Source organism: Streptomyces montanisoli (assembly GCF_017813245.1).
Taxonomy (GTDB): Bacteria; Actinomycetota; Actinomycetes; order Streptomycetales; family Streptomycetaceae; genus Streptomyces; species Streptomyces montanisoli.
In genome coordinates, this window is record NZ_JAGIQL010000019.1 from 1 (window position 1) to 56,096 (window position 56,096).

Below are 56,096 nucleotides of genomic sequence, written 5' to 3' on the forward strand. Positions count from 1 at the left end.
CCCCCCCCCCCCCCCCCCCCCCCTTTCTTCAAGTAGAGAACGGGAATCCGAAAACATCGGTGATTGGAATTCAAAGGAGAGCTCTCGCGACCAGGGACCCGCCGGGCCCAGCTGTCGCTGCGCGCGAAGGCGCCGCGCCGGGCCGCGGGACGTCAGCCCGCGGCCCGCCGCGGCCGGCGCGCGCTCAGGGGTAGGACACCACGTTGGACGGTGTGGTGCTGGTGCCCGAGGTGCCCGATCCCGTGCTGTTGATGACGTGGTTGTACTGGCCCATGCCGCCGAGGGAGATGACCAGCAGGTCGTGGAACTTCACGCCCGGCTTCTGCGGCGCCTCGAAGCCGTGGTCGACCCTGATGCTGGGGTCGGAGGTGAAGTTGCAGTAACTGCCGAGCCCCCAGGCCTCGTGCGTGCTGACCGCGTCGTCCACCTTGTAGGCCGCGTACCCGGCCGTCGAGCCGTTCTGGATCGCGGCCTGGTTCGGTGCGTCGTAGGCCAGTTCGTTCTGGAAGAAGATGGTGCGGCCGCCGTTGCCGCTCCACTCGACGCAGTACTTGTTGAAGTGCTCCACGAACAGGCCCGTCGCCAGCACATTGGCGCCGTTGACCCGCAGGCCGTAGTCGGCCCTGTTGGTGTCCCAGCCGACGCCCGCGCCGTGGTCGGCGCGCCAGATCCAGGTGTGGTCGATGATGGTGTCGTGGCTGTTGATCTCCATGCTGGTGGTCGCCTTGCCGGCACCGGCGCCGCCGATCCTGACGAAGACGTCCTGCACGGTCGTCGGGTTGGAGCCGTGGCCCGCGGAGGCGCCCGAGGGCCCCACCCGCAGCAGGTAGGGCGAGTTGGTGGTGCCGGCGTCCAGCAGGAGGCCCGCCAGCCTGATGCCGTCCACGTCGGCCGTCTGCAGGGCGGTCACCCCGTTGTCCGGGATGATCGTCGGGTAGCCGATGCCGAGCACGACGGTGTTCGCGCGGGTCACGTTGATGGTCTGGTCGACGTGGTAGATGCCAGGCGTGAACAGCAGGTTCAGGCCCTGCGACAGTGCCTGGTTGATGGTGGCGGCGGTGGCGCCCTCCTTCACCACGTAGAACTGGGACAGCGGTACGGACGTACCGGGTGTCGAGCCGTTCGCCCAGGAGACCCCGCGGGCGTTGGTGCGCAGCGACGGCACGAACACCGCGTAGTCGCCGCCGTCGAGGTAGAGGTAGGGCTTCTCACGGGAGACCGGCGTGGTGTCGAGCGTCGTGTAGACGGGGTTGGGGAAGCCCTGCGCCGGGGCGCCGACCACGCCGGAGAACACCATGTTCCAGACGCCGTTGCCCCAGCCGCCGATCTGGCTCTCGCGCGTGTACCACTGCTGCTGCGAGTAGGGGGAGATCGTGCCGTCGACCCGGCTGTCGGCGATGTAGCCGCCGCTCGCCCAGCCGTAGCCGTTGGGCGCCAGGTTCAGGCCGCCCTTGATGTGCATGCGGCGGAACGGCGCCGCCTGGGCCACCGCCCACCGGTCCGTGCCGCTGACCGGGGTCAGCGCCATGTTCTCGGCCGAACGCCAGAAGTTCTGCGTGGCGTTGCCGTTGAACCAGCCCGCGTCCACGGTGACATCGCCGTTGATCTGCACGTCGTCGGGGTTGCGGCCGAGGCCGGCGATCGACGTGTAGAAGCCGAGCTGCGCGTTGAGGCCGTTGTACGTACCGGGCTTGAACAGCAGGGCGTACCTGCCCGTGCCGAACTGGGCCGACTCCTGCTTGCTGAAGACCGAGTCGAGCGTGGACTGGATGCCCTGCGTCGACGGGTCGAAGACGATGACGTTGGGGCCGAGGTCACCGCCGCCCGCGACGGCCGCGGCAGCCTTCTTGCCGTGCTTCGCCCGCTTGTGGGGCGCGGCGTTCGCGGTGGCCGCGGGCAGGAGGGCGGAGCCGATGACGGCGCCGGCCACGGCGCCGGCGAACGCGCGCCTGCTGAGCTGGGGGGATGCGTCCTGACGTGCGGGATCCCGGGGAGGCTGCTGCATGGGGGGATGGACCTCCAAGGTCGCGGAAAAAACGGGGGAGAGGTGGGGAGAGGGGGACGGGGGCGGGCGTGGGGAGGGTGGGAGAGTGCGAGAGAGCGCTCTCTGCGGGTAGCCAAGATGGTTCCCCTGTGTCTCGCACGCGTCAAGACTTGTGCGCCAACCGGCCCCTCCGGCGCCCTGATTCGTCAACAAGTGACAGCGGAACGCGGGCGCTTGACCTCTCGTGCCCCTCCCTGCGCGGGTGCCTGTTCGGGTTGTGACGGCGTGCCCGGATCAGTGCGTGAAGATTGACTCGGCGTGGGCGGGGAACCAGGTGCACTGAGGCCGAAAACAAGGCTTGCGGAAGGAGTGATCCGGATGCGTACGAGCGGGCATGCCCATCGGTGTGCCGCGCGTGTCACCTACGCGCTGCCCAGTTCGGACACCTCGGCCGGCTGGGCGCGCTATCTGACCGACGCCTACCTCACCCGCGACTGCGGGGGCGACATCCCCCGCGAGCGGATCGAGGACGCGCGACTCGTCGTCTCCGAGCTCGTCACGAACGCCACCAGGCACGGCGCGGGCAACTGCCTGCTGCGGCTCACGGCCGGGCCGGGCCGCGTCACCGTCGAGGTGCACGACAACGGCCCGGCGTTCCCGGCCCTCAGGGAGCTGCGTCCCGACGACCCCGTCCTCGCGCCCGAGTCGCCCGAGGCGCTGCCGGAGAGCGGCCGCGGGATCGCGATGGTGCGCGGGCTCTCCAGCCGCTTCTCGGTACTCGGGGAACCCGGAAACGGCAAGACCGTGCAGGCGGTACTGGCGGGCTGAGCCCGCCGGCCGAGGCGCCCGTCCCGGCTGCGCGCCGTTGCGTCCGCTGCCGTATCCGGCAGTGCCCGGCAGGGCCGCGTAAGCCGTCCATGGCGGAGCCGCCGTCCTGTGGCCGTACAAGGCCGCGAACGCCTCGCACCGGTCGCCAGGGGCTCCGCCAGGCCGTCGGCCCACCCAGCGATCCCGCCGCTGTCCGTGCCGGGCCCCGGCTTTCCCACCGCGGCCCACGACCTCCGGCGGAGCAGGCGATCACATCGCGTCGGCCACCGCGTCGAGCCACCGCGCGTGCGCGTGGTGGCTCGCCGGGTTCTCCGGGTTCCACGGAAGGACCTGCGCCCGCCGTGTCATGGCGCTCCAGGACGCGTTGCCCGCCAGCAGGCGGGGCGGCGCCGCGTTGGCGCGTACGTCCGCCAGCACGATGTCGGGCCGCAGCGCGGCGGCCTCGGCCCATTCGGCCGTGCGCCAGTTCGCCCCGCCCTCGCCCTCCGGGTCCACCAGCTCGACGCCCAGGTCGCCGAGGGCCCGCAGGCCCGGCCAGGTGGCGGGGCGCGCCAGGTACGCCGTCCGCTCGTCCGCCGCCGACAGCGCCAGCACGCGGGGCCGCGCCGGCCGCGCGGCCAGGGAACGCAGCCGCGCCTCCGCACGCGCCAGCTCCTCCTCGCCGTGCGCGGCCGCGTCCGGTTCCGCGCCGAGTGCCCGTGCCAGTTCAGTGAAACGGCCGCGCACCTGCGCGAGCGAACGCGACGTGCCCACGTCGATCACGGCCACCGGTACCTGCTCGCCGAGGTGCTTGGCGGCATTGGGATCGAGCCCGTAGACCTGGTCACCGCCGTACGTCACCGCCACCACCAGGCCGGGATCCGCCGCGACCAGCGCTTCGACGTCGACGCCGCTGCCCGAGCCGAAGGACCGTATCTCCTCCATCGGCAGGCCGCCCGCCTTGGCCGGGTCCTGCGCCCCGCCGTCGTGATGCGAGCCGAAGACCCCCGCTGGACGCAGGCCGTGGTCCCACAGCGTCGCGCCGGCCTGGATGTAGGCCACGAACCGCGTGGGGCGGCTCGGCGCGGTGACCCGCAGGCCTCTGTCGTCCGTGAACTCCCAGGTGCTGTGCGCGTCCATGTCGCTCCCGCCCCGAGCCTGTCGCTCGTCCCGTCGCTCCGTCTCGTGCATGGCGCGCGAGGCGCCCCTCACTCACTGCCCAGCGGGACGGGCGCGGATGCCACCGCGCACGCGTGAGGGGCCCGCCGGCGAGGCGGGCCCCTCACGGAGGCGGCTATTCCTTGTGGTAGCCGTACGCCTCCGAGGCGGCGGCCGCCACCGCGTCGAGGTCGCCACCCGCCGACGCGGTCACCACCGCCGCGACCGCGCCCTCCACGAACGGCGCGTCCACGAGGCGCGCGCCCTCGGGCAGCTCGTCCCCGTCCGCGAGCAGCGTCTTCACCGTCAGCACCGCGCTGCCCAGGTCCACGAGCAGCGCGACGCCCGCGCCACCGTCGACCTCGGCAGCGGCGGCGGTGATCAGCTCGGAGCTGGTGCCGAGCCCGCCGTCCGGTGTACCGCCCGCCGCCGCCACCGGGGCCGTCGCCCCGCCGCCCGCGAGGCCCTTGGCCAGCTCGGCGACGCCGGACGCGACCGCCGCGCTGTGCGACACGAGCACGATGCCCACCTGGCCGCCCGCGCTCACTGCCCGGCCTCCGCCGTCTCGGCGAGCACACCGATCAGCAGCGCCGCCGACGTGGCGCCCGGATCCTGGTGGCCGATGCTGCGCTCGCCCAGGTAGCTGGCCCTGCCCTTGCGCGCCTGCAGCGGGGTCGTCGCCTCCGCGGCATCGGCGGCGGCGCGCGCGGCGTCCGCGTACGACTGCCCGAGGCCCGCCACGGCCGGTTCCAGCGCGTCGAGCATCGTCTTGTCGCCCGCCTTGGCGCCGCCCAGCTGCGCGACCGCCGCGACGCCCTGCCCGAGCGCCTCGGCCAGGGCCGCCCTGCCGACGGCCGGCGCGTCGCCCAGCGCCTTGCCCGTGCGGCGCAGCAGCGTCCCGTAGAGCGGCCCCGACGCCCCGCCGACCGTCGAGATCAGCTGCCGCCCCGCGAGCGTCAGCACCGCGCCGGGGGTGGCCGGCTCGTCCTTGGCCAGCGTGTCCGCGACGGCACGGAAGCCGCGCTGGAGGTTGCTCCCGTGGTCCGCGTCGCCGATCGCCGCGTCCAGGTCCGTCAGGTGCGCCGCCTCGCGCTCCACCGCGGCCGCACAGGCAGTGAGCCACCTGGTGAAGAAGGCCGCGTCCAGGCCCGTTCCCGGCTCTTGCTCTGCCACGTCGTCTCTCCTCATGCTCAGCGGCCCCACCGCAGGGCGGGCGTCGCCACCGGCGCGTCCCACAGGGCCAGCAGGTCCTCGTCCACCACGCACAGGGTCACCGAGCAGCCCGCCATGTCCAGGGACGTCACGTAGTTGCCGACGAGCGTACGGGCCACGGAGACACCGCGCTCCTCCAGCACCCGCTGGACCTCGGCGTTGAACCCGTACAGCTCCAGGAGCGGCGTGCCGCCCATCCCGTTGACCAGCGCGATCACCGGCCCCCGCGGCTCGAGGTCGTCGAGGACGGCGCCCACGGCGAAGTCCGCGATCTCCCTGGAGGTCATCATGGCGCGCCGCTCGCGGCCCGGCTCCCCGTGGATGCCGATGCCGAGCTCGAGCTCGCCCTCGGGCAGGTCGAAGGTGGGGCTGCCCTTCGCCGGCGTGCTGACGGCGGTCAGCGCCACGCCGAAGCTGCGGGAGGCGGCGTTGACCTGCCGGCCGATCGACTCGACCCGTTCGAGCGGCATGCCCGCGTCGGCGGCGGCACCGGCGATCTTCTCGACGAAGAGGGTGGCGCCCGTACCTCGCCTGCCCGCCGTGAACAGGCTGTCCGTCACCGCCACGTCGTCGTTGACGAGCACCTTGGCGACCTGGATGCCCTCGTCCTCCGCGAGTTCGGCCGCCATGTCGAAGTTCAGCACGTCCCCGGTGTAGTTCTTCACGATGAACAGCACCCCGGAGCCGCTGTCCACGGCGGCGGCCGCGCGGACCATCTGGTCGGGGACGGGGCTCGTGAACACCTCACCCGGGCAGGCGGCCGACAGCATCCCGGGACCGACGAACCCGCCGTGCAGCGGTTCGTGCCCGGAACCGCCGCCCGAGACGAGGGCGACCTTGCCCGCGACGGGCGCGTCGCGCCTGACCACGACCCGGTTCTCTACATCGACGGAGAGGGCGGGATGAGCGGCGGCCATGCCGCGCAGCGCGTCAGCCACCACGGTCTCCGCCACGTTGATCAGCATCTTCACGGGTATCTCCTCACAAGGTCGTGCCCACGACTGCGATCCGCGGCCATCAGATCATCAGTATCCGCCGCCCACTGGTCCCCGTCATGGCGGCGGGCAGCGGGGGCCGGGGCGCGTGCCGGGGCGCGTGCCCGGGCGGGTGTCGGCCCCCGCCCTGTGGGCACTCGGCCCGCACGACGCCCGCCGCGACCACGGGAGCAGACATGGCTGTGCGCCACCTCTACGTCGACCGGGACCCGGAGGTCCTCTGGTCGGTGCTGAGGGACCCGTTCCGCTACAGCGAGTGGGTCGTCGGCACGTTCCGCTCGCACCCCGAGGAAGGGCACTGGCCCGACGTGGGCTCGTCGATCGCCTACGAGGTGCGGCTGGGGCCCGCGCGCATGCGGGGCACCACCGTGTGCAGGCGCCACGAGCACCCCAGGGAACTGGAGCTCGAGGCCCACGCGGGACGCCTCGGCACCGCACGCATCGCGCTGGACATCAGGCCGTGGGGGGACGGGACGCTCATCATCGTCGACGAGCACCCGCTGCGCGGCTTCGGCGGCGCGGCGCACAACGGCGTCAGCGACCGGCTGATCCAGCTGCGCCACCGCAGGATGCTGGCCAGGCTCGGCCGGGTCGTCGAGGCGATGCCGCGCTCGGGCGTCCCCGCCGGCGCGTGACCCCGCGGCACTCGGTCGTGTTCACGTCGCGCCCGCGCTTGCTCAGCGGGCGCCGTCCGTACCCGCGTCGGCAGGCGCCGGCTGCTCGCGCTGGAAGGTCGCGTACAGCAGCCACAGCGACGGGACGAGGAGCAGGAACCCGACGGCCAGCGAGATCAGGCACGCCGCGAGCACGGCGTCCGTCGAGGCCGCGTCGCCGACGGTCGTGGACGGCACCAGCATGTTGGGGTACTGGGCCCCGCCCCAGGACCACAGGATGGCGGCCACCGCGAGCGCGGCCACCGCGCGCGCCCACACGAAGTGGTCCCTCACCAGCAGCACGAGCCCCACCACGCCGGCCACCGCGCTGACGACGACGAGCGGCAGCGCCCGGTGGGTGAGGCCGTGGAAGAGCACGGTCGCGTCCTCGTGCAGGATCGCGATGCCCGCCAGAGCGACCACCCCGCTCGCCAGCCCGCTCAGCACGGCCCTGCGGCGGAACTGCGCCGCCAGCGCCGCGTCACCGCCGCGTGCGGCGTCCTGGCACAGGTAGACGGCCGCGAGGTGCGCGCACGCCAGCACCGCGAGCACGCCGCCGAGGAACGAGGTGGGATTGGCCCAGCTCGTCACGGTGTCTCCCGCCGCGATCCCGGCAGGCACCCGGCCCGAGGCGACGCCGCCCGCCACCGTGCCGAGGAAGAACGGCGTCAGGACGGACGAGAGGGCGAAGCACGCGCCGAACAGGCGCTGCTGCCACAGCTCGACGCTGGCCTTGCGGAAGGCGAACGCCGCACCGCGGGCGATGATGCCGAGGGCCGCCAGCGTCAACGGGATGTACAGCGTGGACAGCACGGCCGCGAAGACGGGCGAGAAGCCCGCCCACAGCAGGACGAGCACGAAGATCAGCCAGACGTGGTTGGCCTCCCACACCGGCCCGATGCTGTGCTCGATGAACCGGCGCTGCGGCAGGCCGCGCTTGTCGCGCCCGGCGAGCAGGTCCCAGAACCCGGCGCCGAAGTCGGCCCCGGCGAACAGGGCGTAGCAGGTGAGACCCGCCCACGTCACGGCGAGCGTCAGGTCTGCGAGCACGGTCGTCTCCCGGTGTGTGCGGGCTCGATGGGGACTGGCGGGACGCGAACGAACCGGGTCAGGCCACGGGGTACCCCTCGACGTCGCTCTCCTGCGGGGCAACGGGCACGGGCGTGTCGCGGGTCATCCGACGCAGCACGTACACCGCGGCGGTGGTCATCGCGGCGTAGACGAACAGCACCAGCCACAGCCCGGTCATCAGCCCAGGGGCGGGATTCACCGCGTCGCGGACACGCATCACGCCCCACACCACCCACGGCTGGCGCCCGAACTCCGTGACGCACCAGCCGCACTCGAGGGCGACGACGGCGGCGGGCCCCGTCACGGCGGCGAGCAGCAGGAACAGCCGCGTGCCCCGCACGGCGAGCGGCGCGGTACCGGTGCGCCTGCCCCACCACCACGCCAGCAGCAGCCAGACGCCCATCAGCAGGAGGAAGCAGCCGAGCCCGACCATCACGTCGAACGAGAGATGGACGCTGGTGACGGTCGGCCAGTCCTCGCGCGGCACCCGGTCAAGCCCCTTGATCACGGTGGACGGCCGGTAACCCACCAGCAGGGACAGGCCGTCGGGGATCTCCAGGCCGTAGCGCAGCCGGTCGCCGTCCGCGAAGCCGAGCACGGTCAGCGGCACGTGGGAGTGCGTGTGGAAGACGCCTTCGATGGCGGCCAGCTTCGTCGGCCGGAAGTCGGCGAGGAACCGGGCTGCCCAGTCCCCGGCGACCAGCTGGAACGGGGTCACCACGGCGCCGAGGACGAACGGGATGAAGAATCCCGTGCGGTGGTAGGTGTCACGGCGGCCGCGCAGCAGCGCCACCGCGTACACGGACGCCGTGAGGAACGAGGCGACCATCAACGCGGCCAGCACCATGTGGACGCTCTGCGGCGGGCTCGCCGGATTGAGCATCGCCGCCCAGGGGTCGACGTGGACGACCCGGCCGCCGCGCAGCGTGTAACCGCGCGGCTGGTTCATCCACGCGTTCGCGCACACCACGAAGAAGGCGGACAGGATGCCCGCCACCACGATCGGCACGCCGGTCAGCAGGTGCATCCGGGGCGGCAGCCGGTCCCATGCGTACAGGTAGATGCCGAGGAAGATCGCCTCGATGAAGAACGCGATGCCCTCCAGCGCGAACGGCAACCCGATGACCTGGCCGAACTTGCCCATCAGCCCCGGCCACAGCAGCCCCATCTCGAAGCTGAGGATCGTCCCCGACACCGCCCCGACGGCGAACAGCACCCCCATGGCGCGCGCCCACCGCCTCGCCAGCAGCCGATGCGCCGGGTTGCCGGTGCGGATGCCGTACCACTCGGCGGCGAGCGTCAGCAGCGGCAGGCCCACGCCGAGGCAGGCCACCACGATGTGCCACGCGAGGGAGAAGCCCATCTGCGCCCGCGCGGCCGAGAGGTCACCCGGCGTCACGGCGCCCGATGCCGCGTAGGGCGGCAGGAGGGCTGCCGCGAGCAGGCTGGCGGGCTGGGACACGGGCGTCTCCTGGATACCGGGGCCTGTGGCCGCCCAGGGGCCGGGCGGTCGGCGTGCTGAGGGCCGCAGTATTCCACCCGAAACACCCCATAGCCGCCCATTGGGCCTGCGGGTCGCTCCCCGAAAGAGCCGAGGCAGGCAGCCGGAAGCAGCTTTGACCTTCAAGCTGCTCGAAGCCCGACAATCACCTGCATGGACGACACAGACGCACTGATGGGCATCGGCGCCTTCGCCCGCAGGGTGGGGCTCGCACCGAGCGCCCTGCGCTTCTACGACGACTGCGACGTGCTGCGGCCCGCCCACGTGGACGACGCGACCGGCTACCGCTACTACGAGCCGGAACAGGAGGCGCGAGCGGTCCTGGTACGCCGGCTGCGCGAGGCCGGCATGCCGCTCACCGAGGCCTCGGCGGTGCTCGACGGCACCCGCGAGGAGGCACGCGCCTGCCTGGAGGCGCACGCCAGAAGGTCCCAGGAGGCCGCGGAGACGACCAGGTCGGCGATCCAGGACCTCCTCCGCGAGGTGACCGGCGGCGAGGCCCGCGGCGAGGCGGAAATCGGCGGCGCGGAGTTCGCCGCAGCCGTGCGCCAGGTCGCCCCGGCCGCCGCGCCGGTCACCGAGCGCGAAGAGTTTCCCGTGCTCGGCGCCGTACTGATCGAACTCGAACACCAGGAACTGCGGCTGGTGGCCACGGACCGCTACCGGCTGGCAGTCCGCGCGCTGCGGCTCGCCTCCGCGCTCGGCGCACCACGCCGCGCTCTCGTCGCCGTACCCGACCTGGAGGACGCCGCGTCCTGGGCCAAGGGCCTCGTGGACGTCACCGTCGAGATGGACGACCGCGGCGTGCGGCTGCGCGGCGACGGTGCCGTGCGTGAACTCGGGTGCGTGGAGGGGACGTTCCCCGACTACCGCACGGTACTCGACGGCCTGCCCAAGGCAGGGCAGCGGATCGTCGCGGATCGTGCCGCCCTCCGCGCGGCGATCCTCGGCGCGCGGGCCGACGGACCGGTGACGCTGAGCGCCGACGGACGCCGGCTCACCCTCGTACTCCCAGGATCGGCCACCACCACGCTCGACGCCGTCTGTCTGGGAGGGGCCGTGCGCGTCCTGTTCGACCCGGCCGTGCTGCTCCCGGCGCTCGACGCCGGGGTCGGCCCCGACGTGCTGCTCGAACTCACCTCACCGGACGAGCCCGTCGTCGTGCGCTCAGCCGACCAGGGCAGTTTCACCACCCTCGTGATGCCCGTCCGCGACGGCGGATGCGGCGTCAGGAGTACTGCTTGATCAGGGACTCGAGGTAGGTGGCGGCTTCCTGCGGCGGGTTCGCCTCGGTGACCAGCCGGTCCATGATCAGCGAGTACTGGTCGATCTCCTCCTGCTTGTCCAGGTAGACCGCGCCCGTCAGGTTCTCCAGGTAGACCTTGTCCGGCAGGTCGGGCTCGCTGAACCGCAGGATCGTGATCGGCGTGCCCGCCGCGGCCATCGCGCCCACGCTGAACGGGGCGATCTGCAGGGTGACGTTGGGCAGTTCGGCGATCTCCATGAGGTGCTCCATCTGGTGGCGCACCACCTCGGGCCCGCCGAACGGGCGGCGCAGCACGGCCTCGTCCACCACGGCCCACAGCCTCGGCGCCCCGTCGCGCGTGAGCAGCCTCTGGCGCTCCATGCGCAGCTCGACGAGTCGGTTGATCTTCGACTCGGGCGCGTCCGGGTAGCCGAGACGCGTGACGACCCGGGCGTACTCGGGCGTCTGGAGCAGGCCGGGCAGGAACTGGACCTCGTACGTGCGGATCAGGGACGCCGCCTCTTCGAGGCCGACGTGCAGCTCGAACCAGCTCTCCAGCACGTCGTTGTACCGGTGCCACCAGCCCGGGAGGCTGGCCTGCCTGGCCATCTCCACGTAGTCGGCACGCTCTGCCTCGTCCACGACGTGATACAGCGTCAGCAGGTCGGCGACGTCACGCTGCTTGAAGCCGACCTGGCCGCGCTCGAGGCGGGTGATCTTCGCGTCCGACGCGCGGATCTCCTTGCCCGCCTGCACGCGGGTGATGCCGCGCTCCTGCCGCAGCCGGCGCAGGCGCCCGCCCAGCAGGACGCGCAGCGCCGTCGGGCCGATCTGGGGCCGGTCCAGGTAGTGCCTCAGCGAGGACTGCTCACCGTTCGGCCGCGGCATGGCGGTCATGACAACTCCCGTATGGCGACTACGTGGACACGAACACCCCAGTGTTCCATCCCGGACCCCGCCGCGTACAGCAGGGGCACGAATCGTCGCTCCGGGTGAGCACGGGCCCGCCGCCGTGAAGGGGCGCGGGCCCGCCGCCGCGGGCGCGCGTCAGCCGGTGAACCCGTCGAACTCGCCGTCCTTCGCACCCGCGACGAACGCGGCCATCTCGGCGCGCGTGTAGACCAGCGCGGGGCCCTGCGGATGGCGGGAGTTGCGTACCGCGACGGCGCCGTCCGGGAGCGCGGCCAGCTCCACGCAGTTGCCGCCTGGAGCGCTGTGCAGGCTCTTCGTCCAGGTGACGCCCTCGATCAGGTCGGACCGCGTCCCGTTGTCGGTCTTCCGCATGCCAGCCGCTCCTCTTGTCTCACGGGCGCCGCCTGGGCAGGCGTCACCTTCTGCAATTGCATCTGCACTTGATGCAGCAATTGCGTTCCCCCGACTGTAATTGCAGATGCAGTTGCGGCACCATCCCCCTCAGGGGGATAGTGGGCGGCGATCACCCGCTTGTGATGAACTGGCCGCTCCACGGAGATCGCGATGACATGCCGCCCGAACGGACCCTCAGGTGCCTTACACGGGGCCACCGTCGACCGTCTGCTGCAGCGCGTGTCGCGCGACGCCTTCCCGCAGGACGGTACGGTCGCGGCCCCGCGCTTCACGGCGCGCGCCCTGCCCGCCGACGGCCAGGCGGTCGGTGAGGGACGGCAGTTCACCGGCTCCACGCTGCACGGCTGGTCACTCGGCCCCCTGGTGGACAACGCCGCGCTCATCGTCTCGGAGCTGCTGAGCAACGCGCTGCGTTACGGGCTCGGCGCGCTCCCGCCGCGGCACGCGCCCGGCCCGCCCCTCTGGCTCGGCCTGCTGCGCCGCCGCGGCACCGTGCTGTTCGCGGTCTGCGACCGCAGCACGGCGGTGCCCGAACTCAGGGAGCCGGACTACTTCGCCCAGTCGGGCCGCGGCCTGCACATCATCGACTGCCTCAGCGAGACGTGGGGCTGGACCACGCCCGACACCGACGGCAAGGCCGTCTGGGCGGCGGTCGCGTGCGGCGATGAGCCGCGCTCCGGGGCCGAGCTTCCGCCCGATCCGGCGCGGGAGCGCGAGGCGGTGCCCGCGCTCGGTGAGCCGGTCAGGGGCGCGCGATGGCGGTAGGCGCGAGGGCCGTTGCGTCGGCCGCCGCACCGGCCGCCGTACGGGCGTGCGGAACGCGGGTGGCTGTCCGAGCGGGCAAAACGGTCTATGGTGCGGGGGAGTTGGCAGGGGAAAGGGTGGGAGTGCGATGCCGGACACACCGGACTGGATGACACGGGGCGAAAGCCGCGCGCCGGTCGATCTGAAGACCGACCGGCCGCACGCCGCGCGCGTCTACGACGTGCTGCTCGGCGGCAAGACCAACTACGAGCCGGACCGCGCCATGGCGGCGCAGGTCGTCGCCAACGTGCCCACCGCGCAGCCGACCGCCAGGGCCAACCGGGACTTCATGCTCAGGGCGACGCGGTACCTGGCGGCCGAGGCCGGCGTCCGGCAGTTCCTCGACATCGGCACGGGCATCCCGACGCAGCCCAACCTGCACGAGGCCGCCCAGTCCGTCGCACCGGACAGCCGGGTCGTGTACGTGGACAACGACCCCATCGTGCTGGCGCATTCGCGCGCGCTGCACACCAGCGACCCGGCGGGCCGTACGGCCTACATCGACGCGGACGCGTCCGATCCGGACGGCATCCTCGCCTCGGCGCTGCTGCGCGAGACCCTCGACCTCGACCGCCCGGTGGCGCTCAGCATGTGCCTGCTGCTGCACTGGCTGCCCGCGACGGCCGACCCGTACGCGGTCGTCCGGCGCCTGGTCGACGAGCTCGTCCCCGGCAGCTTCCTGGTGATCACCCACCTCGCGCGCGACCTCGACCAGGACGGCGTCGGCGGACTCGAGTCGGACTTCGAGTCCTCGGGATCCCAGTTGCAGGGACGCACCAAGGACGAGGTCCTCGGCTTCTTCGACGGCCTCTCGCTCATCGAGCCGGGGCTCGTGGTGCCGCACATGTGGCGCCCGGAACCCGTCGCGGTCGACATCGGCAGCGCGGACATGCGGGTGGACGAGCACAGGGCGCCGATCTGGGCGGGCGTCGCCGCCAAGAAGGACTGAGAAGGCTCTGGGCCCGGGCGGCCGGCGGCCTGCTGAGGGCGGAGCAAGAACCTCACTCGGAAGAGGCAACTCGCCGCCGGATTCGGTACGCGTGCCGCGCGACAGGTGAAGGAACCCCCGTCCCTTTCACCAGCAGGAGGTACCGAATGCGCACGAACATCGCCCGCGCCGCGGCCGTCGTCGCCCTGGGCATGGCCGCCCTCGTCCCCGTCACCGGCACGGCGTTCGCGGACGGCCACGACCACGGCCGCCACGTCCACCACGACCACGGCGTCGGCTTCATCGGCGCGCACGGCAGCTACGCCAACCTGGGCGGCCCCTACGGCATCACGTACGCCGAGGGCGGCTTCCTCGCGGGCGGCGCCCACTAGTCGCGGTCCGCGACCCGGACGTCTGTACGAAGGCCCCGCGGCGCTCCCGTAGCGCCGCGGGGCCCTCGTGTGCCCGGGACGGATGGCCTGGGCCCTCAGAGGCTGTTGTCTTACCCCCTGCGGGGGCCGAGTCGCCTGGCACAGCCATCTCCGGCGTTGTCGTCGGTCGCCGACGCTCCGCGTCGACTCCCTCCTCCGCCTTGGACCTGACAGCGCCAACCCCCTCGGCCTGATCCCACACTGGGTAAGACAACAGCCTCTCACTCCAGCACGCCGAGGTCCCGGTCGGGCCGGCACGACGGGCAGGCGCGCACGCCGTCCCGGCCGAGCGCGTCCAGCGCCTGGACCCGCGTGAGCGGCCGCATGCCGGGGCGCAGGTCCCAGCACCCGCCGGTGTGCAGCCAGACCGTCGTCCCCGGGCGCGGCCCCCTGGCGTCGCTGATGATCCAGTCCCCGGCGGGCGGGCGTGCCTGCTGCCGCTTGAGGTGCTCGCGCCGCTCCTTGTCCGCCGCGCGCTCCTCGTGGGCGATCCAGGTGTCGATCCGGCCGAGCTCCTGCTCCACGTACCGGCGCAGGAACCGCAGGAGGTCGAGGCGCGAGGGCGGCGGTGGGCCGTCCGTCATCCGGCCCGCACCCCGTCGTACCGCCGGGGGAGCGGCGAGACCGCATGACGTCGTTCGTTCATGCGTTCGATATTAGGGTGCGGCGCCCGTCGGCGCCACACCGGCCCGACGCCAACGGCACACCGGCCCGACGCCGACGGCGCCGGACCGGTGCGGTGGATCGGTCAGCTTCCGCCGAGCACCTTCAGGGTCTGGCTCGCCATCGCCCGCTCGCCGAGCGCGTTCGGGTGGACGGGCACGTAGTTGCTGCCGAAGAGCACCGGCTCGATCCAGCGCGTGCCGACGGGCGCGCAGGCGTCGTGACCCTCGGACACGCCCGACATGTCGACGAACGTCGCCCCCGTGTCATGGGCGGCCCGCTCCACCGCCGCGTTGAGGTGCGTCTGGATGTCCCGCACGTACGGCACGTCGCCCGAGGCGATGGGCATCTTCAGGAAGCATGACGGGTCGGCCTTCGCGGGCACGATCCACGGGTAGCCGAGGATGGCCACACGGGCGTTCGGCGCCTTGGCCCGCACGGCCCGCAGGGCCGAGCGCACGGCGGGGTACGTGCTGTTGTCGATCGTCCGGTCGAACGAGTTCCCGTACAGGGCCTTGCACGGGGCGCCGTTGCCGACCGTGACGACCCCCGCGGAGCCGCACGCGAGGAGCGCGTCGATGAAGGTGTTGTTGTCGTTCCCGCCGATCGTCATCGTGACGAGCCGGGTGCTGTCGCCGAGGGCGTCGAGCTGCGGGGCGACCCCCGGGTACTGGGAGCCCGCGAAGTCCTTGGTCTCGGCGCCGCCGCAGGTGACGTCGGTGAGCCGGTCCCCGGTGCGGGAGGCGATGACATGCGGGTAGTCGGCCGTCGAGCGGGCACAGAGCAGCGAGGCGGTGGGATCGAGCGGCAGGATGCCGGAACCCGCGCTGTAACTGTCGCCCATCGCGACGTACGGCAGGGGGGTGGCGGCCTGGGCGGTGGGGGCGGTGAGTCCGAGCGCCACCGCGCCGGCGGCGGCGGTGGCGGCGGTGAGTCCTCGGATCAGGGCGCGCATCGACATCTGCGGTCTCCTCGGGTCAGGCGTGAGGGTGCCCGGCGAAGCCGGGCGTGAAGTGAGCGGCGCCCTGCGGAAGTTACTTGCGAGTTACTTCCCGGTCAACGGTTTGCGCAAGATCGCTCGTGTACGGAGGGAGAACGCCCGCACCCGGGCGGAGGTCACGGTGCCCGGACGGGCCGTCCTGCGGATCGTCCTGTCAGCGGGCCGCGCGCGCCCCGGCCGGCGAGCGGCGCATCACGCGGCGGGCCAGCCGGGCCACGCGCACCCGGTGGCGGCGCCACCACAGGAACGCCCAGGCCAGCTGCCCGCCGCCGAGCACAGCCAGCACGGCCGCCGCGTCCCACCTGTCCCACGGGCCGCGCCCACCCGCCGCATGGCGGACCGCACCGGAGAGCAGCCCGACGTCGGCGGGCAGCGTCACCGCCGCCATCGTCGCGAGGCAGGCGGCCGTCCCGGCCACCAGCAGGACGCTGAACGCCCGGACGGCCCGCCGCTCGCGCACCCCGAAGCCCGCGCTCGGATCCACGGGCGCGGGCCGGCCGCGCAGCCGCCGCCCCGCGCGCGCCACCAGGAAGCGCGCGTACGCCGTGCCGTCGCCGTACAGGTCCTTCGCGCCCGCCAGGTCCTCCAGCACGAAGTACACGTCCGTGCGCATGAACACCATGAACTCGAACGGCAAGGAGAGCAGCGAGACGACGGCGAGCGCCGCCACCAGGCGGCGGGGCGGCCCGTCGGGCAGGGACCCCGCCGCGAGCGCGAGCACGCACCCGGCCGAGACGGTGAGGTTGAAGGCGATGCCCGACAGGTAGACCGTCAGCCGGTGCCTGCGCGGCGCCGTCACGATGCCGCTCACATCGGTGTGCGCGACGAGGAACTGCAGCCGTGTCCCCATCCTGATCCGGCCGGGCACCCCCGCCGCCCGCGCGGTCACCAGGTGGCACAGCTCGTGGAGGAACACCAGCGACCAGCCGCACACGAACTCCACCGCGAGCACCACACTGCCGTGCCGGCTGAACAGCAGGTCGTGGTACGAGGGCAGCAGCGCGGGCTGCCGCGCCACCGCCACCACGGCGGCGAGCACCGCGAGGAACGGCACGGCGAGCAGCGCCGGGTGCAGCAGCCGGCGGACGTGCCCCTCGCGCAGCCACGGCCAGGTCGGCCGCACCGGGGGCGGCGAGGCCACAGGGACGCCGTCGATCGCCGCGACGAACCCCAGCTCGACCAGCGCGGCGACGAACGCGGGCAGGTCCAGGTCGCGTCCCGTGCGGTCCACGAGCCGCTGCCTGGCCTGCTGGACGGTCAGGCCCGCGGCGAGCAGTTCGACCGCGTCGTGACCCGCGTCAGGCAGGGCGACGAAGTCGCCCGTGTCCATCCGGCCCACGATCCACTCCGCGCCGTCCCGCCGGCCGCGCAGCGGATGCAGGGTGACCCGGACGGCCTCCGCGCCCACCGGCGTGCTCACCGTGCGCCGTCACCGCAGGCCGGGCAGTCGGCGAGGCGCGGCCCGTGGTCCCACACCGTGTCGCTCGGCAACGCCAGATTGACACCGAACCCGCTGCCCGACGGCAGCGCGGGCACACCGGTGAGCAGCGCCAGCACCGCGTGGGCGAGCAGCATGCCGGACAGGCCTGCCGAGACCGCGTTCACGGGGTTGTGCGGCAGGTGCGCCGAGGCCAGTTCGGGGTCCTGGCCCGGCGCGAGGCGCAGGTCGGCCTCCGCATAAGCACTGGTGTGCCGGCACTCCCAGCACGCGCCGTCGCCCGGCCGAAACGCCTGCGCACGGACGGCGGGCCCGTGATAGCCCGCCGTGGCCCACGGCGTGCCGCTCGCCAGACACGCCGCGTTGGCGGCGCGACGGATGGTACGAGGCTGGTCGGCGGCGAGCGCCAGGACGTCGAAACCCGCGACCAGCGCGGCGATCCCGGCACTGTCGGACACGTTCCGCCGCTCCGCTGTCACCTCGATGTCGCCGTTCACCGCACGCAGCCGCTCGGCCGCGGCCACCACCTTGGGCCGGCCGATGTCGCCCTCCCCGTACAGCACTTGGCGGTTCAGGTTGGACAGCTCCACCACATCGCCGTCGACCAGGTGCAGCAGCCCCACGCCCGACGCGGCCAGCGCCTGCGCCGCCGAGCCTCCCGTGCCGCCGACGCCGAGCACCACGACGCGCGCCTGGCGCAGCCGCCGCTGCACCTCCCACGCGGAGGCGCGCGCGGACAGGTCGGTCCAGCGGTAGAACGCCACGCCGCGCCCGTACCGCTCCTGTTCACGAGCGGAGAAGCCGTCGGGACGCGCGGCGGCGTCGTCCACGTACCCCGACGACACCAGTTGCCCGAGCGCCGCCCGCACGGCGTCCCCGCCGACGTCGGGGTGGGCGCGGCACACCTCCGCCACGGCGTCGGGCTCCGAGCGGCTGCCGTCGAGCGCACACACCAGCGACCACACCCACCCGCCCGGGTCGGCGATCTCGGCGCCGATCCCGTACACGACACCCCCGATGCGCACATTGCCGTCCACCGTGCGGTACGCGGCGTGCTCGGGCTTGACCCGGGGCCGCGCGAACCGCGGCGCCGGGCCCGGCCCCGTCTCGCACACCACGGCCCCGTCAGGTGCCGTTGGCGTTGCTGTCGCCGGTGGTCTCCTTCTTGTCGAGCTTGCGGATGACGATCACGTCGGCCATGCGGACTCCTCTCGCTCGATGGGCGGCAACGGCCCTGTCAGGAACCGCCGTTGCCGCCGTTGTCGCCGGTGGTCTCCTTCTTGTCCAGCTTGCGGATCACGATCACGTCGGCCATGGTGCCTCGCTTCCGCCGGGCGGTGCCGGCATCGGACCAGGGACACGGGGCGGCCGGCGCCCCGCATCCGATTCCGCTGTGGCTGCGGCAGGCGGCCCGGCGGCGACCGCCGGCGCGCCTGCCGCCACCACTGTCACCGGAATGCCGGCTTCTGTCGAGACCCCGGGCGGCCGCGCCCCGCACGAACGGGCCCTGTTCCCCGGGTCGTTGTCATCCGATGAGGTCGCGCAGCGCCTTCGTTACCTCGTCCGGCGCCTCCTCCGCCATGAAGTGGCCGCAGGTGACCGTCGTGTGGCGCAGGTCGGCGGCCCAGGCGCCCCACAGCGCCGCCGCGTCGTAGCCGAGTGCGGCGCCCCAGTCCTGCTGCAGGACCGCGACCGGCATGGCGAGCCGATTGCCCGCCGCGCGGTCCGCCTCGTCGTGCCGCACGTCGATGCCCGCCGACGCACGGTAGTCGGCCACGATCGACGGAACGGCGCCGCGGCACGCGTCGAGGTAGGCGGCGCGCACATCGGCCGGGAGCGCGGCCGGATCGTTCGTCCAGACGTCGAGGAAGTGGCCGAAGAAGGCGTCGGGGGCCGCGGCGATCATCCGCTCGGGCAGGCCAGGCGGCTGGGCCATCAGGTAGAGATGGAAGCCGACGGCGGCCGCCGCGCCGTGCATCGCCTCCCACATGTCCAGGGTCGGCAGCACGTCAAGGCAAGCCAGGTGGGTGACGGCGGACGGGTGGTCGAAGGCGGCACGGAACGCGACCAGCGCCCCGCGGTCGTGCCCGGCCAGGGCGAAGCGGTCGTGGCCGAGCGCCCGCGCGAGCGCGACGACGTCCTCGCCCATGGTGCGTTTGGAGTAGGTGTCCTGGCCGTCCTCCGCGGGCTTGCCGCTCGCGCCGTACCCGCGCAGGTCGGGGCAGATCACGGTGTGGTCGGCGGCCAGCCGGGCGGCGACATGCCGCCACATGAGGTGGGTCTGCGGGAAGCCGTGCAGCAGGACGATCGCGGGCCCCGCACCGCCGACGGCGGCGCTGAGGGACACGCCGTCCGCGACCGGCACGCGGTGGTACTCGAAGCCTGGGATGACGGGAGCCATTGCTCGCGTTCCTTTCCGTGGGTGACTGTGACCAGGTGTTCCAGCCTCACGGCCGCGGATGAGCATCCGATCAGCACGTCCTACGCTGACCGGCAGGCAGGCCGGGAAAGACAGCACGCGGGCGCGGGAGAGGACGGTGCGGGCATGGGCGTCTCCATCGGGGTCCTCGGGCCCGTGCTGGCGTGGGACGGCGAGGGCGGCCAGGTCGCCCTGAAGGGCCCCCGCCATCGCGCCGTCCTCGCGCGGCTCGTCGTCGCCAGGCGCCGGGTCGTGCCCGTCACGCGCCTCGTCGAGGACCTGTGGGACGAGCCGCCGCCCGACGCGGTCGGGGCAGTACGCACCTTCGTCGCCGTCCTGCGCCGCGCCGTCGAACCCGAACGGCCGCCGCGCGCGACGCCCCGCCTCCTCGTCACCGAGGGGCCCGGATACGCGCTGCGTCCGGAACGCGACGCCGTCGACGCCTGGCGCTTCGAGCACGCCGTGACCGCCGCGGCCGGCCTGGCGCCCGCGCAGGCGGCCGAGCGGCTCGACCGGGCCATCGGCTGGTGGCGCGGCCCCGCCTACGCCGACTTCGCCGGCGATCCCTGGGCGCGCACGGAACGCGCGCGCCTCGCGGAACTGCGCCTGCGGGCCGTCGAGGCACGGGCTCAGGCGCTGCTCGCGCTCGGCCGCGCAGCCGAGGCCGCCGCCGGCCTCGACGCGCACGTCGCCGAGCACCCGTGGCGGGAGAACGCCTGGGGCCTGCTGGCGCGCGCCCTCTACCGCGACGGCCGCCAGGGCGACGCCCTCGCGGTCCTGCGCCGCGCCCGCGCCCTGCTGGCCGGCCGGCTCGGCGTGGAGCCGGGGCCCGCGCTGCGCCGCCTGGAGGAGGACATACTCGCCCAGGCCGGGCATCTCGGTCCCGGCGGCGGCGCCGAGGAAGTGTGGGCCAGGGCGGCGGCCGCGTACGACAGGACCGTGGCGGTGGGCGCACGCGCGCGCCTCGAATCGACGGTGGGACTGCTGCGTGACCTGGCGGTCACCGGCGGGCCCGGCCTCCTGGCGGCACGCGAGCACCGGGTGGCCGCGGCCCTCGCCGCGGAGGAGACGGGCGACGCGGAACTCACGGCCCGCGTGATCGGGGCGTACGACGTGCCCGCCGTGTGGACCCGCGTGGATGACCCCGCGCAGGCGGCCCGCGTCGTGGCAGCCGCCGAGCGCACCCTCGCCGCCCTCCCGGACGACGGCCACGACAGCGCCAGGGCCCGGCTGCTCGCCACCATCGCCGTGGAGACCCGCGGCACCCCGCCCACGCCCGAAGGCGCCCCGCCGTCACGTGGCCGCACGGCGGCCCTGCGCGCCGAGCGGCTCGCCCGCGGACTCGACGACCCCGCCCTGCTGGCGTTCGCCCTCGACGGGCTGTTCATGCAGACCTGCCACCGCACCGGCCTCGCCACCGAGCGCGACGCCATCGGCGCGGAGCTCGTCGGGCTCGCCACGCGGCACGGCCTCGTCACGTACGAGGTGCTCGGCCACCTGATCCGCTGCCAGGCGCGCTCCGCGCTGGCCGACTTCTCCGCGGCCGACCGGCACGCGGACGCGGCCACCGCCCTGGCGCGGCGCAACGAGCTGCCGCTGGTCGACGTGTTCACCCGCTGGTACCGCGCGATGCGCCTCGCCGCGAGCGGCACCGCGCCCGCGGCCGAGGCGGCCGCCGCCTACCGCTACGCGGCGGCCGCGCTGGACGGCGCGGGCATGCCGGGCCTGGAGCGCGGCCTGCTGCCGCTCGCCCTGCTGTCGCTGCGGGTGCGCGACGGACAGCCCGCGGACGCCGGCGAGGCTTCGGGCACCGACTGGGGCCCCTACAGGCCCTGGGCCCTGCCGCTGGTGCTGCTGGCCGGCCACCGCGAAGAAGCCGCGCGCGCCGCACTCCGCGCCCTTCCCGACCCGCCGGGCGACCTGCTGACCGAGGCGATGTGGTGCCTCGCCGCGCGCGCGGCCGTCACGCTGGGGGACACGGAGGTACTGGCGCGGGCACGCGCCGCCCTCGCGCCCGCGGCCGGGGAGCTCGCCGGTGCGGGCAGCGGGCTGCTCGCCCTCGGGCCCGTCACCGCGTACCTGGACGAGATCGACGCCGCGCTCGACGTGCCGAGCGGACGGTAGGCGGCCGCCCAAAGGGCGTCGGCTCAGCGCGCGTCAGCCCAGCGCGCGTCGGCTCAGCGCGCGTCAGCCCAGCGCGCGTCAGCCCAGCGCGCGTCAGCCCAGCGCGCGTCAGCCCAGCGCGCGTCGGCCCAGCGCGCGTCAGCCCGCGTCCGTCAGCCCGCGCCGGGGTGCGGACCGTGGGATTCGCGGGCACCTGCCTCGGGCTCGCCGAGCGGGTACGGCTCCGTGAGGTGTTCCAGCGTGCCCGTGATCTCCAGCATCCGCGTCAGGTGCGGGGGCCGGTCGGCCAGCCGCAGGCCGACGCCGGCGGCCGCCGTGAGCCGGCGGGCCATCAGCAGCGCGGCCAGCCCGCTCGAGTCGCAGGACGTCAGATCGGCGCAGTCCAGGCACACCTCGTCCCGGCCCGGACCGGTCAGCTGCCCGCGGACCGCGTCCACCAGATCGTCCGCCGTGTCGAGGTCGAGCTCGCCCGCGAGCCGCAGCGACACCCCGCGCGGCGCCGTCTCCACGGTCACCGTGAAGCCGGAGGGCGAAAGGGCCGTCATGCGTCCTCACCCGCCTCGGGCAGCGCGCTCAGCGCTTGGGTCAGCATGGCCGTGGCGCGCGGGAAGTCCGCCAGGCGCCCGCCGAGGATGTGCAGGGAGTGCGTCAGGGACACCGCCGGCACGTGCCGCACCGCGAGGATCTCCGCCGTCCAGGCGATGAACCCCGTGAACAGCTCCGCGTCGTCCACGTACAGGGCGGTCGCCAGGAACTCCACCACGTGGGCGATGTCCTCGGCGGTGTGCCGGCGTTGCGCGTCCGTGTAGGAGCGCATCCCGGGGAACCGGCCGGCCAGGACCGTGAGGACTTCCTTCACCAGCTCGGACCTCGTCCGGGAGACCATGGTGTACTCCTGGTCCGCCAGGTGCGGCAGGTCGTCAACCGGCTGGTGCGCCGCGAGGCCCGCGGCCCGGCGCAGCCCCTGGGCGAGCCGGTCGGCGGCGGCGCGGGCGTCGGGCGCCCAGGCGTCCGCGCCCAGCGCCCTCGCGTACCGCCCGTCGGGTCCGAAGGCGGCGCCGCCCACGAGCACCGGCGTACCGGCTGCCTGGCAGGCGGTGATCGCCGCGTGCGCCATCGGCAGCCGCGTCGCGATCGACGAGGACAGGGCGACGACGTCCGGGGCGGTCTTGTGCAGATGCGCCACGAGGTGGGGCGACGGGACCTGCGCGCCGAGGAAGTCGACGCGCCAGCCGCGCAACCGCAGCACCTCGGCCAGCAGCCGGGCCGGCAGCGCATGCCACTCGCCGTCCACGCACGCCACCGTCACCCGTCCGCGTGCCGGCTCCGCCCTGGCGCGCGGATGGTGGGCCAGCGTGCCGATGACGCGGTCGTTGATGGCGCTGGCCGCGTGCTCGGCCGCGACGCTGAGCCGGTTCGCCGCCCACTCGACGCCGACGCGGTGCTGCACCGGGGCGATCAGATCGAGGAGGGCCGATTCCGCGGGGACGCCGTCGTCGAGCGCCGCGAACACGACCTCGACCGCCGCGTACTCGTCGCCCTCGCCGATCGCGTGCCACAACCGCTCGCGTGCCGCCACGATCGCGGGGGCTCCCGCCTCCGCCTGGGCGGCCGCCGCTGGCCGTGTACTCGTCATGCGGTGAACCTGCCCCGTGTGTGTCCGTCCACCGCGCTCAGGTGTGTGGTGCGCGGCGCGGTGATGGCGACGACGGCCATGTCGTCGTGCCTCCTGTCTCCCACCCACTCGGACGCCAGCATCTGGATCCTCTCGACGACCGCCTCCGCCGGCAGGCCCGCGCATTCCGCAAGTGCGGACTTCAGCCGGCCGTCACCGAACAGTTCGTCCCCCAGCGGTCCGCCCCTGGCCTCGGTGATGCCGTCGGTGAACAGCAGGCACGTCTCGCCCGCGGCGAGATCGGCCGTCACCGTCCGTGAGGTGACGCGCGGCAGCACCCCGACCAGCGACCCGCGGGTGTCCGCCTCCTCCACGCCGCCGTCCGCCCTGACGATCAGTGGCGCCGGGTGGCCCGCGCTCGTCAGCCGCAACCGGACGCGCCCGGCGCTCCGTCGCACGGAGGCGAGGACCATCGTCGCGAACCGGGTGTGGTGCGAGTTGACCAGCGCTCCGTTGAGGAGGTCGAGCACCCGCTGGTGATCGCCGGCCATCGGCAGCAGCGCCTGCACGGTGTTACGGATCTTGCCGGTGAGCACGGCGGCGTCAAGGCCCTTGCCGCACACGTCGCCCAGCACCACCAGGGACTCCTCGCCCGGCCCCTCGCCAGGATGCACGTCGTAGAAATCGCCGCCCGCGCGCTCGGCCGCGCCCGAGGCGCGGTAACCACCCGCGAACTCCACGCCGTTCACCTGGTGCAGCGACGGCGGCAGGAGGTCGCGCATCAGCGTGTCGGTGATGCTCGCCTGCTCCGCGTACAGCCTGGCGGCCGACAGCGCGGCCCCGGCGCGCGCGGCGAACAACCGGGCGAACACCTCCTCGCTCTCGTCGAACGCGCGATGATCGTCCCGCCGCAGCAGGACGACGGCGCCGGCCGGCACGCCATGGCCGGGCAGGGGAGTCACCACGACCGAGCCGACGGGCTGCGAGAGCCCCTCGGGTACCGCCCATTCCGGCAGCAGCGACGGGTCGATCCAGCGCGAGGGGACCGGGGGGAAGCCTTGCAGCGCCTCGCTCAGACCCGGCACGGCGGCCGGGTCCGCGTGCACCGACCGGCGCCGCACCACCCCGCCGGGACCCGCGTAGGCCACCGGATAGTGCCGCCGCGCCGCCGGGGCGACGACCACGGCCGCGTCGGCGAGGTGCCGGGCGGCGAGTTCCGCGGTCACCTCCATGCAGCGGTCGACGTTCAGCGAGGTGAGCAGGGTGCTCGACGCCTCGGCGAGGAACGCCGTCCGCTCCTGCTCCGTGCGCAGGGCCTTCTCGGCCAGCCGCAGTTCGGTGTCGTCCACCAGCCACCACACGACCTCGCCCGCCGCGGCCGGCGTCGGACGTGCCTCGAAGCTGCGGCCCGCCAGCTCGCCCCGGACCATCCCGAAGCGCCGCTCCCCGTCCGTGGGCCGTGTCGCGGTGACGAAACGGCGGTGCGCGTCGGCCAGCCAGGCCGGAACCGCGTCCGCGAGCGGCGCGCGCGGCCGGGCGGTGGGCAGCAGCGCACCAGCGGCCGCGTTGACGTCGACCACGGCGCCCGCGGCGTCCGCCCGAAGGGCCGGACAGGGTGCGTCGGCCCAGGTGGTTCCCGGTGCGGGCCGGGTGGTCCTCGATCCGTCGTAGACGTACTCGGATGTTTCCACGTGCATCGGCTCGCGTGACGCGGGCCTCACCACCCTCCGCTCGAACGGAACGTTTCCGTCCGGCAACTGTCCCTCATGGGCCGGGCGCGGGGCAAGCCGCGCCGGAGCCGGCGGCGCGGGCGGACGGGCTCCGCCACGCGGCCGTCATGGGATCAGCGACGTCACGGAATCAGGGACGTCGCCGCGTCAGGACGTGCGGACAGCGGCATGGCCACACGCACCGTCTTGCCCGCGTCCGAAACGGTGACGTCCGGGGTGCCGGCGAGCCGGCGCATCAGGGGCCAGCCGTAGCCACCCGTGCCCGCGGCGCCGCCGGGTGCCCGCGGGACGGGCACGCGCGTGCTCGCGTCGGCGGCCGTGACGACCAGGCAGCCGTCCTCGACGGTCGCGGTGAATCCGGTCAGGCCGCCCCCGTGCCGCAGCGCGTTGGTCACCAGCTCGGAGGTGATCAGCAACGCGTCGGCGACGAGCGTGCCGTGCGGTCCCGGCCCCTCGGGGGCCCAGCCCTCACGCGTCAGGAGCGCGTGCACCCGCCGGCGGGCTTCCGCCGCGGTCCTGGGGACCTCACCGGCGCCCGCGGCTCGCAGTCCGCCGCTCACCGGGAGAGTGCGGCTTCCACGGTCTCCGCGAACGAGAAGGCCTCGCGCGTGCCCGTTACCTCGAAGAGCCGTCCCACCACGCCGTCGAGCGGCCCGGCTATCACCAGCCGCCCGCCGGACGCCCGGCACCTGCCCCGCGCCCGCAGCAGTACGTGCAGCACGGTCGAGTCGGCGAACGTCAGCCCGGAGAGGTCGGCCACGACCAGGGGCGGCGACGACGCGTCCGCCTTGTCCAGGGCCTCCTCCAGCAGATACGCGTTCTCGTCGTCCAGGGAACCGGTCGCGCGCACGACACGGTCACCCCCGTCCGTCGTGTCGACGACGACCGTCGCAGAGTTGTCCACCACGCACGCATGTTCTCATGCCCTTTCGCGGGCCCGCCGAGCCCACCGTGCGGCCGCGCGGTCCCTCGGAGCAGGCGGGCCCGGCCGCGCGGACCCGCCCGCACGGCCGGGACCGCGCGCTCGCATAATGCAGGAATGGCACGTAACGCGAAGCCCGCACGGAAGACCCTTCTCACCAGGGCGGCCACCGCGGTCGTACTGCCCGCCGTCCTCGTGGGCGGCCTCGCCGGGTGCAGCGACGACTCCTCGTCCGGCGCCTCCGCCTCCCCCTCGCCGAGCGGCACGCCGGGCGAGGTCAAGGCGAGCAACAACAGCTCCGTGGTGACCGTCACCGGGGCCGTGGCGCACCTCGACGCGGCGGGCGACGGCACGCTCGCCATGACCGTACGCAACTCGGGAACGGTCACCGACCACCTCGACATGGTCGGCACCCCGGGCGGAGCGCGCGGCAAGCTCACGGGCGCCAAGGGCACCAAGGGCAACGGCGCCCTGAACACGGCCGGCATCCAGATCCTGCCGAACGGCAGCACCACCTTCGGCTCCAGCGGCGGGCCCACGGTGACCTTCCACCACGTCAAGGGCGTGACCGGCCGTCACACCCTGCCGATCATCCTCCAGTTCGGCGTCGCGGGGCTCGTAAGGATGGAGGCGCGCGTCACGAAGTGACGCCCGGGGCCGCCGCCGCGCGTCACTTGATGCGTTTCATCGTGAGGTGCGAGTCGACCCGTGCGAGGCCCGGCACGTCCATCACATGGGTCACGAACTCCTCGTAGTGCTCGATGGACTCGGTGGCGATGCGCACGAAGTAGTCGGGCAGGCCGAACATGCGGCGGAACTCGACGACCTCGTCGAACGAGGCGACGCGTTCCTCGAACGCGAGCACCGTGGCACGGTCCTTCACGACGAGGTCCACGTTGACCAGCACCTCGAAGCCGCGGCCCGTCGCCTCGGGATCCACCCGGGCGTGATAGCCGGTGATCACGCCGTCCTCTTCGAGGCGGCGGACCCGGCGCAGGCACGGGGCGGGGGTGAGGCCGACGCGTGCCGCGAGCTCCGCGTTGCTGATACGGCCGGCCGCTTCCAGCTCCATGATGATGGCGCGATCGAGGTCATCCACAGGTGGATTATTGCGCGAGAGCGCGATGGCGGGCAATTTAAGGCAACCATCGTGCGCGCTCGCCCGCCTAGGCTTGCCGGCATGATGGAAACCGCACGTTCGTTCCGTACGGTCGCGCGCCTGACGCTGCCCTGCGCGTTCGGCATGGTGCCGCTGGGGATCGCCTTCGGCGTACTGGTCGTTCAGTCGGGGCTCGCCTGGTGGTGGGCGCCTGCCTTCGGCGGGCTGATCTACGCGGGCTCGCTCGAGTTCCTGCTGCTCGCCGCGGCGACCGCGGCCACCCCCGTGTCGCCGGCCGCGGTCGCCGTGACCACGCTGCTCGTCAACGGGCGCCACGTCTTCTACTGCCTGACGTTCCCGCTGCACCGGGTGGCCGGGCCGCTCGCGCGGGCCTACGGCATGTTCGCCCTCATCGACGAGGCGTACGCCCTGACGTCCGTGCCACCGGGCCGCGACCTGAGCGGACCGCAACTCATAGCCATGCAGATCCTGTTGCAGACCTACTGGGTCGGCGGCGGGGTGCTCGGTGCCACGGTCGGGGGCGCGGTGGCGGCCCACCTGCCCGACCTCTCCTGGGTGCTGACCGGGCTCTTCGCCGTCCTCGCCACCGAGGCGGTGCGCGCGCTGCGTTCCGCGCGCGTGCCGCTGTACGCGCTCGGGTGCGCGCTGGTGGCCTGGCTCGTGGCGCCGGGGCAGTTCCTGCTCGTGGCCATGGGGCTGTTCGTCGCGGGCACCGTCGGCGCCGCGGCCTACGGGGAGCGCGCGGCGGTGCGCGATGCCTGAGCCCGCCCGCGTCGCGGCGGTCATCGCCGTCGCCGCACCCATCACGTTCGCGCTCCGCGCCCTGCCGTTCACCATCGCGAGCCGTCTGCGCGAGGCCCGCGTCGCGCAGGTGGTGGGGCGGCTGCTGCCCGCGGGACTCATGACGATCCTGCTGGTGTACCTGCTGTGCCCGCCGTCCCACACCGTGCCGGCCGACTGGATCGCCCAACTCGCCGCGACCGCCGTGACGGTGGCCCTCCAGACGTGGCGGCGCTCCACCCTGCTCTCCATCGCGGCCGGAACGACGGTGTTCCTGCTGCTGCACTGACCGGCTGCACTGACCGGCTGGGCAGTTCCCCGCCGCGGCGCGGGGTGCGCGATGTGCTGTGCGCTGTGCTGTGCGCGCAATCCGCCCGTGGCGTAAGCCCCGGCCTGCGACCGGCCCGCGGTGTGATCGCCGGGTAGCGTCACGGCATGGCACTCATCCAGCTCGGCGCGCGGGTCTGGCAACTCCCGTTCCCCGTCGGTCACGTTCACCTCGTACGGTTGGCGAGCGGCGGTTTCGCGGTCGTCGACACGGGCGTGGCGGGCAGCGCCCCCGCGATCCTCGACGCCGTCGCGTCCCTCGGGGGCGAGCCGCGGGACGTACGGCTGATCGTCCTCACCCACTCCCACCTCGACCACACCGGGTCGGCCGCCGACCTCGTGTCCGCCACGGGGGCCCGGGTGCTCGCCGGTGCGGCCGACGCCCCCTACATCAGCGGCGAGCGGCCCGAGCCGCCTCCCGTGCACACCGAGAAGGAGCGGACGCTGCACGAGCAGATCATGGCCGGGCTCGCCTCCACCGGGGCGCCGCCGCACCCACCCGTCCGGGTGGACGCGGAGCTGCGCGACGGCGACAGTCCGGACGACTGGGGCGAGGCGGTCCGCGTCCTGCACGTGCCCGGGCACACGCCGGGGTCCATCGCGCTGTACCTCCCCGACACGGGGGTGCTGTTCCCCGGCGACACGATCGCCACCGTGGAGGGCCGCGCCGTGCTCGGCCCGTTCAACGTCGACCGGGCGGCGGCGGTGGCCTCCTTCCGCAGGCTGGCGGCCCTGGAGCCGGGGACGGTCTGCGTGCCCCACGGCGATCCGCTGACGGTGGACGCGGCGAAGACCCTGACCGCGGCCACCCCGCAGGACGACTGGCTCTGAGACACGGCGGCCGCGCGTCAGGCGTCGGGCTGTACCTCGCGTGCGATCGCCTCAGCGGCCGCCGCCGGGCCGCTGTCGCAGCGGCCGTCCCGTTCCACCTTCACCGTGCCCATGTCGAGCGCGCCGCGCACCGCCTCGCGCACCGCACGCGCGGCGGCCCGCTCGCCGAGGTGGTCGAGCATCATCGCCACGGCCAGGACCTGGCCCGTGGGGTTGGCCTTCTTGCGGCCCACGAGCGACGGGGCGCTGCCATGGAGCGGCTCGAAGCAGGCGGGGCCGTCCCCGACGTCGCCCGACGGGCACATCGCGATGCCGCCGACCGTGCCGCCGCCCAGATCACTGAGGATGTCGCCGAACATGTCCCCGGTGACGACCACGTCGAAGTACTCGGGCGTCATCACCAGCGCCTGCGCCGCCGCGTCCGCGTAGAGGCATTCCGCCTGGATGTCCGGGTAGTCCTCCGCCACTTCGAGGAAGACCTGGCGGAAGAGGTACATGCTCCGCAGGACGTTCGCCTTGTCGACGCAGGTGACCCTGCGCACCCGGTCGGGCCGTGAGCCGGAGCGTGTGCGCGCCAGGTCGAACGCGAACCGCGCGATGCGTTCGCACCCCCGCCGGGTGACGCGCAGGGAGTCCGCCATCGCCGTCGCGGTGCCGACGTCCTTGGCGCGGGAGGCGTACAGGTCCTCGGTGCTCTCCCGCACGATGACGTAGTCGATGCTGCCGGGCCTCGCCCGCAGCCGCGAATGGACCCCGGGGAGCAGCTCGATCGGACGCACGTTGGCGTAGAGGTCGAGTCCGGACCTGAGGACGCCGCCCAGCAGGCCCGCCTCCGTGCCGTCCGGCAGGCGTACCGACGGCAGCCCGACGGGTCCCTTCAGCGTGGCGGCGGCGGCCCGCACGGCGGCCAGTCCCTCGGGCGGGAGCGCGGTGCCGGTCCGCTCGTAGGTGCCCGCGCCGGCGTCGACCTCCGTGATGCCGACGTCGAAGCCGTACGTGTCGGAGACCTTCTCGAGGACGGTGAGCGCCGCGTCGATCAGCTCGGGCCCGATGCCGTCGCCTCTGATCACCGCGATGTCGTGGACGGTCACGATTCCCCCTCTCGCCGCGGGACCGGCCGGCGGGCGGCCGTCGCGGATCCGCGTCGATCGTAGCCGCGGCGCGCGGCGCGCGGCCGCGATCCCTCGGGCCGAGGGCACCGTCCGTCAGCCGTCAGCTCTCAGCCGCCCGCGCCGGCCCCCGTCAGGGCCGCACGCGCCAGCGCGAGCGCCCCGGGCAGACCGTCGGGCACCGGGTGCGGCGCCACCCCGTACGGCGTGAGCCGGCGGCGGAGCGCGGGCAGCAGGACGCCGCCGGGGCCGAGCAACGCGCCCGTCGTGACGAGCGGGTCGCCGGGCCGCGGGCCGAGGGACGCGAGCGTCCCGGCGAGCCGTTTCGCCGCCTCCGCCATGATCCGCCGCGCCACCGGGTCGCCCCGGCGTGCCGCGTCGGCGACGGCAGGGCTGAGGGCCGCGAGGTCGAGCACCGGCCGTTCGTGCACCGCCTGGACGAGCTGCTCCCGCAGGACCTGCGCGCCGGACGGGCCACCGGGCGCCGGCCCGTCCAGGTAGTAGGCGTGGACGGCCGTGGCCAGCAGGGTCGGCGCGCCGCGCCCGTCGAGCTGGGCCAGGGCGGCCCGCACCGCCCTGCGGCCGATCCAGAAGCCGCTCCCGTCGTCGCCGAGCAGCCACCCGTCGCCGTCGGACGTGGCGACCGTGCGCCCGCCCGTGATCCTGGCCGCCACCGCGCCCGTACCCGCGATCAGCACGAGACCGTCGGCGGGCGCGCCCGGAGCGCCGGCGAACGCGATCTCGGTGTCCCCGTGGACGCTCAACCGGTCCGGCCGCACGCCGAGTTCGGCGAGCGCGCTCCCCAGTGCGGCCCTGGCACGGTCGGCGCCCACGTTGCCCGGCAGCGCCGAGCACCCCGCGAGCCCCGCCGCCACCGAGCGCACCGCGGGGCGCAGCGCGGGCGGCACGGCGTCCGCGACGGCCTGCCGCAGGTGGGCGGCGAGCACGTCGGGCGCCACGGACAGGGCGTTGCCAGGACCCGCCGTGCCCGTGCCGAGCGGCGGCTCGTCGCCGCCGGCCGCGGTGGCGACGGCCGCGCGGGTGCGGGTGCCGCCCGCGTCGATGCCGAGAACGAGGTCGTGTGCCGTCACACTGCCGCTCCTGCCTCATGTCTCCGGTGGCGAGCCCGCTCAACGGTCCTGCTTGTACGGCCGCACGGCCTCGCTCGTCGCGGCCATCGCCTCCGTGCTCTGGCCGTACGTGCGTTGCGCGACCGCGATGTAGAGGAGGTCGAGCACGGCCATCTGGGCGTGCCGGCTGAGGATCGTGTGCCCGGCGGGGCCGTCGTCCGTCACGGTCGTCGCGAGTACGGTGTCGACCCGGCGGGCGAGCGGCGACGTACGGTCCCCGACCACGGCGACCGTCGTCGCCCCGCGCGACGCGGCCTCCGCCGCCAGGTCGGTGACCTCGCGTGTGCGTCCGCTGTGGGACAGTGCGAGCAGCACGTCACCGGGGCCGAGGAGCGCGGCGCCGGTCAGTGCCACCTGAGTGTCGGCCGACCACCAGGCGGGCACGCCGATGCGGTACACGCGCTGCTGGAACTCGGCGGCCATGCTGCCGCTTCCGCCCGCCCCGCACACCTCGACACGGCGCGCCCCCGCGATCGACGTCGCCGCGTCCTCCACCGCCGTGAGGCCGACGCGCGCGAGCGTCTCGCCCACGGCGCGCCGCACCCCCGCCGAGATCGCGGCCGCCACCTCGCCGATCCCCTCGCTCTCCGAGATGTCCCGGCCGATGTTGTCCTGCCACGTCTCGCGCTCCGAGCGCCCGGTGTCGGACGCGAGCGCCAGCCGCAGCGCCGCGTACCCGGGCAGCGACAGCGTCCGGCAGAAGCGGGTGACGGAGCCGGTGGAGACCCCGCACGCCTCCGCGAGGTCGACGATGGTCATCCGGGCGGCCGCGGCGGGGTCGTCGAGGACTAGTTCGGCCGTCGTGCGCTGCGCCTCGGGCAGTCCGGGCAGCAGCTCACGAATGCGGCCGACGATCCCGCCGTCCGCGTGGCCGATGAGTGTGTCCATCGAGGGAGCCTCCCGCAACGAAGAATAATTCTTCACAATACGCCTTCCCGTGCACCACGATTCCCCTTCCGCACCCTTGACTTGACGCGGAGGGGCGCGCACAGTCATCCGGCGAAGAGAAAAATGCCATGCGCGAAGAGAAAAATTCTTCACGCCTTGTCCCAGCGACTCCCTAGGAGCCTCGGGTGCCGGACAGTCAGGAATTCCTCGCGGCGGCAGGTGCCGTGGTCGACCGGGTCGTCGCCACGCACACGGAAGCGGTCGCCTCGGCGGCGGAGCTGATCGCGAAGGCGCTGCGCGGCGACGGCGTGGTCCAGGCCTTCGGCACCGGCCACTCCGAGTCGCTGGCCACCGAGATCGCGGGCAGGGCCGGCGGCCTCGTCCCCACCAACAAGATCGCACTGCGCGACCTCGTGCTCCACGGCGGCGCGCCCCACGAGCTGCTCGCCGACCCCACACTCGAACGCGACCCGTCGATCGCCCACCGGCTCTACGAGCTGACGGCGCCGCACCCCGAGGACGTGTTCGTCATCGCGTCCAACTCCGGCATCAACGGCTGCGTGGTGGAGATGGCCAGGATCGTCGCCGAGCGCGGTCACCCGCTCATCGCGCTCACCAGCCTCGAACACACCGCGCGCGTCGACTCGCGCCACCCCTCGGGCAAGCGCCTCACCGACTTCGCCGACGTGGTCCTCGACAACGGCGCGCCGTTCGGCGACGCGCTGCTGCCCCTGCCGGGAGGCGGCGCCGCCTGCGCCGTCTCGTCCATCACCGCCGCCTACCTCGCCCAGATGATCAACGCCGAGGTGGTGCGGCTGCTGACCGACGCCGGGGTGACCCCGCCCGTGTACCTCTCCGCAAACGTGCCCGGCGGGGACGAGCACAACCAGGCACTGGAAGACCGCTACAAGGGCCGGATCCGCAGGACCGCCTGACGCGTTCGCCGCGCCATCCCCTCCCACCTGGAGCACGCATGAACCGTCGCGACCGAACGGACGGCGCACGCCGCCCGCGCGCGAGACACCTCACCTCGCTCCTCACCGCCGTCGGGCTCTTCGCGGCCGGCCTCGCCGGCGCCGCCCCCGCCACCGCGGCGAGCGCCCCCGAGCCCGCCGCCCCCGCCGTGATCCCCGCGCCGCACCAGTGGACGCCGGGCGGCGGCACGCTGCGGCTCGGCGCCCGTACCCGCATCGACACCGACACGGCGGGAACGGCCACCGCGCGCCTGCTCGCCGGCGAACTGCGCGAGTTCCTCGGCCACGCCGTGCCCGTCACGCACGGCAGGTCGAGGCCGGGGGACATCGTGCTCCGCGTCGACCCGGCGAGGCGCGACCTCGGGGCGGAGGGCTACGCGCTGTCGGTCACCGACCGGGTGCGCGTCACCGGCCACGGCAGCGCCGGCGTCTTCTACGGGACGCGTACACTCCTCCAGGAGCTGCGCACGTCCAAGGCGCTGCCGACGGGGCACACCACGGACGTACCGTCGTCGGGCGAGCGCGCCGTCGGCGTGTGCGCCTGCTACACGTACAACACGGACGCCTGGCTGACCCGCCTCATCAAGGACATGGCGTACCTGAAACTCAACACACTGCATCTGGAACTCAAGGTCAAGAGCGTCGAGTACGCCGCGGTGAACACCTTCTCCTACTACACACCGCGTGAGGTACGCGGCATCGTCGCGCTCGCCGCCCGCTACCACATCACCGTCAGCCCGGAGATCAACTCCCCGGGCCACATGGACCCCTACCTCACGCCCTACCCGGATCTCCAGCTCGCCGACACCACAGGCGCCCCCGACCCGACACGGCTCGACATCACCGACCCCGACGCGTTCACCTTCTACACCCACCTGATCGACGCCGACCTCGCCGTGTTCCCCGGTCCTTACTTCCACATGGGCGCCGACGAGTACATGATCCGCTCCGCGTACTCCCACTACCCCCAACTGCTGGCCTACGCCCGGCAGAAGTTCGGCCCCGGCGCCACACCGCAGGACGCCTACATCGACTTCGTCAACCGCGTCGACGCGTACGTACGGTCCAAGGGCCGCACCCTGCGCATCTGGAACGACGGCCTCACCGGCGAGAACACCGTGCCGCTCAACAAGGACGTCGTCGTCGAGCACTGGCTGCCGGAGCCCGTCACCTCCCAGCAACTCCTCGACCAGGGCTACCGGGTGATGAACGCGAGCGACGCGCTGTACTACGTGCGCGGCAGTTACCGGCCGGACGCGAAGAAGCTGTACGACGAGGGCTGGACGCCCTCCGACTTCGCCGACGGCACGGCCACCTCGCACCAGGACGGCATCACGGGCGCCGAGTACATGGTGTGGCCCGACAACTACGGCAAGGAGACCGAGAACCAGGCGCAGCAAGGGATGTTCGACTCGCTGCGCGTGTTCGCACAGGGCGCCTGGGGAGGGCCGAAACCCACCGGCGACTACGCGGGCTTCACCGCCCTCGCCGCCACCGTCGGCCACGCACCCGGCTGGGGACCCGCCTGGACGCAACCGGTGCCCGAGGGCTCGTACGGCCTGCGCTCGGCGACCGGCGCCGGCCTCACCGCGGGCCCGTCTCCGGCGCCCGGCACCCCGCTGAGCGCCGTGCACGGGAAGCAGCAGGCCGCCGCCTGGCGACTGACCAAGACCGACGACGGCTACTACCGCCTCCTCGACACGGCCAGCGGCCTGTGCGCCGACGTGTCGCGCGGCGCATCCAACGCGATGCACGTCGTCGAACGGGCGGGCGCCGCCGCGACGGCCGAGACGTGCTCCGCCGCCGCCTCGCAGAAGTGGCAGCTCGAACCGGCGTCCGGCGGCTACCGGCTGGTCGACGCGATCACCCAGCAGGCCCTCACCGTCACCACCGCGGGCGCCGCCGTCCAGCAGCCGCGTGACACCGCGCGGCACGCCGTCTGGCACCTCACCCCCCAGGCTCCGGCCGCGACACGGCATGGAAGGTGACGTCATGATCAGCCGTCGAGGGATCCTGGCCGCGGGCGCCGTTGCCGGAGCCGCCGCGCTCACCCCCGTCCCGGCGGTGGCGGCGCCCACCCGGCCGGCCGGCCCGTCTCCGTGGCCGCGCTCACCGCATTCGGCCGCACGGTGGCACGGACGTACGGCCGCAACCTCTTGGCCGGCGCCGAACCCGCGCACACGGGAACGCTGGAGCTGCGGCTCGCGTGACACCACGTTCGACCGTGTCCGTCTGGGCGAGGACATCGCCAGGGGCCAGCACGTGGAGCGGTTCGCGTGCGACGCCTGGACGGGCACGGGGTGGACGGAGATCCCGACGGGCACCACCATCGGCTACGCGCGCATCCTGCCCCTGGCCGAGCCGGTGACCGCACGCGCGCTCCGCGTCCGCGTCACCGCCGCCCGCGCACGGCCCCGCCTGGCCACGCTCGGGCTGTACAGCACGGCGGCTACGCCGCCCCCTCGGTCAGGACACGCGTCAGAACGGCGGCCTGGCTGAGGTCGACCTCCTTGGTGGCGGTCAGGAGCGACACGGGGCCGCGCTCGCACCAGGCGGACAGCCGCTCCAGGGCCGCGGCGCGCCCCGGCTCGGCCAGCTCGGCGCGGTAGCGCGCGGTGAACTCCGCGAAGCGCGCGGGGTCGTGCCCGTACCAGTGGCGCAGTTCCGTGGACGGGGCGACGTCCTTGCACCACTCGTCCAGCCGCGCGGTCTCCTTCGAAAGGCCGCGCGGCCACAGCCTGTCCACCAGGACACGCGCGCCGTCGTCCGGCCCGGGCGGGTCGTACACACGGGCCGCACGCACATCGGGTCCTGTCTTCATGCGCCCATTCTCCGGCCGGGCGAGAGGTCGACGCCAGTCGTGTCGCGCACGGCGTGGCGTTCGACGCGTCCGCACTGCCCGCCCTGATGGCCGAACGCGACGGTGCGGTGTGCGGGCTGCTCACCTACCGGGTGTCGGAGCGCGGCCTCGAAGTGGTCTCCCTCGACGCGACCGTCCGCTGGTCGGGCGCCGGCACCGCGCTGCTCGCCGAGGCCGTGCGGCGGGCGCGCGATGCGGGGGCGCCGCGGCTGTGGCTCGTCACGTCCAACGACAACCTCGACGCTCTGCGGTTCTACCAGCGGCGCGGGCTCCGCATCGCCGCCGTGTCGGCGGGCGCGGTGGACGCGGCACGCGAGCTGAAGCCGTCCATTCCGCTGCGCGGCCACCACGGCATCGAGCTGCACGACGAGATAGTCATGGAGTTCGACCTGTCGGGGCCGGGGGCCGGCGCACCGCTCAGAGCAGGACGGGCGTGAGGTCGGGGCCCGTGCCGTCCTCGTACGCGTCGTCGTCGAACGGGTACAGCGGGCGGGCGACCTTGTGGTGGCCGAGGCGCAGCAGGTCCTGGTCGACGCCGCCGGGCGTGAGCGCGAGCAGCCAGTCCGCGGCCATGTCGTACAGTTCGGGCTCCAGGTAGCCGATCTTCACGACGACCAGGTCGAACGTGCGCGGGTCGATGCCGAGGCCGCCCTCGGCCGGGCCCGTGAAGTCGGCCAGCGTGTGGAACGGCTTGCGCCGCTCGGTGACGACGACGGTGAGCCCGCCCGTCGTGATCGCGGCCATGTCGCAGCCGCGGTCGTAGGCGCCGCCCTCGGCCCCGTCCGCCTTGTCCGCCGCCTTCTGCAGCGCGGTGACCTTGCCGGTCAGCTCGTAGGGGCCGCCCTGCGTGGTGTCGACCTTGTTGCCGATGCCGAGAGTGACCTCCGCGCCGACCCCCGCCTCGAAGCAGGCAGCGACCGCCGCCGGGTCCATGATCCCCGGATGCACGGCGGTCACCCTCCCCGAGGCGATCTCCTCGCGCTCCAGCAGCTTGCCGAGCATGTGGGCGAGGTCGCCCGCGCCGCCCGCCGTCGGGTTGTCGCCCGAGTCGGAGATGAGGAACGGGCGCTTGTCCGAGGCCACGGCTCGCTCGATGCACTCGTCCGCCGTGCCCGTCGGGCCCACGAACACGAAGTCGCGGCGCACGTCCCAGTACTCGCGGGCAAGCGACTCGGCCTCGGCCGCCGCCAGCTCCGCGTCGTCCCCGGTCACGACGACGGCGGCACGGCAGCGCGGCTGGTCGGCCCACGCGTAGCCGACCCAGATCGCGGCGTCCACGATGCCGGGCTTGGCCTCGATGCCGGGGAGCCGGCCGTACAGGCCCTTCGCGGGCTCGAGCCGGGTGCTGGTCTTCTCGCCGGGCAGCAGGACGGGCACCTGCACCCACGCGCGGTGCGGGCGGCGCCGCTCCTCCGGCAGCGCGAGCCGCTCCACGAGCTTGAGCGCGGCGCGCTCGCGGGTGTCCCAGGCGTCCTCGTGCGGGGCCATCCGGTGCGCGGTGAGCAGGTCGAGCGGCTCGGCGAACCGGCGGGAGACGTTGCCGTGCAGGTCCATCGCCGCGGACATCAGCGGCCGCCCGTGGTCCGGGTCGCCCGGCGTGCCGACGAAGTCGAGCGCGGCGCGCACGGCCTCCGTGAGGTCGCCCTCGGCGTCGGCGAGGCCGATCACACTCATCGCGCCGTGCAGGTCGTAGACCATGCCGTCCAGGGGGCCGGCCGCGCGCACGCGCTCCACCAGCTCGTCCTTCAGCAGCAGGTAGGAGGCGGCCTCGACGGGGCCGCCGGGCAGCGCGGTCGCGTGCAGCAGCGGCACCCACTCCACCAGGCCCGCGAGGTCGGAGTCCGGCTGCGTCCACGTGTAGCGGTCGAGCAGGTCCTGGCCGCGCGTCTGCCGGAAGTCGTCGGCGGTGGAGCGGTGCGGGCAGAAGGTGGAGGACTCGATGCCGATGCCGCCGATCGCTATGCGCAGCCGGCGGGTGTGGGTGGCGGTGGTCATGGTGGTGCTCTCCGGATCCGGTGTGGAGTGGTGGTGTGACGGAGGTAGGTCGGTGCCCGGTGCATAGCCGTCCGAGCGGTGCGTGCCGGCCGAGCGGTGCGTGCCGGACGAGCGGTGCGTGCCGGCCGAGCGGTGCGTGCCGGCCGAGCGGTGCGTGCCGGCCGAGCCGTGCGTGTCAGCCGAGCCGCGCGTGCGGCAGCGCTCGGCGCAGGACGGTGAGTCCCGCGCCGAGCAGGCCCGCGTCCCGGCCCGTGACGGTGGTGGTGATCTCCAGGCCCGCCGTGGCCATCGGCAGGCAGCGCTCGTAGAGCACCCCGCGCACCGAGGCGACGAGCGGTTCCGCCACGGCGAGCGCGCCGCCGAGCACCACCGCCTGCGGGTTGAAGAAGTTGACGACGACGCTCAGCACGGTGCCGATGTGGCGCCCGGCCGCGCGCACCAGCGTCGTCGCGTACGGGTCGCCGTCGGCGACGAGCCGCAGCAGGTCGGTCGTGCCGTCCACGGCCGGGCCCTGGAGCGACAGTTCGCGCTGGAGCGCGGCCCCGCTCGCGACCGTCTCCAGGCAGCCGATGTTGCCGCAGGAGCACGGGCGCTCCTCGGCCGCGTCGACCCGCACGTGACTGATGTCGCCCGCCGCGCCGTTCGCGCCGCGGTAGACACCGCCCGCGGAGATCACACCGCAGCCGATGCCGCGCCCGACCTTCACGACGACCAGATGGCTGAGGTCCTGGCGCGCGGTGAGGTGCTCGCCGACCGCCATGAGCGTGGCGTCGTTGTCGACGGTGACCGGCATGCCGAGCCGCTGCGAGAGGACCTCCGCGAGCGGGTAGCGGTGCCACCCCGGCATCCTGGACGGCGTCTGGACGCGGCCCTCCGCGTCCACGGGACCCGGGAACGCGATGCCCGCGCCGGACACGGTCCTGCCGGCGTCGCGCTGCCGCTCGGCCGCCGCTCCGAGATGCTCGACGAGCCAGTCCACGGACGGCTCGGGTCCCGCCGTCAGGTCGTGGTGGTGCTCGTCGACGTCCCGGACGGTGCCGTCGAGGGCGACCGCGCCTATCCGGCCGTGGTGCGAGCCGAGGTCGGCGGCCACGCATACGTCGTCGCGCTGGCGGACGCTGAGCAGCCGCGGACGGCGGCCGCCGCGTGAGGCGCCCTCGCCCGACTCGGTCAGGAGCCCGGCGGCGACCAGCTCCTGGACGCGCAGGGAGACGGTCGACGCGGCGAGGCCCAACTCCCGCACCAGGTCGGCCCGTGAGGCGGCCGCGCCCGTGGACACCATGCGGAGGATGTCCTTCGTCGAGGCACTGTCCGTCATCGGGTCCCCTGTCTTATTTCGAATGTTGCATCAAGTCGGGCGGTCTTCGATGCAAGTTACCGACACGGACGGCACTTTCGCCACTGCCTCTGGAAAGATTTTTCGATGATCATGAGGCGCTAAACGGTATGAATGCTCACCAATATGGACAAGTCGGAGCTGTGATCTACCCTCCATCCTCTTGACTTACTTTTCCTCACGGACCTAACTTTCACCCATCCTTGGCCGAACGATGAGTCGGCCTTTCGCCGGACCGATGGAGGCCCCTACATGCGCTCAGGGCGTTCACCCGCGCGGTTTCGCGCCGTCGCCGCAGCGCTTGCCGCCGCACTCGCCGTAGTGCTCTCCGGCTGCACGCGGGAGAGCGGCGCGATCGACATGGCCCCCACCGGCGGCACGCCGGTCAAGGGCGGCACCGTCACCATGGCACTGCCGCCCGCCGCCACGCCGAACTGGATCTTCCCCATCGGTCCGCCCGGTTTCAGCGCGACGTACAACTCCTCGCTCCAGGCCCTGTTCTTCATGCCGGTCTACGACGCGGTGCAGAAGGGCAGCGACCTCGTGCCCACCGGCCCGGGCACGCTGGGCAGGAAGCCCGTGTACAGCGACGGCGACAAGACGGTGACGGTGCCGCTGCGCACCGACATCAAGTGGTCCGACGGCACTCCCGTCACGGCCAGGGACATCGAGTTCTGGTTCAACATGGTCAAGGCCGACAAGGCCGACTGGGCCAGCTACACGGTCGGCACCATGCCGGACGACGTCAAGAAGTTCGAGATCGTCAACGACCACACGATCCGGCTGCACCTCGACCGCTCGTACAACCCCGACTGGTTCACGGCCAACCAGCTCACCCTGATGCGTGCCCTGCCCCAGCAGGCATGGGACGCCAAGACCGACGGCGGCAGGATCGGCGACTGGGACCGCACCACCGCGGGAGCCAAGGCCGTGTTCGCCCGGCTCACGGCACACTCCAAGAACCTGGGCTCGTACGGCAGCGACCCGCTGTGGCAGACCGTGGACGGGCCGTGGAAGATAGCGAGCTGGCGGGACACCGGCCAGGTCACCATCGTGCCGAACCCCAAGTACACCGGCACGCAGCACCCGCACCTGGACAGGGTCGTCTTCAAGCCGTTCACGACCGCCGACTCCGAGTACAACGTCATGCGTTCAGGCGGCGTCGACTACGGCTACATCCCGCCGTCCGTACTCGCGCAGAAGGCGCAGTTCGAGAAGCGCGGCTATCGCATAGCGCCCTGGACGGGCTGGGCCGTCAGCTACATCGTCTACAACTTCAACTCCACCCACGCCGGGCCTGAGATGAGCCAGCTCTACATCCGCCAGGCCATGCAGCACCTCGTCGACCAGAAGGGCATGAGCAACGTCGTCTGGCAGGGCAGCGCGAAGCCCACGCTCGGCCCCGTGCCCGCCTACCCGAAGACGCAGTACCTCTCGCCCGCCATGGCGCGCAACGACTACCCGTACGACGTCGACGCCGCCCGCAAGCTGCTCACCTCGCACGGCTGGACCGACCGAGACGGGCAGGCCGTGTGCACCAGGCCCGGCACCGGCGCCGACGAGTGCGGGGCCGGCATCAAGAAGGACGAGCCGCTGAAGCTCACCCTGCTCTCCCAGTCGGGCTCCACCGAGACGACCAACATGATGCAGGTGCTCAAGTCCTCCCTCAGCAAGGCCGGCATCGACCTGACGGTGCGCCAGCAGCCGCTCAACTCCGTCCTCGGCAACTCCGTGCCCTGCGAGGCGAACGACCCCGGCTGCGACTGGGACATGTCCTTCTTCGGCACGGCGGGCAGCTGGTACTTCCCGCTCAACCCGAGCGGTGAGGAGCTGTTCTCCACCGGCGCCTCGGCCAACTTCGGCAACTACTCGGACCCCAAGGCCGACAAGCTGATCCACGCGGTGCTGTACTCCTCCGACCCGGACGCCATGCACGCCTACGGCGAGTACCTCGCGCGGCAGCTCCCGGTGATGTGGATGCCCAACCCCGCCTACCAGGTCTCGGTCATCCGCAACGACCTGCGCGGTGTCGAGCAGAACCCGACCGCCACGTTCTCGCCGCAGAGCTGGTACTACGTCAAGAAGGGTGCCGCTCAGTGACCGGCTTTCTCGTCAAGCGCCTGCTGCAGGCACTGGTCGTCCTCTTCCTCGTCACGATCATCGTGTTCCTGCTGCTGCACGCCCTGCCCGGCGGCCCGGCACGCGCCATCCTCGGCCCTAAGGGCACACCGCAGCAGATAGCGCACTTCAACGAGGTCCAGGGCTACAACAACCCGTTGCCCGTGCAGTACTGGGACTACCTCGTCCGCCTCTTCCACGGCAACCTCGGCGAGTCGTACAAGCTCAACGAGTCCGTCAGCTCCCTGCTCGGGCAGCGGCTGCCCAAGACACTGATCCTGACGGTCCTGGCGACCATCGTCGCCGTCGCCGTCGCCGTGCCGCTCGGCCTGCTCCAGGCCGTACGCCGCGGCAAGCCCGCCGACTACCTGCTGACCGCGGGCGCGTTCCTCGCGTACGCCACCCCGGTGTTCTTCCTCGGCCTCATCCTCATCATCGTCTTCAGCCAGGCGATACCGATCTTCCCCGCCGAGGCACCACAGGGCACGTCGATCGGCTCCATCTTCAGCGGCTTCTCCGGCATGATCCTGCCCATCGCCACCATGGCGCTCGGCATCATCGCGATGTTCAGCCGGTACATGCGCTCGGCGACGCTGGACAACCTGACCGAGGAGTACGTGCGCACCGCGATGGCCAAGGGCCAGTCGAGCCGGCGCATCCTCGCCAAGCACGTCCTGCGCAACGCGCTGATCCCGCTGGTCACCCTGCTCGGCCTCTACCTGCCGACCCTGTTCAGCGGCGCGCTCGTCGTCGAGTCCATGTTCAACTACCCCGGAATGGGACTGCTGTTCTGGAACGCGGCACAGGGCAGCGACTTCCCCGTACTGCTCGGCGTGACGCTGGTCGTCGGCGTCGCCACCGTCGTCGGGTCCCTGGTGACCGACATCGTCTATGCCGTACTCGACCCCCGCATCCGGAGCGTGTCATGAGCGTGATCTCACCCGCCGTCGCCCCGGGGCACGAGGAGGCCGCGCAGGCCACCCCGTCGCTCGCCCGGCGCACCGTCCAGGTCTTCACCCGCAACAAGCTCGCTCTGGCCGGCGTCGTCGTCCTCGTGCTGCTCCTGCTGTTCTGCTACGTGGGGCCGCTCGTCCACCCGACCGACCAGGTGCACACCGACCTGTCGCAGGCGAGCCTGGCGCCCGGCGCGCCTGGCCACCTGCTCGGCACCACCGACCTCGGCTACGACCTGGTGGGCCGTCTCATGGTGGCCGGCCAGTCGTCCCTCGAAGTGGGCCTCGCCGCCGGTGTGCTCGCCACGCTCTTCGGCACCGTATGGGGCGCCGTGTCCGGCTACTTCGGCGGCTGGGTCGACGCGGTGATGATGCGCGTGACGGACGCCGCGCTCGCCATCCCCGCGATGTTCCTGCTCGTCGTCGTTTCCGCGATCATCACCCCGAGCAAGACCATCCTGATCCTGATCATCGCGGCCGTCGCCTGGCTCTCTCCCGCACGCCTCGTGCGCGGCGAGGCGCTGTCCCTGCGCGACCGCGAGTACGTGCAGGCCATGCGCATGATGGGCGGCGGCGGCGCGCGCGCCGTGTTCCGCCACATCGTGCCCAACGCCATCGGCACCGTCATCGTCAACGCCACCTTCCAGGTCGCCGACGCCATCCTCTACGTCAGCTACCTGGCCTTCCTCGGCCTGTCCATACCGCCGCCCGCCACGGACTGGGGCTCGATGCTGTCCTCCGGCATCACCTACACCCAGAACGGCTACTGGTGGATGATCTTCCCCGCGGGCATCGCGATCGTCCTCGTCGTCGGCGCCTTCAACTTCATCGGCGACGGCCTCAGGGACGCCTTCGAAGTACGGCTGCAGAAGAAGTGAAGGACCGACCCCGCACGACGGCCCCTCGCACGACGGCCCCCCTCGCACTAAGGACCCAGCCATGAGCGAACCCCTGCTCAGCGTCGACGACCTGCACGTCGAGATCGCGAGCCGTGACAGGACCGTCCACGCACTCGACGGCGTCAACTTCGACCTCGCGCCCGGCGAGGCGCTCGGCGTCGTCGGCGAGTCCGGCTCCGGCAAGACCATGACCGCGCTCAGCCTCCTCGGCCTGCTGCCGAGCGGCGGCTCCGTCACCCGCGGCAGCGTGCGCTTCGACGGCGACGACCTGATCGCAGGCGGCGACAGGAAACTGCGCGACGTGCGCGGCAACACGATGGGCGTGGTCTTCCAGGACCCGCTGACCTCCCTCAACCCGACGATGACGATCGGTGCCCAGGTCGCGGAGCCACTGCTGCTGCACCACGACATCGGCAAGAAGGAGGCCTGGGCGCGCGCCCAGGACATGCTGGGCCTCGTCGGCATGCCCCAGCCCGCCGAGCGCATGAAGAACTACCCGCACCAGCTCTCCGGCGGCATGCGGCAGCGCGTCGCCATCGCCATGGCGCTGGTGTGCGAGCCGAAGCTGCTGATCGCCGACGAACCCACCACGGCGCTCGACGTCACCACGCAGCACCAGATCCTGGAGCTCATCGACGACCTGCGTTCCCGCCTCGGCATGGCGATGATCCTCGTCACCCACGACCTCGGCGTGATCGCCAACCGCGTCGACCGGGTCGCCGTGATGTACGCGGGGAAGATCGCCGAGACGGCGGGCGTGCGGTCGCTGTTCCGCGCGCCCAGGCACCGCTACACGGAGGCGCTGTTCGCCGCCCTGCCGGAGAAGGCCGTCATCGGCGCTACCGAGCTGCGCACGATCCCCGGCCTGCCGCCCAACCTCGCGGTGGAGCAGCACGGCTGCCGCTTCGCCGCGCGATGCGCGTACGCCACCGACGTGTGCCGCACCGAGGAGCCGGCCCTCACCGGCGACGACCACGCGTTCGCCTGCTTCCACCCGGTGCCCCTCGATGCGGCGGACCCGCTCGACGACGTGGCACCGGGCGGCCAGCGCCACACCCCGGCCGTCACCTCGGGCGCGCCGCTGCTTGAGATCACCGACCTGCGCAAGGACTTCCCGCTCAGGGGCGGGCCCTTCGCGCGCGGCCGCGGCACCGTCAGCGCCGTCGGCGGGGTCACGCTCACCGTGCGCAAGGGGGAGACCTTCGGCGTGGTGGGCGAGTCCGGCTGCGGCAAGACCACCATCGGGCGCATGGTCGCGGGCCTCGAGGACCCGACGTCGGGCTCCATCACGTTCGAGGGCCGCGATCTCGCGACGATGACCAGGGCGGAGCGGCGCCGCCACCGCAAGTCCATCCAGCTGATGTTCCAGGACTCCACGGCCGCGATGGACCCGCGCATGCGCGTCGGCACGATCCTGCGCGAGCCGCTCGTGATCCAGGGCGCAGGCGACCGCGCCGAGCAGGACAAGATCGTCGCCGAGCTCCTCGACGCGGTGGGCCTGCCGCGCGGCGCGGTCGACCGCTACCCGCACGAGTTCTCCGGCGGCCAGCGCCAGCGGCTAGGCCTCGCCCGCGCCCTGACGCTGTCGCCCGAGCTCATCGTGGCCGACGAGCCGGTCTCCGCGCTCGACGTGTCCGTGCAGGCGCAGATCCTCAACCTGATGCGCGAACTGCAGCGCGACCGCGAGCTGACGTATCTGTTCATCTCGCACGACCTCGCCGTGATCCGCTACCTCGCGGACACCGTGGGCGTCATGTACCTCGGCAAGCTCGTCGAGTGCGGGCCGGCCGACCAGGTGTACGCGCGGCCGCTGCACCCGTACACGCGCGGCCTGCTCGACACGGTCAACGTGCCGGACCCGGAGGCGGCGGGCGACGGTGGTACCCCGCTCGGCGGCGAGACGCCGTCCGCGGCGAACCCGCCGTCGGGCTGCCGCTTCCGCACCCGCTGCCCGATCGCGCAGGACATCTGCGCGAAGGTGGAGCCCGCCGTCACCACGCCGGCCGGCGAGGGACACCAGGTGGCGTGCCACTTCCCGCTGGCCGGAGGGGCCCTGCAGGACGCCGCGTGAGCGCTGCGAGCGCCTGAGCGCGGCGTGCTCCCCGGCGCGGCGAGCGCCTGAGCGGCGCCGGCCCCGCAAGCCCCGCCCTCACACCGTGCCAAAGGGCCGGTGTGAGGGCGGACTTCACGCGTCCTGTACGGCGCCGCCCGCGAGCAGCGCGTCCGCGTCCCGCACCGACCACTCAGCGAGGACGCGGCGCCCGTCGCCGCCCACGGGCCCCGGTGCCTGGGCCGTGTGCGTCGGGGTCGCCGAGAAGCGCGGTGCGGGGGAGGGGACGTCGCCGCCGTCCACCGTGTCGTGTGTCCCGCGCGCCGCGAGGTGCGGGTCGCGCACCGCCTCCGCCCAGTTCAGCACGGGCGAGGCGCAGGCGTCCGAGCCGTCGAAGACCTCCTCCCACTCGGCGCGGGTACGGGAGGCGAACACCGCGGCGAACGCGGCGCGCATCGCGGGCCAGCGCTCGGCGTCGTACTGGCACCCGGCCCACTCGGGCAGGCCCAGGAGCTCCACCAGGCCCGCGTAGAACCGCGGTTCCAGCGCGCCGACCGCGAACCAGCCGCCGTCGGACGTCTCGTAGACGTCGTAGAACGGCCTGCCGGTGTCGAGGAGGTTCGTCCCGCGCTCGTCGGTCCATCCGTGGTAGCGGCGCTGCGCCCACACCATCGAGGAGAGGTGTGTGAGGCCGTCCACGATCGCCGCGTCGACCACCTGCCCCTGCCCGGTCGACCGCGCGTGGTGCAGCGCAGCCATCACACCGACCAGCAGGTACATCGAGCCGCCGCCGAAGTCGCCCAGCAGGTTGACCGGCACCTGCGGAGGGCCGCCCGCGCGGCCGATCGCGGACAACGCTCCCGTCAGCGATACGTAGTTGATGTCATGTCCCGCCGTCGACGCGCGCGGCCCCGACTGGCCCCAGCCCGTCATCCGCCCGTACACCAGGCGCGGGTTGCGGCCCAGCGCCTCGACGGGCCCCACGCCGAGCCGCTCGGCGACGCCCGGACGGTACGCCTCGATCAGGACGTCCGCCCGCTCGGCGAGCCGCAGCACGGCCTCGGGGCCCTCGGGGTGCTTGAGGTCGACCACCACCGAGCGCCTGCCCCGGTCGAGGCCGTCCGTCACCAGCGAGGGGACCGGCCGGTCCACGCGGACGACGTCCGCCCCCAGTTCGGCCAGCGTCATAGCGGCCATCGGAGCCGGGCCGATGCCGGCCAGCTCCACCACCCGGATCCCGGCCAGCGGGCCGGTGCGCGGCGGGGCGGCCTGCGGTGCGTGCGGGGTGCGGTCGGCGCTCACGTGACCTCCGTCGTCGTACGGTCGCTGCTCCGCCGCATGTTACTGACGGGTCCGCTCCCTGTCGGCCCGGCCGCCCCGTGAACCGGCACGGAGGGGCGCCCCGCTACCCTGGCGCACCTGAAGGACAGCGGCGACGGCGAACGCAGCACAGGGAGGGCGGCCCAATGGCCCGGCGGGGCGGCGGGAACGAGGCGGTGCGGGACATGCGGGACATCCCCGGGCGCGACGGCGAGCGCGTACGCATCGAGGAGGCCGCCCACCGCTGCCTCGCGGCGAGCGGCGGCGAGTCCGCGTCCGTGGGAGAGATACTCGCCGAGGCGGGCCTGTCCACCCGCGCCTTCTACCGCCACTTCGGCTCGAAGGACGACCTGCTGCTCGCCATGTTCCGCAGGGACGCCGAGCGCTTCACGGCCGAGATGCGCGACGTCACCAGGGCCGCCTCGTCGCCGACGGACGCGCTGCGGCGCTTCGTGCGTGCCACGCTGCGGCTCACCTGGGACCCGCGGCGCCGGCGGAACGTGCTGCTCATGGTCTGCGAGCAGGCCGTGCGGGCCAAGGGGTACGGGGCGGAGCGAGCGAGGGTCGACGCGGTCGCCGACGGGCTGCTCGCCGGGATACTTCAACAGGGCAGGGAGCGGGGCGAGTTCCCCTGGGTCAGCGACGCGTCGGCGGACGCGGGGTGCATCGGCTCGCTGCTGCGGCAGGCCTTCGACGAGCAGCTCGCCGCCCCCTCGCCCGACGGCGCGCGCGCGGCAGGCGACCGCGTCGTCGACTTCGCGCTCAGGGCGCTCGGCGGCCGCGGCGGCCTCGCACGGTGACCGACGGCGCGGGGGCCCGCCGCTGTGCGGCGAGCCCCCGGCCGGTACTGCGGTGCGGCGCGGTCAGTGCAGCAGTTCCACCTCCGCCAGGGTGCTCTGGTGGTCGGCCACCAGCCGGTAGTGCGTGTAGGAGCCGGGGTGGGCGATGGTGAACGGGCGCGTCTGCTTGTCCCAGCTGAACGACTCGTTCGACCGCTTGTCGAGCGTCGTCCAGTGGCTGTTGTCCGTGGAGCCCTGGAGGACCCAGCCGTCCGGCGCCTTCGTGCGGTCCGAGGACGTCAGCGTGTACTGGACGCCCTTGACCGCGTCACCCGACGTGCCGAGCGGCAGGTCGATCGACGTGAACGTGGCGTTCGTGTCCGACGTGTTGTCGAAGAGCGCGCCTTCACCCGACAGGGCGTCGGTGCGCGGCGCCGGCGCCTGGTCGCCCTTGGTGATCGATGTCGGGCCGTCCTTCTCGCCACTGCCCCACGACGAAGGCTTCAAGCCCATCGAGAAGTCCAGCGTGCCGCCCTTGGAGAGCAGGTCGTGGGGGAGCGAGGTGGAGTTCCACCGCTTCCCGTTGAACTTCACACCCTGGATGTAGATGTTCTTGGAGCTGTTGCGCGGGGCGTTGATGGTCAGCTTGTGGCCGTTCTCCAGGTGGATGGTGGCCTGCTTGAACAGCGGGGAGCCGATCGTGTAGTCGCCGCTGCCCATCACCATCGGGTAGAAGCCGAGCGACGAGAAGATGTACCAGGCCGACTGCTCGCCGTTGTCCTCGTCACCGTGGTAGCCCTGGCCGATGTCGGAGCCCTGGTAGAGCCTGGAGAGCACCTCGCGGACCTTGGCCTGCGTCTTGTACGGCTGGCCTGCCGCGTCGTACATGTACGTGATGGCGTGGGCCGGCTGGTTGTTCTGGCCGAGCTCGCCCATCCGGGTGTCGCGGGCCTCGATCATCTCGTGGATGACACCGCCGTAGGCGCCGGTGAACGTCGCCGTCTCCGGGGTGGAGAAGAACGTGTCGAGCTTCTTCGCCAGCCCGGCGCGGCCGCCGTACACGTCGGCGAGGCCCCTGGTGTCCTGCGGCACGGTGAAGGAGTAGCCCCAGCCGTTGCTCTCCGTGTAGTCGCCACCCCATTCGCGCGGGTCGTACTGGCCGGGCGGCAGGTGCCAGTTGCCCTGGTCGTCACGGCCCTGGAAGAAGCCGACCTGCTTGTCGTAGAGCTTGACGTAGTCCTGGGCACGGTTGAGGAAGTACGCGGACTCCTCCTTGTACCGCTTCTTGCCCGTCTTCGCGTACAGCGCCTTGCCCATCTGGGAGATGCCGTAGTCGTTGACGTAGCCCTCCATCGCCCAGGAGAAGCCCTCACCGGTGCTGGTGGTGGTGTATCCCAGGAACGGGGAGGTGTTCATGCCCTTGCGGCCGACGCCCGAGGACGGCGGCACCACCGTGGCGTTCTTCACCGCGGCGTCGTAGGCCGCCTCGGCGTCGAACTTCACGCCCTTGACGTAGGCGTCGGCGAACGCCACGTCGGACGACGTGCCCGTCATCAGGTCCGCGTAGCCGGGCGACGACCAGCGCGAGGTCCAGCCGCCGTCCTTGTACTGCTGCACGAACCCGTCGACCATCTCGCCCGCCTTCTTCGGCGTGAGCAGCGAGTAGGCCGGCCAGGTGGTCCTGTACGTGTCCCAGAAGCCGTTGTTGACGTACACCTTGCCGTCGACGATCTTCGCGCCGGTGTGCGTGGCGGTGTCCTGGCTCTTCATCGGCGAGAAGGGGCTGGCGTACTGGTAGACCGGGTGCCTCTTCGTGCCGGTGTTCTCGTAACCCGAGTTGGGGTACAGGTACAGCCGGTACATGTTGGAGTAGAGCGTGGTGAGCTGGTCCTCGGTCGCGCCCTTCACCGTGATGCGGCCCATGAGCTTGTCCCACTGGGCGCGGGCGTCGTCGCGCACCTTGCGGTACGGCGTGCCCGCCGGGATCTCCTGCTCGAGGTTGGCCTTGGCCTGGTCGACGCTGATCAGCGAGGTGGCCATCCGCAGGGTCACCGTGTGGCCGTGCCGGGCGTGGAACCTCATCCAGCCGGTGACACCGCTCGAATCGGCGTCGGTGGCGGCCGAGTCGAAGCTCCCGTACACGAACAGCCGCGTGGCGCCCGTGGACAGGCCGCTCTTGACGTCGGAGTAGCCGGTGAACGTGCCGTTCGACTTGTCGAGGGTCAGGCCGCCCTGCTTCGAGACGTTGTCGAAGATGACCGACGCGTCCTTGCCCGGGTAGGTGAAGCGCATCATGGCGGCGTGGTCGGTCGGTGCCACCTGGGCCTTCAGCCCGTTCTCGAAGGTGACGCCGTACTCGTAGGGCCGCGCCTCCTCCTTGGCGTGGCTGAACGGCAGCGCGCGCCCGGTGCGCGAGGTGTCCGGCGTGCCGGAGGCGGTGGACGGCATCAGCTGGAAGGTCTGCCGGTCACCCATCCAGGGGCTCGGCTCGTGGCTGAGGCCGATCGCCTGCATCTCGGGGAGGTTGTCCGCGTTGTTGGTGCTGGCGTAGTTGTAGAGCCAGCTCGTGGAGCCCGCGTCGGTCTCCGGCGTCCAGAAGTTGAAGCCGTTGGGCACTGCGGCCGCGGGGAAGTTGTTGCCGCGCGAGTAGTTGCCGCTGGAGTTCGTGCCCCGGGTGGTCAGCGCGTAGTCCGCGAGGTGGGCCTTCGGCCTGGCGGGCTTTTTGACGGCGAGGCCGATGTCGTCCACCCAGCCCTGGAACTTCTGCGGCCCCTTCGGCGCGTCGTACGCCACCAGGATCCGGTCGACGGTCTTGCCCGCGGCGACGTCACCGATGCTGGAGACACGGTGGTTCCACTGGTTGACGTACAGGGACTTGGAGGCGCCCTGTGCGCGCGGGCTGACGCCGAAGCCGTTCTGGTCGACGGCGCCGAGGTCGCTGAGGTACGTGCCGTCGGTGAAGGCCAGGTCGACGGAGACGTTGGTGGCCTGGTAGCTGAGGTCGCCGCCGGGCATCGCCGGGAAGATCTCGTACGAGAGCTGCGTGTCGCGGCGCACGGCCACGTTCACGTCGAAGACCTTGTTGTACGAGTAGCCGCGGTCCTTCGCGGTCTGCGAACCGGCGTAGCGCAGCGCCTTCTTGCCCGTGAAGCCCATGCCGACCTTGGCGGTCGGCGAGGACGTCGGCCCGCTGTCGACGCGGGTGAGCATCTGCGGGGGCGGCGGCGCGTCGGTGGCGCCGGAGATCAGCTGCAGGCCGGCGAGCTGGGTGGCGTCCGTGGCACCGTTGTTGGCGGTGACCTCGAGGCGGTAGTGGGCGTAGGCGGGTTGCGAGCCGCCGAGGTCGTAGTTCTTGAGCTGGAACCTGTCGGAGAAGGACTGGTCGCTCTGCGTGTCGAGAGTCTTCCAGTCCTTGCCGTCCGTGGACCCTTCCAGCTTCCAGGACTTCGGGTCGCGCTCCGCGTGGTCGTTGGCGGACGTCATCGCGTAGCCGGTCAGGGTGACGGGGGCGTCCATGTCGTAGGTGACCCAGGCGGTCGGGGTGAACGCCAGCCACTTGGTGGCGGAGTCGCCGTCCGTCAGGTTGCGGGCCACCTCGCCGCCGCCGGTGTTCTCGTTGCTGGCGGTGATCGCGGCCACGTGGTCGTTCGTGTTGCCGGGGGCGCCGCTGTTGTACTTGCCGTTGACGCCGGAGACCCGCGGCGCGCCGCCCCTCCCGGTCTCGGCCGTGTCCGTCCAGGTGGGAGCGGGGTCGTTCGCCTCGAACGAGGAGCTGAAGGACGTCTTCGCGTGGTGCCGGCCCGCTGACGAGGCGGAGGCGGCCAGAGCCGAGCCCTGTGCCGAGGCCACGAGAGCCAGAGCCGCCAGGCCGACGGTCAGCGACCGTCTGCGTCTTGGCCGCCCGCTGGGGGGATGGGGGTGCTGCATGCGTACGCTCCCATGAGGGTTGGTCAGATACTGGACAACGTTGTCAGGTTCCTGCCGGGTCACGTTATCCGGGGAACTGTAGGGACCGTCAAGGGTGTTGCCGAGGTTACTCACGGGTGGTCAGCCCGCTGTCGCCCGGCGCGCCCGAAGATCACCGGGTTGCGCGTTGTCGTCGCCACAACCGTTCATTACAGTGAACGAAAAGTGTGCGTTATAGCGAACGCTTGGAGAGGTGCCACGGTGAGCGCTGACCCCCGCGAGAGATCCGTGCGGGACGTCCTGGCCGCCAACCTGAAGGCCGCGAGGGCCAGGAAGAGCATGTCGCTCTCCCGGCTCGCCCGGCTCTCGGACCTCAGCAAGGCGACACTCTCCCAACTGGAGTCAGGGGCGGGCAACCCCACCATCGAGACCGTCTCCAGCCTCGCGCGCGCCCTCGGCGAGCCCCTCGCGCGCCTCCTCGAACCGCCCGCCCGCCGGGACATGGCCGTGGTCAGGGCCGGCGACCTGGCCCCGCTCACCGGTGAGGGCGCGTGCCTGCGCCACTACGGGAGGATCGAGAGCGGTGGGCTCGTCTGCGACCTCTACGAACAGCGGATCGGCGCGGGGGAGCGCGGGGAGTGCCCCGTGCGCGAGGGAACCGAGCACGCGGTGGTCCAGGCCGGGCGCCTCGACGTGTTCGTCGACGGGGACCGCGTCAGCCTCGGCCCCGGCGACTACGTGTCGTTCGACGCCGCCCTCCCGCACGCCTACGCCGCTCCCGGCGAGCCCGTACGGTCCGTGCTCCTCGTCAACCTCCCCCGTGAAGTCCCTTAGGTGAGACCATTGACACCCCCCAGGAGGTGCCTTAGTTTCTGGGTGTTCGCTGTATGGAACGTAGACAGTTCGGTTCCATGTGTGACATCGCGTGCGGGGGAGAACTGATCGTCCGCCACGGCAGCCCCCGAAGGACCACTGCACCGAAGGGCGGATCCGGCATGAACGAATCACTCTCCACCGCACCTGCCCGCCTTCCCCGGCTGGGCGAACTCCCCTCGTTCGTCGAGCTGATGGGAGCCGGCTGGGCGGACGCGGACCGTACGCCCGGCCTGGTGCCGGGCGCCGTCGCCGCGGCCGCCGCGCACCGGGAACTGCTCGGCGCGCTCCATCCGGGCAGGGCGCTCGTGGTGGGATCGGGCAGCGCCCCGGTCCGCAGCAACGACACGTACTACGACTTCCGTCCGGACAGCGACTTCCTGTGGCTGACCGGCGCGCCCGTGGAGCGCGCGGTCCTGGTGCTCACCCCGGCGGGCGCGGGACACGACGCCGTGCTGTACCTGCCGGAGCCGGCACGCCCGGGCGGTCACGCGTTCTTCACCGACGCGGCGCGCGGCGAACTGTGGGCAGGACCCGTACCGGGCGCGGCCGACTGGCGCGACGCGCTGGGCATCGACGTGCGCGACACGGAAGGACTCGGCACCGCACTCGGCCGGCTCCGCGACCCGCTCGTCGCCGGGACGCTCGACGGGAACACGCTCGCCGCACACGGCCTCGCGCCGTCGGGCGAGCTCGGGCTTCGCGGCCGTCACCGCCGAGATACCAGCCGCCGTGCGGGGCGGCGGGGAGCGCTGGCTCCAGGGCACCTTCGACCGCCACGCGCGCACCGTCGGCAACGGCCCCGGCTACGCCACCATCGTCGGCAGCGGCAAGCACGCGCCGACCCTGCACTGGGTGCGCTGCGACGGCCCGGTGGCCGAGGACGACCTCCTCCTGCTCGACATGGGTGTGGAGACGCGCAGCCACTACACGGCCGACGTCACCCGCACCTTCCCCGCCGGCGGCACGTTCTCGCCGGTCCAGCGCCAGGTGCACGACCTCGTCGAGCGCGCGCACCGCGCGGGCCTCGCCGCCGTCGGCCCCGGCCGCCCCTTCACCGACTTCCACCACGCCTCGATGGAGGTGATCGCGCGCGGCCTGCACGACTGGGGGCTCCTCCCGGTCTCCGTCGACGAGGCGCTCGGCGACCGGGGCCAGCACCACCGCCGCTACCTCATCTGCGGCATCGGCCACCACCTCGGCCTCGACGTCCACGACTGCGCACGCTCCACGTACGAGGCCTACCACGGCAGGACGATGGCGCCCGGCATGGTCCTGACCGTCGAGCCCGGCCTCTACTTCCACGCCCACGACCTCACCGTCCCGCCGGAGTTGCGCGGCATCGGGGCGCGCATCGAGGACGACGTCCTCGTCACCGCCGACGGCTCGGACGTCCTGTCCGGCGCGCTGCCGCTCGACGCGCCAGGCCTGGAGCGCTGGATGCGGACCCCGCAGTCCTCCTAGTCCGCCCCACCGCCGCACACGCCCCCCACCCCGCCGCACACGTCCCCCTCCGCCCCGCCGCACACGTCCCCCACTCCGCCCACGCGCAACCCATCGAGGTCCCATGCGCCCACGTACCCTCGCCGCGGGAGCCGTCGCGGCCTCGGCGGCACTCCTGCTGACCGCGTGCTCCACACCCGGCGGCGGCGCCATCGCAGGCGCCGGCTCCGACACGCTCGTCATCTCCACACCCACCGAGCCCGACAGCCTCGACCCGACGTTCGCCGACACCTTCGCCGCCAGGATGGTGTTCACCAGCTTCTGCGAGAAGCTCTACGACGTCGACTCCCACCTCAAGATCGTGCCGCAACTCGCCGCCGGCATGCCGAAGATGTCCGACGGCGGCAGGACGATGGACATCCCGCTGCGCAAGGGCATCAGGTTCAACGACGGCACACCGCTCGACGCGGCCGCCGTCAAGACCACACTCGACCGCGACCTGACGGCGAAGGCCTCCGCCCGCGCAGGCGAGCTCAACGCGGTCTCCCGGGTCGAGGTCAAGGACCCGGACACCGTGCGGCTCGTGCTCAAACACCCCTCGGCCCCGCTGCTCTCCCAACTCGCCGACCGGTCCGGCCTCGTGATGTCGCCCACCGCGCTGAAGAAACTCGGCGCCAGGTTCGGCACGGCCCCTGTGTGCGTGGGCCCCTTCTCCTTCAAGAGCCGCGTCTCGGGCAACCAGATCTCCTTCGCCAAGTCGCCCTACTACTACGACCGCGCCAAGGTGAGGCTCAGCGGCATCGTCTACCGGTTCATCAAGAACTCCAGCGTGGCCACCGCCAACCTGGAGTCGGGCGACATCCAGGCCGCCGAGCACCTCGACGCCAGCGACGCCCTGAACCTGGAGAACGAGGGGCGCGAGAAGGTCCTGCACTCCGACACCATCGCCTACCAGTCGATCTCCATCAACGTGCGCAAGAACGCGAAGACCGCGCTCAGCCACTCGTCCGGCCTGCGCAAGGCCTTCGAGATGAGCATCAACAGGAACGCGCTCAACCAGGCGGTGTGGAACGGGCAGATGGTCCCCGACTGCGGCCCCCTGCCGGTGCAGAGCCCCCTGCGCACCGCTCCCCACTGCACGCCGTTCGACCCCGGGGCCGCGCGCGCCCTCGTCAAGAAGTCCGGTGTGAAGACCCCCGTCCCCGTCGAGCTGATGGTGCCCACGGGCGCCGCCAGCCAGCGCGAGGCGCAGGTCATCCAATCCATGGCCGAGGACGTCGGCTTCAAGGTCAGTGTGCGCCCGATCGACCTCGTCTCGGGACTCGACCTCGCGCGCAAGGGCCAGTTCGACACGTTCCTCGAAGGATGGTCGGGACGCGTCGACCCCGACGGCGACACCAACGACATCATCACCACGGGCGGATCGAACAACTTCTCCGGCTCCGACGACAAGACCGTCGACCGGCTGATCGCCCAGGCCGCGCAGACGAACGACAGCGAGAAGCGTGCCGCGCTCTACGCCGCCGCCGTACGCCGGGTCGGCCAGAACCGCTCCCTGCTCTACCTCTACCACGACCGCTGGTTCGTCGGCACGAGCGACAAGCTGCACGGCGTCGTCTACCCGCCGGACGGCATCCCCCGGTTCAAGACCGCCTACCTGTCCCGCTGACCTGCCTCCATCCCAGGAAGATCCGCATGTCTCATGATTGAGTTCATACTCCGTCGCACAGGCGCCGCCGTGATCACGCTCTTCCTCGCCAGCATCGCGGTGTTCCTCGGGGTGCGTGCCCTGCCCGGCGACCCGGCCACCGTGCTCGCGGGCGAGAGCCCCACACCGCAGGTGGTCGCCGCGATCCGCAAGCAGTTCGGGCTCGACCAGCCGCTGCCGGTCCAGTACCTCCACTACATGGGGCAGGCGCTGCAGGGCAACCTCGGCTCCTCCACCCAGGACAAGGCCCCCGTCACCCAGGTGCTCGGCGAACGGCTCCCCGTCACACTGGAACTCACCTTCCTCGCCATCCTCGTCGGCGTCCTGGTCGGTGTGCTGGCCGGCATCGTCTCCGCGGTGCGCAGGGGCACGGCACTCGACTACGCGGCCAACGGATTCGGCCTGTTCGGCCTGTCCGTGCCGCACTTCTGGCTCGGACTGCTCGGCATCGTCGTGTTCTCCGTGCACTGGCACATCCTGCCCGCCTCCGGCTTCGTGGGGCTCGCGGACGATCCCGTCGGCAACCTCGAACGCATGGTGATGCCCGTCCTCGTGCTCGGCCTCGGCCTCGCCGCCGTCGTGATGCGGCAGACCCGCTCGTCCCTGCTCAGCCAGCTCGGGGCCGACTACGTGCGCACCGCACGGTCCAAGGGGCTCTCGCGCGGCCAGC

The 56,096-nt window shown here is 72.8% G+C and carries 51 protein-coding genes and 1 pseudogene (1 of these 52 running past the window's edge); 24 read left to right on the forward strand and 28 right to left on the reverse strand.

The window, feature by feature from the left end:
- Nucleotides 1-184: 184 nt before the first annotated feature.
- Entirely contained in the window at nucleotides 185-2,005 is a 1,821-nt protein-coding gene (locus JFN87_RS07200) for a pectate lyase-like domain-containing protein (RefSeq protein WP_209339062.1), read from the reverse strand.
- 357 nt (nucleotides 2,006-2,362) lie between these two features.
- Here JFN87_RS07200 and JFN87_RS07205 point away from each other — a divergent pair, with 357 nt between their 5' ends.
- A complete protein-coding gene (locus JFN87_RS07205) occupies nucleotides 2,363-2,812 on the forward strand; it encodes an ATP-binding protein (protein WP_209339063.1) in 450 nt (149 codons plus the stop codon).
- A 249-nt stretch (nucleotides 2,813-3,061) separates the two neighbouring features.
- Here the strand turns inward: JFN87_RS07205 and JFN87_RS07210 are convergent, their stop codons facing one another.
- From JFN87_RS07210 to dhaK, 4 genes are all read right to left on the reverse strand, one after another.
- Nucleotides 3,062-3,931, reverse strand: a complete 870-nt coding sequence (locus JFN87_RS07210; protein ID WP_209339064.1) for an ABC transporter substrate-binding protein — start codon at nucleotides 3,929-3,931, stop codon at nucleotides 3,062-3,064.
- 154 nt (nucleotides 3,932-4,085) lie between these two features.
- Nucleotides 4,086-4,496, reverse strand: coding sequence for a PTS-dependent dihydroxyacetone kinase phosphotransferase subunit DhaM (locus tag JFN87_RS07215; RefSeq protein ID WP_209339065.1), 411 nt, complete (start codon nucleotides 4,494-4,496; stop codon nucleotides 4,086-4,088).
- On the reverse strand, nucleotides 4,493-5,137 hold the full coding sequence (dhaL, locus tag JFN87_RS07220) for a dihydroxyacetone kinase subunit DhaL (protein ID WP_209339066.1): 645 nt from the start codon (nucleotides 5,135-5,137) through the stop codon (nucleotides 4,493-4,495). Before dhaL ends, JFN87_RS07215 begins: the two co-directional genes overlap by 4 nt.
- Before the next feature lie 2 nt (nucleotides 5,138-5,139).
- Nucleotides 5,140-6,132: a dihydroxyacetone kinase subunit DhaK gene (gene dhaK, locus JFN87_RS07225; RefSeq protein WP_209339067.1), complete on the reverse strand. Its 993-nt coding sequence runs from the start codon at nucleotides 6,130-6,132 to the stop codon at nucleotides 5,140-5,142.
- A 200-nt stretch (nucleotides 6,133-6,332) separates the two neighbouring features.
- Here dhaK and JFN87_RS07230 point away from each other — a divergent pair, with 200 nt between their 5' ends.
- The gene (locus tag JFN87_RS07230) at nucleotides 6,333-6,791 is read left to right on the forward strand and encodes an SRPBCC family protein (RefSeq protein WP_209339068.1); all 459 of its coding nucleotides are present in this window, start codon (nucleotides 6,333-6,335) and stop codon (nucleotides 6,789-6,791) included.
- A 42-nt stretch (nucleotides 6,792-6,833) separates the two neighbouring features.
- On the opposite strand, the gene JFN87_RS07235 is transcribed toward JFN87_RS07230, so the two are convergent.
- Both JFN87_RS07235 and JFN87_RS07240 read right to left on the reverse strand, forming a co-directional pair.
- Nucleotides 6,834-7,859 (reverse strand): cytochrome d ubiquinol oxidase subunit II, encoded by a 1,026-nt coding sequence (locus JFN87_RS07235; RefSeq protein WP_209339069.1) that lies wholly within the window; start codon nucleotides 7,857-7,859, stop codon nucleotides 6,834-6,836.
- 58 nt (nucleotides 7,860-7,917) lie between these two features.
- Nucleotides 7,918-9,342 carry a cytochrome ubiquinol oxidase subunit I gene (locus JFN87_RS07240; protein ID WP_372449194.1) on the reverse strand — a complete coding sequence of 475 codons (1,425 nt, stop codon included), beginning with the start codon at nucleotides 9,340-9,342 and terminating at the stop codon, nucleotides 7,918-7,920.
- A 192-nt stretch (nucleotides 9,343-9,534) separates the two neighbouring features.
- Here JFN87_RS07240 and JFN87_RS07245 point away from each other — a divergent pair, with 192 nt between their 5' ends.
- The gene (locus tag JFN87_RS07245) at nucleotides 9,535-10,626 is read left to right on the forward strand and encodes a DNA polymerase III subunit beta family protein (RefSeq protein WP_209339070.1); all 1,092 of its coding nucleotides are present in this window, start codon (nucleotides 9,535-9,537) and stop codon (nucleotides 10,624-10,626) included.
- Here the strand turns inward: JFN87_RS07245 and JFN87_RS07250 are convergent.
- Entirely contained in the window at nucleotides 10,610-11,524 is a 915-nt protein-coding gene (locus tag JFN87_RS07250; RefSeq protein WP_209339071.1) for a Sco1979 family transcriptional regulator, read from the reverse strand. The two genes, JFN87_RS07245 and JFN87_RS07250, sit on opposite strands and share 17 nt — an antisense overlap.
- 150 nt (nucleotides 11,525-11,674) lie before the next feature.
- Nucleotides 11,675-11,911: a DUF397 domain-containing protein gene (locus JFN87_RS07255; protein WP_030902072.1), complete on the reverse strand. Its 237-nt coding sequence runs from the start codon at nucleotides 11,909-11,911 to the stop codon at nucleotides 11,675-11,677.
- 261 nt (nucleotides 11,912-12,172) lie between these two features.
- Here JFN87_RS07255 and JFN87_RS07260 point away from each other — a divergent pair, with 261 nt between their 5' ends.
- The 3 genes from JFN87_RS07260 (at nucleotide 12,173) to JFN87_RS07270 (ending at nucleotide 14,077) form a co-directional block, all read left to right on the forward strand.
- Entirely contained in the window at nucleotides 12,173-12,718 is a 546-nt protein-coding gene (locus tag JFN87_RS07260) for an ATP-binding protein (protein WP_209339072.1), read from the forward strand.
- Nucleotides 12,719-12,845: 127 nt separating this feature from the next.
- Nucleotides 12,846-13,706 (forward strand): SAM-dependent methyltransferase, encoded by an 861-nt coding sequence (locus tag JFN87_RS07265; RefSeq protein WP_209339073.1) that lies wholly within the window; start codon nucleotides 12,846-12,848, stop codon nucleotides 13,704-13,706.
- Nucleotides 13,707-13,852: 146 nt separating this feature from the next.
- Complete coding sequence (locus JFN87_RS07270) at nucleotides 13,853-14,077, forward strand: hypothetical protein (RefSeq protein ID WP_209339074.1); 225 nt, start codon at nucleotides 13,853-13,855, stop codon at nucleotides 14,075-14,077.
- Nucleotides 14,078-14,337: 260 nt separating this feature from the next.
- Here JFN87_RS07270 and JFN87_RS07275 read toward each other — a convergent pair whose 3' ends face one another.
- The 5 genes from JFN87_RS07275 to JFN87_RS07295 all read right to left on the reverse strand — a co-directional run bounded on the left by JFN87_RS07275 (nucleotide 14,338) and on the right by JFN87_RS07295 (nucleotide 19,618).
- Nucleotides 14,338-14,700 carry a DUF6233 domain-containing protein gene (locus JFN87_RS07275; RefSeq protein ID WP_209339075.1) on the reverse strand — a complete coding sequence of 121 codons (363 nt, stop codon included), beginning with the start codon at nucleotides 14,698-14,700 and terminating at the stop codon, nucleotides 14,338-14,340.
- Nucleotides 14,701-14,864: 164 nt separating this feature from the next.
- Nucleotides 14,865-15,740: an SGNH/GDSL hydrolase family protein gene (locus tag JFN87_RS07280; RefSeq protein WP_209339076.1), complete on the reverse strand. Its 876-nt coding sequence runs from the start codon at nucleotides 15,738-15,740 to the stop codon at nucleotides 14,865-14,867.
- A gap of 193 nt (nucleotides 15,741-15,933) precedes the next feature.
- Complete coding sequence (locus tag JFN87_RS07285) at nucleotides 15,934-17,199, reverse strand: hypothetical protein (RefSeq protein ID WP_307865345.1); 1,266 nt, start codon at nucleotides 17,197-17,199, stop codon at nucleotides 15,934-15,936.
- Nucleotides 17,196-18,332, reverse strand: coding sequence for a HesA/MoeB/ThiF family protein (locus tag JFN87_RS33540; protein ID WP_209339077.1), 1,137 nt, complete (start codon nucleotides 18,330-18,332; stop codon nucleotides 17,196-17,198). Before JFN87_RS33540 ends, JFN87_RS07285 begins: the two co-directional genes overlap by 4 nt.
- A gap of 410 nt (nucleotides 18,333-18,742) precedes the next feature.
- The gene (locus tag JFN87_RS07295; RefSeq protein WP_209339078.1) at nucleotides 18,743-19,618 is read right to left on the reverse strand and encodes an alpha/beta fold hydrolase; all 876 of its coding nucleotides are present in this window, start codon (nucleotides 19,616-19,618) and stop codon (nucleotides 18,743-18,745) included.
- 144 nt (nucleotides 19,619-19,762) lie between these two features.
- Between JFN87_RS07295 and JFN87_RS07300 the strand changes: the two genes are divergently transcribed.
- Nucleotides 19,763-21,760 (forward strand): AfsR/SARP family transcriptional regulator, encoded by a 1,998-nt coding sequence (locus tag JFN87_RS07300; protein WP_209339079.1) that lies wholly within the window; start codon nucleotides 19,763-19,765, stop codon nucleotides 21,758-21,760.
- A gap of 152 nt (nucleotides 21,761-21,912) precedes the next feature.
- On the opposite strand, the gene JFN87_RS07305 is transcribed toward JFN87_RS07300, so the two are convergent.
- From JFN87_RS07305 to JFN87_RS07325, 5 genes are all read right to left on the reverse strand, one after another.
- Complete coding sequence (locus tag JFN87_RS07305; RefSeq protein ID WP_209339080.1) at nucleotides 21,913-22,305, reverse strand: STAS domain-containing protein; 393 nt, start codon at nucleotides 22,303-22,305, stop codon at nucleotides 21,913-21,915.
- Complete coding sequence (locus JFN87_RS07310) at nucleotides 22,302-23,396, reverse strand: cobalamin B12-binding domain-containing protein (RefSeq protein ID WP_209339081.1); 1,095 nt, start codon at nucleotides 23,394-23,396, stop codon at nucleotides 22,302-22,304. The genes JFN87_RS07305 and JFN87_RS07310 overlap by 4 nt, the downstream gene beginning before the upstream one ends.
- Nucleotides 23,393-25,072 (reverse strand): PP2C family protein-serine/threonine phosphatase, encoded by a 1,680-nt coding sequence (locus tag JFN87_RS07315; protein WP_209339082.1) that lies wholly within the window; start codon nucleotides 25,070-25,072, stop codon nucleotides 23,393-23,395. The genes JFN87_RS07310 and JFN87_RS07315 overlap by 4 nt, the downstream gene beginning before the upstream one ends.
- Before the next feature lie 155 nt (nucleotides 25,073-25,227).
- Nucleotides 25,228-25,665, reverse strand: coding sequence for an ATP-binding protein (locus JFN87_RS07320; protein ID WP_307865347.1), 438 nt, complete (start codon nucleotides 25,663-25,665; stop codon nucleotides 25,228-25,230).
- The gene (locus JFN87_RS07325; protein ID WP_209339083.1) at nucleotides 25,662-26,012 is read right to left on the reverse strand and encodes an STAS domain-containing protein; all 351 of its coding nucleotides are present in this window, start codon (nucleotides 26,010-26,012) and stop codon (nucleotides 25,662-25,664) included. Before JFN87_RS07325 ends, JFN87_RS07320 begins: the two co-directional genes overlap by 4 nt.
- A 132-nt stretch (nucleotides 26,013-26,144) precedes the next feature.
- On the opposite strand from JFN87_RS07325, the gene JFN87_RS07330 reads away from it, so the two are divergent.
- Entirely contained in the window at nucleotides 26,145-26,675 is a 531-nt protein-coding gene (locus JFN87_RS07330; RefSeq protein ID WP_245178898.1) for a hypothetical protein, read from the forward strand.
- A gap of 22 nt (nucleotides 26,676-26,697) precedes the next feature.
- On the opposite strand, the gene JFN87_RS07335 is transcribed toward JFN87_RS07330, so the two are convergent.
- Entirely contained in the window at nucleotides 26,698-27,126 is a 429-nt protein-coding gene (locus JFN87_RS07335; protein ID WP_209339084.1) for an Lrp/AsnC family transcriptional regulator, read from the reverse strand.
- 81 nt (nucleotides 27,127-27,207) lie between these two features.
- Here JFN87_RS07335 and JFN87_RS07340 point away from each other — a divergent pair, with 81 nt between their 5' ends.
- The 3 genes from JFN87_RS07340 (at nucleotide 27,208) to JFN87_RS07350 (ending at nucleotide 29,085) form a co-directional block, all read left to right on the forward strand.
- On the forward strand, nucleotides 27,208-27,909 hold the full coding sequence (locus JFN87_RS07340; RefSeq protein WP_209339085.1) for an AzlC family ABC transporter permease: 702 nt from the start codon (nucleotides 27,208-27,210) through the stop codon (nucleotides 27,907-27,909).
- On the forward strand, nucleotides 27,902-28,216 hold the full coding sequence (locus JFN87_RS07345; RefSeq protein ID WP_209339086.1) for a branched-chain amino acid transporter permease: 315 nt from the start codon (nucleotides 27,902-27,904) through the stop codon (nucleotides 28,214-28,216). The genes JFN87_RS07340 and JFN87_RS07345 overlap by 8 nt, the downstream gene beginning before the upstream one ends.
- A gap of 146 nt (nucleotides 28,217-28,362) precedes the next feature.
- Nucleotides 28,363-29,085 carry an MBL fold metallo-hydrolase gene (locus JFN87_RS07350; RefSeq protein ID WP_209339087.1) on the forward strand — a complete coding sequence of 241 codons (723 nt, stop codon included), beginning with the start codon at nucleotides 28,363-28,365 and terminating at the stop codon, nucleotides 29,083-29,085.
- 17 nt (nucleotides 29,086-29,102) lie between these two features.
- Here the strand turns inward: JFN87_RS07350 and JFN87_RS07355 are convergent, their stop codons facing one another.
- From JFN87_RS07355 to JFN87_RS07365, 3 genes are all read right to left on the reverse strand, one after another.
- The gene (locus tag JFN87_RS07355) at nucleotides 29,103-30,176 is read right to left on the reverse strand and encodes an isocitrate/isopropylmalate dehydrogenase family protein (RefSeq protein WP_209339088.1); all 1,074 of its coding nucleotides are present in this window, start codon (nucleotides 30,174-30,176) and stop codon (nucleotides 29,103-29,105) included.
- 128 nt (nucleotides 30,177-30,304) lie between these two features.
- Nucleotides 30,305-31,285 (reverse strand): N-acetylglucosamine kinase, encoded by a 981-nt coding sequence (locus tag JFN87_RS07360; protein ID WP_209339089.1) that lies wholly within the window; start codon nucleotides 31,283-31,285, stop codon nucleotides 30,305-30,307.
- Between the two features lie 39 nt (nucleotides 31,286-31,324).
- Nucleotides 31,325-32,212 (reverse strand): MurR/RpiR family transcriptional regulator, encoded by an 888-nt coding sequence (locus tag JFN87_RS07365; protein WP_209339090.1) that lies wholly within the window; start codon nucleotides 32,210-32,212, stop codon nucleotides 31,325-31,327.
- Nucleotides 32,213-32,397: 185 nt separating this feature from the next.
- On the opposite strand from JFN87_RS07365, the gene JFN87_RS07370 reads away from it, so the two are divergent.
- Both JFN87_RS07370 and JFN87_RS07375 read left to right on the forward strand, forming a co-directional pair.
- On the forward strand, nucleotides 32,398-33,147 hold the full coding sequence (locus tag JFN87_RS07370; RefSeq protein WP_209339091.1) for a sugar isomerase domain-containing protein: 750 nt from the start codon (nucleotides 32,398-32,400) through the stop codon (nucleotides 33,145-33,147).
- Between the two features lie 38 nt (nucleotides 33,148-33,185).
- Nucleotides 33,186-35,174, forward strand: coding sequence for a family 20 glycosylhydrolase (locus JFN87_RS07375; RefSeq protein WP_209339092.1), 1,989 nt, complete (start codon nucleotides 33,186-33,188; stop codon nucleotides 35,172-35,174).
- Nucleotides 35,175-35,635: 461 nt separating this feature from the next.
- Here JFN87_RS07375 and JFN87_RS07380 read toward each other — a convergent pair whose 3' ends face one another.
- Entirely contained in the window at nucleotides 35,636-36,007 is a 372-nt protein-coding gene (locus tag JFN87_RS07380; RefSeq protein ID WP_209339093.1) for a DUF488 domain-containing protein, read from the reverse strand.
- Between the two features lie 53 nt (nucleotides 36,008-36,060).
- On the opposite strand from JFN87_RS07380, the gene JFN87_RS07385 reads away from it, so the two are divergent.
- Complete coding sequence (locus JFN87_RS07385) at nucleotides 36,061-36,483, forward strand: GNAT family N-acetyltransferase (protein ID WP_209339094.1); 423 nt, start codon at nucleotides 36,061-36,063, stop codon at nucleotides 36,481-36,483.
- Here the strand turns inward: JFN87_RS07385 and JFN87_RS07390 are convergent.
- A complete protein-coding gene (locus JFN87_RS07390; protein WP_209339095.1) occupies nucleotides 36,464-38,041 on the reverse strand; it encodes a M81 family metallopeptidase in 1,578 nt (525 codons plus the stop codon). The two genes, JFN87_RS07385 and JFN87_RS07390, sit on opposite strands and share 20 nt — an antisense overlap.
- Nucleotides 38,042-38,216: 175 nt before the next feature.
- On the reverse strand, nucleotides 38,217-39,359 hold the full coding sequence (locus JFN87_RS07395) for an ROK family transcriptional regulator (RefSeq protein WP_209339096.1): 1,143 nt from the start codon (nucleotides 39,357-39,359) through the stop codon (nucleotides 38,217-38,219).
- Nucleotides 39,360-39,629: 270 nt separating this feature from the next.
- Between JFN87_RS07395 and JFN87_RS07400 the strand changes: the two genes are divergently transcribed.
- The 4 genes from JFN87_RS07400 to JFN87_RS07415 all read left to right on the forward strand — a co-directional run bounded on the left by JFN87_RS07400 (nucleotide 39,630) and on the right by JFN87_RS07415 (nucleotide 45,418).
- The gene (locus JFN87_RS07400) at nucleotides 39,630-41,477 is read left to right on the forward strand and encodes a peptide ABC transporter substrate-binding protein (RefSeq protein WP_209339097.1); all 1,848 of its coding nucleotides are present in this window, start codon (nucleotides 39,630-39,632) and stop codon (nucleotides 41,475-41,477) included.
- Nucleotides 41,474-42,424, forward strand: coding sequence for an ABC transporter permease (locus JFN87_RS07405; RefSeq protein ID WP_209339098.1), 951 nt, complete (start codon nucleotides 41,474-41,476; stop codon nucleotides 42,422-42,424). The genes JFN87_RS07400 and JFN87_RS07405 overlap by 4 nt, the downstream gene beginning before the upstream one ends.
- Nucleotides 42,421-43,326: an ABC transporter permease gene (locus tag JFN87_RS07410; RefSeq protein ID WP_209339099.1), complete on the forward strand. Its 906-nt coding sequence runs from the start codon at nucleotides 42,421-42,423 to the stop codon at nucleotides 43,324-43,326. The genes JFN87_RS07405 and JFN87_RS07410 overlap by 4 nt, the downstream gene beginning before the upstream one ends.
- A 61-nt stretch (nucleotides 43,327-43,387) precedes the next feature.
- The gene (locus JFN87_RS07415; protein ID WP_209339100.1) at nucleotides 43,388-45,418 is read left to right on the forward strand and encodes a dipeptide ABC transporter ATP-binding protein; all 2,031 of its coding nucleotides are present in this window, start codon (nucleotides 43,388-43,390) and stop codon (nucleotides 45,416-45,418) included.
- A 114-nt stretch (nucleotides 45,419-45,532) separates the two neighbouring features.
- Here the strand turns inward: JFN87_RS07415 and JFN87_RS07420 are convergent, their stop codons facing one another.
- Nucleotides 45,533-46,699 carry a CaiB/BaiF CoA transferase family protein gene (locus JFN87_RS07420; protein ID WP_209339101.1) on the reverse strand — a complete coding sequence of 389 codons (1,167 nt, stop codon included), beginning with the start codon at nucleotides 46,697-46,699 and terminating at the stop codon, nucleotides 45,533-45,535.
- A gap of 164 nt (nucleotides 46,700-46,863) precedes the next feature.
- Between JFN87_RS07420 and JFN87_RS07425 the strand changes: the two genes are divergently transcribed.
- Nucleotides 46,864-47,517, forward strand: coding sequence for a TetR/AcrR family transcriptional regulator (locus tag JFN87_RS07425; RefSeq protein WP_209339102.1), 654 nt, complete (start codon nucleotides 46,864-46,866; stop codon nucleotides 47,515-47,517).
- 63 nt (nucleotides 47,518-47,580) lie between these two features.
- On the opposite strand, the gene JFN87_RS07430 is transcribed toward JFN87_RS07425, so the two are convergent.
- A complete protein-coding gene (locus JFN87_RS07430; RefSeq protein ID WP_209339103.1) occupies nucleotides 47,581-51,423 on the reverse strand; it encodes a GH92 family glycosyl hydrolase in 3,843 nt (1,280 codons plus the stop codon).
- A 240-nt stretch (nucleotides 51,424-51,663) separates the two neighbouring features.
- On the opposite strand from JFN87_RS07430, the gene JFN87_RS34065 reads away from it, so the two are divergent.
- The 5 genes and pseudogenes from JFN87_RS34065 to JFN87_RS07450 form a co-directional block, all read left to right on the forward strand.
- A complete protein-coding gene (locus tag JFN87_RS34065) occupies nucleotides 51,664-52,236 on the forward strand; it encodes a helix-turn-helix domain-containing protein (protein WP_209339104.1) in 573 nt (190 codons plus the stop codon).
- Between the two features lie 233 nt (nucleotides 52,237-52,469).
- A pseudogene (locus JFN87_RS33545) lies at nucleotides 52,470-52,829 on the forward strand (aminopeptidase P N-terminal domain-containing protein); the annotation flags it as partial.
- Between the two features lie 178 nt (nucleotides 52,830-53,007).
- The gene (locus JFN87_RS33550) at nucleotides 53,008-53,739 is read left to right on the forward strand and encodes a M24 family metallopeptidase (protein WP_307865349.1); all 732 of its coding nucleotides are present in this window, start codon (nucleotides 53,008-53,010) and stop codon (nucleotides 53,737-53,739) included.
- Between the two features lie 103 nt (nucleotides 53,740-53,842).
- Nucleotides 53,843-55,387 carry an ABC transporter substrate-binding protein gene (locus tag JFN87_RS07445; RefSeq protein ID WP_209339105.1) on the forward strand — a complete coding sequence of 515 codons (1,545 nt, stop codon included), beginning with the start codon at nucleotides 53,843-53,845 and terminating at the stop codon, nucleotides 55,385-55,387.
- Nucleotides 55,388-55,420: 33 nt separating this feature from the next.
- On the forward strand, nucleotides 55,421-56,096 hold the 5' portion of the coding sequence (locus JFN87_RS07450) for an ABC transporter permease (protein WP_209339106.1). It continues 278 nt past the right edge of the window; 676 of the gene's 954 nt are visible here — the first part of the coding sequence; its start codon is at nucleotides 55,421-55,423; the stop codon falls past the right edge of the window.

Bases quoted from the DNA above. Each gene is read 5' to 3' on its own strand.
- JFN87_RS07200 (WP_209339062.1), bottom strand. From the start codon at position 2,005: ATGCAGCAGCCTCCCCGGGATCCCGCACGTCAGGACGCATCCCCCCAG.
- JFN87_RS07205 (WP_209339063.1), top strand. From the start codon at position 2,363: ATGCGTACGAGCGGGCATGCCCATCGGTGTGCCGCGCGTGTCACCTAC.
- JFN87_RS07210 (WP_209339064.1), bottom strand. From the start codon at position 3,931: ATGGACGCGCACAGCACCTGGGAGTTCACGGACGACAGAGGCCTGCGG.
- dhaL (WP_209339066.1), bottom strand. From the start codon at position 5,137: ATGAGGAGAGACGACGTGGCAGAGCAAGAGCCGGGAACGGGCCTGGAC.
- JFN87_RS07230 (WP_209339068.1), top strand. From the start codon at position 6,333: ATGGCTGTGCGCCACCTCTACGTCGACCGGGACCCGGAGGTCCTCTGG.
- JFN87_RS07245 (WP_209339070.1), top strand. From the start codon at position 9,535: ATGGACGACACAGACGCACTGATGGGCATCGGCGCCTTCGCCCGCAGG.
- JFN87_RS07250 (WP_209339071.1), bottom strand. From the start codon at position 11,524: ATGACCGCCATGCCGCGGCCGAACGGTGAGCAGTCCTCGCTGAGGCAC.
- JFN87_RS07255 (WP_030902072.1), bottom strand. From the start codon at position 11,911: ATGCGGAAGACCGACAACGGGACGCGGTCCGACCTGATCGAGGGCGTC.
- JFN87_RS07265 (WP_209339073.1), top strand. From the start codon at position 12,846: ATGCCGGACACACCGGACTGGATGACACGGGGCGAAAGCCGCGCGCCG.
- JFN87_RS07270 (WP_209339074.1), top strand. From the start codon at position 13,853: ATGCGCACGAACATCGCCCGCGCCGCGGCCGTCGTCGCCCTGGGCATG.
- JFN87_RS07275 (WP_209339075.1), bottom strand. From the start codon at position 14,700: ATGACGGACGGCCCACCGCCGCCCTCGCGCCTCGACCTCCTGCGGTTC.
- JFN87_RS07280 (WP_209339076.1), bottom strand. From the start codon at position 15,740: ATGTCGATGCGCGCCCTGATCCGAGGACTCACCGCCGCCACCGCCGCC.
- JFN87_RS07295 (WP_209339078.1), bottom strand. From the start codon at position 19,618: ATGGCTCCCGTCATCCCAGGCTTCGAGTACCACCGCGTGCCGGTCGCG.
- JFN87_RS07300 (WP_209339079.1), top strand. From the start codon at position 19,763: ATGGGCGTCTCCATCGGGGTCCTCGGGCCCGTGCTGGCGTGGGACGGC.
- JFN87_RS07305 (WP_209339080.1), bottom strand. From the start codon at position 22,305: ATGACGGCCCTTTCGCCCTCCGGCTTCACGGTGACCGTGGAGACGGCG.
- JFN87_RS07310 (WP_209339081.1), bottom strand. From the start codon at position 23,396: ATGACGAGTACACGGCCAGCGGCGGCCGCCCAGGCGGAGGCGGGAGCC.
- JFN87_RS07315 (WP_209339082.1), bottom strand. From the start codon at position 25,072: ATGCACGTGGAAACATCCGAGTACGTCTACGACGGATCGAGGACCACC.
- JFN87_RS07330 (WP_245178898.1), top strand. From the start codon at position 26,145: ATGGCACGTAACGCGAAGCCCGCACGGAAGACCCTTCTCACCAGGGCG.
- JFN87_RS07340 (WP_209339085.1), top strand. From the start codon at position 27,208: ATGATGGAAACCGCACGTTCGTTCCGTACGGTCGCGCGCCTGACGCTG.
- JFN87_RS07345 (WP_209339086.1), top strand. From the start codon at position 27,902: ATGCCTGAGCCCGCCCGCGTCGCGGCGGTCATCGCCGTCGCCGCACCC.
- JFN87_RS07350 (WP_209339087.1), top strand. From the start codon at position 28,363: ATGGCACTCATCCAGCTCGGCGCGCGGGTCTGGCAACTCCCGTTCCCC.
- JFN87_RS07365 (WP_209339090.1), bottom strand. From the start codon at position 32,212: ATGGACACACTCATCGGCCACGCGGACGGCGGGATCGTCGGCCGCATT.
- JFN87_RS07375 (WP_209339092.1), top strand. From the start codon at position 33,186: ATGAACCGTCGCGACCGAACGGACGGCGCACGCCGCCCGCGCGCGAGA.
- JFN87_RS07380 (WP_209339093.1), bottom strand. From the start codon at position 36,007: ATGAAGACAGGACCCGATGTGCGTGCGGCCCGTGTGTACGACCCGCCC.
- JFN87_RS07390 (WP_209339095.1), bottom strand. From the start codon at position 38,041: ATGACCACCGCCACCCACACCCGCCGGCTGCGCATAGCGATCGGCGGC.
- JFN87_RS07395 (WP_209339096.1), bottom strand. From the start codon at position 39,359: ATGACGGACAGTGCCTCGACGAAGGACATCCTCCGCATGGTGTCCACG.
- JFN87_RS07400 (WP_209339097.1), top strand. From the start codon at position 39,630: ATGCGCTCAGGGCGTTCACCCGCGCGGTTTCGCGCCGTCGCCGCAGCG.
- JFN87_RS07410 (WP_209339099.1), top strand. From the start codon at position 42,421: ATGAGCGTGATCTCACCCGCCGTCGCCCCGGGGCACGAGGAGGCCGCG.
- JFN87_RS07415 (WP_209339100.1), top strand. From the start codon at position 43,388: ATGAGCGAACCCCTGCTCAGCGTCGACGACCTGCACGTCGAGATCGCG.
- JFN87_RS07425 (WP_209339102.1), top strand. From the start codon at position 46,864: ATGGCCCGGCGGGGCGGCGGGAACGAGGCGGTGCGGGACATGCGGGAC.
- JFN87_RS07430 (WP_209339103.1), bottom strand. From the start codon at position 51,423: ATGCAGCACCCCCATCCCCCCAGCGGGCGGCCAAGACGCAGACGGTCG.
- JFN87_RS07445 (WP_209339105.1), top strand. From the start codon at position 53,843: ATGCGCCCACGTACCCTCGCCGCGGGAGCCGTCGCGGCCTCGGCGGCA.